39 protein-coding genes and 1 other annotated feature are annotated in these 42,967 nt (G+C 45.7%); of the genes, 4 read left to right on the forward strand and 35 right to left on the reverse strand.

The window, feature by feature from the left end; genetic code table 11:
• Positions 1-161: 161 nt before the first annotated feature.
• The 5 genes from DY78_RS10365 to DY78_RS10385 all read right to left on the reverse strand — a co-directional run bounded on the left by DY78_RS10365 (position 162) and on the right by DY78_RS10385 (position 7,071).
• Positions 162-1,700, reverse strand: a complete 1,539-nt coding sequence (locus DY78_RS10365; RefSeq protein WP_024624998.1) for a C40 family peptidase — start codon at positions 1,698-1,700, stop codon at positions 162-164.
• Between the two features lie 386 nt (positions 1,701-2,086).
• A complete protein-coding gene (locus DY78_RS10370; RefSeq protein ID WP_024624999.1) occupies positions 2,087-3,052 on the reverse strand; it encodes a ribose-phosphate diphosphokinase in 966 nt (321 codons plus the stop codon).
• Positions 3,053-3,167: 115 nt separating this feature from the next.
• Positions 3,168-5,684 carry an SF1B family DNA helicase RecD2 gene (recD2, locus tag DY78_RS10375; protein ID WP_024625000.1) on the reverse strand — a complete coding sequence of 839 codons (2,517 nt, stop codon included), beginning with the start codon at positions 5,682-5,684 and terminating at the stop codon, positions 3,168-3,170.
• 17 nt (positions 5,685-5,701) lie between these two features.
• Positions 5,702-6,391: a tetratricopeptide repeat protein gene (locus DY78_RS10380; RefSeq protein WP_024625001.1), complete on the reverse strand. Its 690-nt coding sequence runs from the start codon at positions 6,389-6,391 to the stop codon at positions 5,702-5,704.
• Positions 6,392-6,405: 14 nt separating this feature from the next.
• On the reverse strand, positions 6,406-7,071 hold the full coding sequence (locus tag DY78_RS10385) for a histidine phosphatase family protein (RefSeq protein ID WP_024625002.1): 666 nt from the start codon (positions 7,069-7,071) through the stop codon (positions 6,406-6,408).
• Positions 7,072-7,521: 450 nt separating this feature from the next.
• On the opposite strand from DY78_RS10385, the gene DY78_RS10390 reads away from it, so the two are divergent.
• The gene (locus tag DY78_RS10390) at positions 7,522-7,800 is read left to right on the forward strand and encodes a hypothetical protein (protein ID WP_156404120.1); all 279 of its coding nucleotides are present in this window, start codon (positions 7,522-7,524) and stop codon (positions 7,798-7,800) included.
• A gap of 104 nt (positions 7,801-7,904) precedes the next feature.
• Here the strand turns inward: DY78_RS10390 and DY78_RS10395 are convergent, their stop codons facing one another.
• From DY78_RS10395 to DY78_RS10530, 28 genes are all read right to left on the reverse strand, one after another.
• Entirely contained in the window at positions 7,905-9,284 is a 1,380-nt protein-coding gene (locus DY78_RS10395) for an Ig-like domain-containing protein (RefSeq protein ID WP_235810665.1), read from the reverse strand.
• A 6-nt stretch (positions 9,285-9,290) separates the two neighbouring features.
• Entirely contained in the window at positions 9,291-10,328 is a 1,038-nt protein-coding gene (locus DY78_RS10400; protein ID WP_024625003.1) for a WxLIP family cell surface protein, read from the reverse strand.
• Between the two features lie 52 nt (positions 10,329-10,380).
• Positions 10,381-11,112 carry a WxL domain-containing protein gene (locus DY78_RS10405; protein WP_024625004.1) on the reverse strand — a complete coding sequence of 244 codons (732 nt, stop codon included), beginning with the start codon at positions 11,110-11,112 and terminating at the stop codon, positions 10,381-10,383.
• A 478-nt stretch (positions 11,113-11,590) separates the two neighbouring features.
• Positions 11,591-12,253, reverse strand: a complete 663-nt coding sequence (locus DY78_RS10410; protein WP_024625005.1) for a potassium channel family protein — start codon at positions 12,251-12,253, stop codon at positions 11,591-11,593.
• Between the two features lie 12 nt (positions 12,254-12,265).
• A complete protein-coding gene (locus DY78_RS10415) occupies positions 12,266-13,618 on the reverse strand; it encodes a TrkH family potassium uptake protein (RefSeq protein WP_024625006.1) in 1,353 nt (450 codons plus the stop codon).
• Between the two features lie 189 nt (positions 13,619-13,807).
• The gene (mnmA, locus tag DY78_RS10420) at positions 13,808-14,932 is read right to left on the reverse strand and encodes a tRNA 2-thiouridine(34) synthase MnmA (RefSeq protein WP_024625007.1); all 1,125 of its coding nucleotides are present in this window, start codon (positions 14,930-14,932) and stop codon (positions 13,808-13,810) included.
• A gap of 134 nt (positions 14,933-15,066) precedes the next feature.
• The gene (locus tag DY78_RS10425; protein WP_024625008.1) at positions 15,067-15,408 is read right to left on the reverse strand and encodes a DUF1831 domain-containing protein; all 342 of its coding nucleotides are present in this window, start codon (positions 15,406-15,408) and stop codon (positions 15,067-15,069) included.
• Positions 15,409-15,429: 21 nt separating this feature from the next.
• A complete protein-coding gene (locus DY78_RS10430) occupies positions 15,430-16,581 on the reverse strand; it encodes a cysteine desulfurase family protein (protein ID WP_024625009.1) in 1,152 nt (383 codons plus the stop codon).
• Positions 16,582-16,612: 31 nt separating this feature from the next.
• Entirely contained in the window at positions 16,613-17,308 is a 696-nt protein-coding gene (locus DY78_RS10435; RefSeq protein ID WP_024625010.1) for a 5'-methylthioadenosine/adenosylhomocysteine nucleosidase, read from the reverse strand.
• Between the two features lie 18 nt (positions 17,309-17,326).
• Positions 17,327-17,593 (reverse strand): hypothetical protein, encoded by a 267-nt coding sequence (locus DY78_RS10440; protein WP_024625011.1) that lies wholly within the window; start codon positions 17,591-17,593, stop codon positions 17,327-17,329.
• Positions 17,594-17,597: 4 nt separating this feature from the next.
• Complete coding sequence (locus tag DY78_RS10445) at positions 17,598-18,146, reverse strand: NUDIX hydrolase (protein WP_024625012.1); 549 nt, start codon at positions 18,144-18,146, stop codon at positions 17,598-17,600.
• Between the two features lie 149 nt (positions 18,147-18,295).
• Positions 18,296-19,294, reverse strand: a complete 999-nt coding sequence (gene dapF / locus DY78_RS10450) for a diaminopimelate epimerase (protein ID WP_024625013.1) — start codon at positions 19,292-19,294, stop codon at positions 18,296-18,298.
• A 252-nt stretch (positions 19,295-19,546) separates the two neighbouring features.
• Positions 19,547-22,345 carry an isoleucine--tRNA ligase gene (gene ileS / locus DY78_RS10455; RefSeq protein WP_024625014.1) on the reverse strand — a complete coding sequence of 933 codons (2,799 nt, stop codon included), beginning with the start codon at positions 22,343-22,345 and terminating at the stop codon, positions 19,547-19,549.
• 214 nt (positions 22,346-22,559) lie between these two features.
• Positions 22,560-22,773: a binding site (T-box leader), on the reverse strand.
• A 33-nt stretch (positions 22,774-22,806) separates the two neighbouring features.
• Complete coding sequence (locus DY78_RS10460; RefSeq protein WP_024625015.1) at positions 22,807-23,511, reverse strand: DivIVA domain-containing protein; 705 nt, start codon at positions 23,509-23,511, stop codon at positions 22,807-22,809.
• A gap of 19 nt (positions 23,512-23,530) precedes the next feature.
• A complete protein-coding gene (locus DY78_RS10465; protein WP_024625016.1) occupies positions 23,531-24,316 on the reverse strand; it encodes a YlmH family RNA-binding protein in 786 nt (261 codons plus the stop codon).
• 27 nt (positions 24,317-24,343) lie between these two features.
• Positions 24,344-24,607, reverse strand: a complete 264-nt coding sequence (locus DY78_RS10470; RefSeq protein ID WP_024625017.1) for a YggT family protein — start codon at positions 24,605-24,607, stop codon at positions 24,344-24,346.
• Between the two features lie 16 nt (positions 24,608-24,623).
• Positions 24,624-25,046 (reverse strand): cell division protein SepF, encoded by a 423-nt coding sequence (locus tag DY78_RS10475; protein WP_024625018.1) that lies wholly within the window; start codon positions 25,044-25,046, stop codon positions 24,624-24,626.
• Positions 25,047-25,069: 23 nt separating this feature from the next.
• The gene (ftsZ, locus tag DY78_RS10480) at positions 25,070-26,371 is read right to left on the reverse strand and encodes a cell division protein FtsZ (RefSeq protein ID WP_024625019.1); all 1,302 of its coding nucleotides are present in this window, start codon (positions 26,369-26,371) and stop codon (positions 25,070-25,072) included.
• 30 nt (positions 26,372-26,401) lie between these two features.
• Positions 26,402-27,751 (reverse strand): cell division protein FtsA, encoded by a 1,350-nt coding sequence (ftsA, locus tag DY78_RS10485; protein ID WP_024625020.1) that lies wholly within the window; start codon positions 27,749-27,751, stop codon positions 26,402-26,404.
• A gap of 118 nt (positions 27,752-27,869) precedes the next feature.
• Positions 27,870-28,748, reverse strand: coding sequence for a cell division protein FtsQ/DivIB (locus DY78_RS10490; protein ID WP_024625021.1), 879 nt, complete (start codon positions 28,746-28,748; stop codon positions 27,870-27,872).
• A gap of 30 nt (positions 28,749-28,778) precedes the next feature.
• On the reverse strand, positions 28,779-29,873 hold the full coding sequence (gene murG / locus DY78_RS10495; RefSeq protein ID WP_024625022.1) for an undecaprenyldiphospho-muramoylpentapeptide beta-N-acetylglucosaminyltransferase: 1,095 nt from the start codon (positions 29,871-29,873) through the stop codon (positions 28,779-28,781).
• Positions 29,873-31,252: a UDP-N-acetylmuramoyl-L-alanine--D-glutamate ligase gene (gene murD / locus DY78_RS10500; RefSeq protein WP_024625023.1), complete on the reverse strand. Its 1,380-nt coding sequence runs from the start codon at positions 31,250-31,252 to the stop codon at positions 29,873-29,875. The genes murG and murD overlap by 1 nt, the downstream gene beginning before the upstream one ends.
• Positions 31,253-31,382: 130 nt before the next feature.
• Positions 31,383-32,348 (reverse strand): phospho-N-acetylmuramoyl-pentapeptide-transferase, encoded by a 966-nt coding sequence (gene mraY / locus DY78_RS10505; RefSeq protein ID WP_024625024.1) that lies wholly within the window; start codon positions 32,346-32,348, stop codon positions 31,383-31,385.
• A 24-nt stretch (positions 32,349-32,372) separates the two neighbouring features.
• Complete coding sequence (locus DY78_RS10510) at positions 32,373-34,514, reverse strand: penicillin-binding transpeptidase domain-containing protein (protein ID WP_024625025.1); 2,142 nt, start codon at positions 34,512-34,514, stop codon at positions 32,373-32,375.
• Positions 34,511-34,894, reverse strand: a complete 384-nt coding sequence (ftsL, locus tag DY78_RS10515) for a cell division protein FtsL (RefSeq protein WP_024625026.1) — start codon at positions 34,892-34,894, stop codon at positions 34,511-34,513. The genes DY78_RS10510 and ftsL overlap by 4 nt, the downstream gene beginning before the upstream one ends.
• A 31-nt stretch (positions 34,895-34,925) precedes the next feature.
• A complete protein-coding gene (gene rsmH, locus DY78_RS10520) occupies positions 34,926-35,876 on the reverse strand; it encodes a 16S rRNA (cytosine(1402)-N(4))-methyltransferase RsmH (protein ID WP_024625027.1) in 951 nt (316 codons plus the stop codon).
• Between the two features lie 30 nt (positions 35,877-35,906).
• On the reverse strand, positions 35,907-36,332 hold the full coding sequence (gene mraZ, locus DY78_RS10525; RefSeq protein ID WP_024625028.1) for a division/cell wall cluster transcriptional repressor MraZ: 426 nt from the start codon (positions 36,330-36,332) through the stop codon (positions 35,907-35,909).
• A gap of 184 nt (positions 36,333-36,516) precedes the next feature.
• The gene (locus DY78_RS10530) at positions 36,517-36,879 is read right to left on the reverse strand and encodes a DUF3397 domain-containing protein (protein WP_024625029.1); all 363 of its coding nucleotides are present in this window, start codon (positions 36,877-36,879) and stop codon (positions 36,517-36,519) included.
• 111 nt (positions 36,880-36,990) lie between these two features.
• Here DY78_RS10530 and DY78_RS10535 point away from each other — a divergent pair, with 111 nt between their 5' ends.
• The gene (locus DY78_RS10535) at positions 36,991-37,947 is read left to right on the forward strand and encodes a magnesium transporter CorA family protein (protein ID WP_024625030.1); all 957 of its coding nucleotides are present in this window, start codon (positions 36,991-36,993) and stop codon (positions 37,945-37,947) included.
• Between the two features lie 76 nt (positions 37,948-38,023).
• Positions 38,024-38,146 (forward strand): DUF4044 domain-containing protein, encoded by a 123-nt coding sequence (locus tag DY78_RS15795; protein ID WP_081754412.1) that lies wholly within the window; start codon positions 38,024-38,026, stop codon positions 38,144-38,146.
• A gap of 926 nt (positions 38,147-39,072) precedes the next feature.
• On the opposite strand, the gene DY78_RS10540 is transcribed toward DY78_RS15795, so the two are convergent.
• Together DY78_RS10540 and DY78_RS10545 are read right to left on the reverse strand one after the other, a co-directional pair.
• Positions 39,073-41,466 carry a DNA translocase FtsK gene (locus DY78_RS10540; protein ID WP_024625031.1) on the reverse strand — a complete coding sequence of 798 codons (2,394 nt, stop codon included), beginning with the start codon at positions 41,464-41,466 and terminating at the stop codon, positions 39,073-39,075.
• 120 nt (positions 41,467-41,586) lie between these two features.
• Complete coding sequence (locus DY78_RS10545) at positions 41,587-42,099, reverse strand: tRNA (cytidine(34)-2'-O)-methyltransferase (RefSeq protein ID WP_024625032.1); 513 nt, start codon at positions 42,097-42,099, stop codon at positions 41,587-41,589.
• A gap of 156 nt (positions 42,100-42,255) precedes the next feature.
• On the opposite strand from DY78_RS10545, the gene DY78_RS10550 reads away from it, so the two are divergent.
• Entirely contained in the window at positions 42,256-42,903 is a 648-nt protein-coding gene (locus DY78_RS10550) for an NAD(P)-dependent oxidoreductase (protein WP_024625033.1), read from the forward strand.
• Positions 42,904-42,967 lie beyond the last annotated feature (64 nt).

The following is a 42,967-nucleotide window of genomic DNA, read 5'->3' on the forward strand; positions in this document are numbered from 1 at the left end:
AAGCTGATCTTTTTTGTCCGAACAGCGTTCGGATTAATTTTACAATCTACCACTTAAGAATAAATCATAAAATTAAAAAAATTATTCCGAAAGCAAAAGACAGCCGTGGCTAGCCCACCGTGACGGTAGGAAGCTGGCTGTCTTTTATTAAATCACTTTAATTATTGATTAACCGTTCCGGCAAAACTAGGCATAAAGTCAGAAGTAAATGACTGTACCTTAACATTTTCGCCTTCAGTTGGTGCGGCGACGAATTGGTTGTTACCAAGATAGATGGCATCATGATAACTCGCACCACGTGAACCCCAGAACAAGATGTCACCAGGTTGCGCATCGGCTACCGAGTGAATCGAGACATAAGATTCTTGACCAACCGTGCTGTGTGGCAATGAGATGCCCGCAGCATGCAAGTAGACGTATTGGACTAATCCTGAACAGTCCATCCCAGAAAGGCTAGCACCGCCCCAGACGTACGGAATATTAGCACTGGCTAATTTAACCGCTAAGCCCGTCACAGAACCCGTCGCTAAATCGCTAGAACTAGTAGTCGTTGATGACGAAGAATTCGTCGTTTCGGCCGTTGAGCTAGCAGTTGAAGCTGATGAGATTGCTGCTGAAGTCGTGCTACTAGTGGCTGCAGAACTGGTAGCCGCTGAACTAGTACTAGTTGCCGTACTGCTACTTGAGGTAGCCGTTGAGCTGCTTTGGCTAGCCGCGCTACTACTGCTAGTGGCGGTTGAACTAGTGGCAGTTGAGCTGCTTGAGGTGGCAGTTGAACTGCTTTGACTAGCCGCACTACTGCTGCTAGCGGCAGCCTTATAAACCGTTGCCGTTACCTTTTCAGTACTACTACTGCTAGTAGCTTCACTTGATGAAGCACTGGCAGCACTGACACTAGCCGAGCTTGAAGCGGCACTGCTAGAGCTTACGGAACTGGCACTAGTGGTCGAGCTGCTGCTAGTGGCAGCACTAGTACTGTTAGAGCTGGCACTAGCCACTGAGCTAGCAGTCGATGAACTTTCACTAGTGGCAGCACTGCTACTAGTTGAGCTGACAACTACTGAACTTGATGCACTTGCTTGACTACTTGACGCAGTTTTCGAGCTGGCACTACTACTATTGCTAGTAGCATTAGTTGTCGCCGTATCATTACTTGATGATGCGGCAGTTGACGTGGTTGCGGAACTGCTAGTTGATGAAACGGCGGTCGTCGTATCACTTGCAGCGGCTTTAGCAACCGTCTTTGCACTAGTAGTGGTGGCTTTGGTAGTCTTAGCAGTCGTGCTTGGTACCTTGAGCGCTTGCCCAACCACAATTAAGTCCCCTGATAACCCGTTAAGCTTTTGAAGGGCATGTACCGAAGTATTATACTTGTCAGCTAGGGCCCACAATGTATCGCCAGCTTTAACGGTGTATGTACCGTTATTACTCTTGGTCGTAGATGACTGGCTCGATTTTCCACTAATTTGTAACTTTTGACCGACATAAATTAAATCGGTATTTTCATCAAGTGCCTGAATTTTATTTAACTTTTCAATACTCTTAACGGAAACACCATGTTGCTGAGCGAGGCTCCAGACCGTATCAGTTGACTTTACGGTAACTGAAGCCGCATTGGCAGCTTGTCCTGTGGCAAGCAATAAACCAACGGCACCAACCGTACCGGCTAGGACCTTGCCCGTTGTATGTGCTTGTGACATTAACTTCACTCCTTAAGCAAATTCTGGATTTCTTCCCTAAATTAAAAAACACGGGTGTTTAGCGATTCTTTAACGAAAACTTAACACCTTTTACAAATCATAATTTTATTGTAGCACAATTTAGAAAAATACAAACTAGAATCACTTATTTTTTTGTAAAACAGTTCGTTTATTTTAAAAATTAGTTGTACGAACTGAAAACACGCAAAATGCCGTTGTTTCGGTTGTTTTATGAAGTCACAGACACCCAACTCAACGATATCTCAACCAACTGTTTGCAAGTTGAAAACGTTGACATGGTTTGCTTTTGACGCCCCGAAATAATTAAGGCATGACCTGACAAAAAAAACAGGTTTTGCAACTAAGCAATCCCTGTTTTCGTTAATTTATAATTTAGGATCAAATAAGCCATCGACTGGTTGTTGTTCGTGAACCAACTTGATCGCATCACCAAGTAATGGGCCTACCGACAACTGAACCAATTTTTCAAATTGTTTTGCCGCTGGAATTTGAATCGTATCGGTCACAATAACTTTTTCCAAATCTGAAGCTTGCAACTTTTCGGCCGCATCTTGTGACAAGATAGCATGCGTTGCACAACCATAAACCTTCGCGGCCCCGGCCTGCTTCAACGCACTAGCAGAAACATCAAACCGCGTCCCCGTATCAATCATGTCATCAATGACAATGGCGATATGACCTTTAACATCACCGATAATACTATTCGGCACCATATCATCATCATCGGGATGGCGATTATCAATAATCGCAATCGGTGCCCCTAATAACTCGGCCATCTTCCGCGCACGTGATACACCGGCATGGTCTGGTGAAACCACAACTAAGTTATCGGTAATGCCGCGATCCTTGAAATAACTCGCCAAGATTGGCGCGGCTAACAAGTGATCAACGGGAATATCGAAGAAGCCTTGAATCTGTGCGGCATGTAAATCAATCGTCAAAATTCGTGTCGCCCGATCTTTTTCTAATAAGGTCGCAATTAATTTGGCCGTGATTGGTTCGCGTGAGCGCGCTTTGCGATCTTGACGTGAGTAACCGTAATAAGGAATGACCACATTAATTTCGCTTGCACTAGCCCGCCGCAACGCATCAATCATAATCAACAATTCCAAAATAGTATCATTGACGGGATCAGAGATTGATTGCACGACGAAAACTTCAGCACCCCGAATACTTTCCTCGATGTTGATTTGAATTTCACCATCGCTGAACCGTTTCACCGAACTTTTACCTAACGGGATGCCAACCCGTTCTGAGATCTTTTTCGCCAATGGCAAATTAGAATTTAAGGCAAATAATTTCAGTTTGGCATAAGATTCATCTTTAGACATAACGCCCTCCATAAAATAGTTTCATGACATATACCCTAATTATAGCAGTATCCAAGTCTAAAACCAGTTAAAACCGATTAATTTATATTTACTTGCTGCTACCATTTGAGCCAACCTACGTTGCTTGGGGCATGAAATCATACGGACTAACACCATCCATGCCAATCATCGGGTCAACTTGGCCGCCTTGAGCTAATGCCGGGGTCAAATAATCTGGCACCGACTGCGCGGTTGCGGCGCTGACGGGGGCAACCGGTGTCTCAGCGGTTGCCGGGGCCGTTTCAGAGGTGGGCGTCGGGGCCGTCGTCGGCTGAGTCGGCACCCCTGGCGTCGCAGTCTCATCGTCAAAGACTTGTTGGAGCCGCTTGGTTAACGTCGTCAAACGATTGACCGATTCGTTCGTAACGGAGCGTTCGAATGCTTCGACATCGCCGAGTAAAATCAACATTTGTTCGGCGCGTGTCACCGCAGTATACAACAAATTCCGTTGTAACATCCGCGAAAACTGCGTCACCATTGGCAAAATCACCATCTTAAACTGGCTCCCTTGCGCCTTATGAATCGACATACTATAGGCGAGCGTAATGCGATTCCAATCGCGACGTTGATAGGTGACTTCATTTTGCTCAAACGCAATCGTCATTTGGTCTTTTTTCTCTTTATTATGCGGATCATTGGCCAGATCAATGCCCACAATCTTGCCAATATCACCGTTAAAGACATTATCTTCTGGCGAATTGACGAGATGTAGCACTTTATCACCGACCCGAAAATCTTGCCCATTAAAACTCAATTGCTTTTGCCGAGCCGACTTACGCGGATTAAAGATATTTTGGACGGTCGTATTTAACTTGTCGATACCAGCGGCACCCCGGTACATCGGCGCTAAGATTTGCACTTGGTCGGCACTGAACCCCTTGGACTTGGCCTTACCAACAATTTGCTCCACCAAATGATTCACTTGGTAAGCACTACAAGCAATAAATGACCGATCTTTTTGGTTGACCGCAAAATCATCCGGCAACCGGCCATCTTTAATCGCATGCGCCAACGGAATAATACTCGAACTATCGTCTTGTCGATAAATCGTCGTTAACTCAATCTGTGGCAAACTGGGGCTCTGCAATAAGTCGTGAAAGACTTGGCCAGCCCCGACTGATGGTAATTGGTCCTTATCACCGACTAAGATCACTTGCATGTGGCTAGGAACCGCCTGCAATAACATTTCAAACAGACTGGTATCGACCATCGACATTTCATCGATAATTAAAATTCCGCCCTCTAAATCTTTAGTGGGTGTTTCCGGGCCATCTTCACGGCCCGTTAAACCGAGCAACCGATGAATCGTACTAGCTGGCAAACCGGTCGTTTCAGCCATCCGTTTGGCCGCCCGTCCCGTTGGCGCAGCCAATAAGATTGGAAAAGTTTTATCTTTATATTGATTTAAGTCGAGTGAAACGTCATGCAATTCGGCAAACAACGCCACGAGACCGCGAATAATCGTCGTTTTCCCGGTCCCTGGTCCCCCGGTCAACAGGAACAAGTGCGACGTAATCGCCGACTTGAGCGCTTGCGTTTGCGAGTCGTCATACGTGAGATTGCTAGCTTTAGCGACATGTTCAATCGCCCGGTCAACGTTTTTCTCAGTTAAATTACCATCATTATCTGCTTCATGTAGCCGTTTCAGATGTTCAGCGATGCCCCATTCGGCTTCATACAAGCTACGTAAGTAAATTCGATTCTCATCACCCACGATTTTATTTTCGTGGGCCAGCGTCACGAGTTGGTCAGCGAGTTTTTGCGGATCAATGGCCACATTGCGCGCCGTTTCTAATAATTTCAAAGTGGCATCTAACAGCGGTTGGGCCGTCGTATACGTGTCACCATTTTGGGCACACGTTTCATTGATTTGCGTAAGTAAGGCGGCTCGTAAGCGACTATCGGCTTGCGGGTCAACATTCAACTGGGCCGCAATTTGATCGGCCTTCTTAAAACCGACACCTTTGATGTCCTCCACTAACTTATAAGGATTTTCATGAATGACATCTAAGGTATCGCCTTGATAGCGCGCATAAATACTTGCCGCTAAACGACTCCCAAAACCAAACGCATTGAGCCCGATAATGGTTTGCTCAAGCCCGTTATTTACGCGTAATGTATCAATCAACGTTTGTTCCACACTGGCCCGTAAGCCGATTGGTTTTAAGATTTTCGGGTCCGCAATAATCTTATCAATGGCGTCTTCGCCCAAAGTTTCCACGATTCGTTTCGCCGTGCGCTTACCTAATCCCGGAAAATCATCGCCGGATAAGTAAGCAATCAGGCCACTACGCGTGGTGGGCGTTTCGTTTTGATAGTTATCCGCCTGAAACTGGGTCCCATACTTAGGATGGCGGACCGTCTTGCCGGTAAAGCGGTACGTGGCTTCCTCTTGGATGTCAGCGAAGCTCCCCGTTACGACGATTTCGTCTTCCGACCAGTCAATATTTTGTTCGCTTACTTTGACTAACAATACTTTATAAAAACTATCGGCACTGCTGAAAAAAACGGCCGCGACTTTCCCAACAATGAAGTGAGTGGTCGTTTGACCGTCAAAATCTGGCGGTAATAAATTAGACTGTTCCGTCGCCACGTGATGGCCTCCTAACCTTAATTTTGTGACGCATCCGACTGATCTGGTCGTTGCGCTTGCAGCGTTTTTTCAATTTCCGTTAACTGTTGTTGATGGGCTTTAAAATACTTGGCATCCACTTTTTCAGCCTTGGCAAATAAGTCGGCATATGGTTTACCGATAACCATGGCGGTTAAACCCGCCTTAAAATAAGCCGGTCCTTGTTGGTCATCCAGTTGAATAACTTTTTGATAATAATCGTATGCTTGTGCGTTATTGCCCAATGCAAGTAAAATGTCTGCGACTAACAAATTCGCATCAACCAACGCCGGTTGTTGTTCCTGGGCCGTAATGGCATAGACTAAGGCGTGCTGATAATCTTGCTGAGCCATCAACGATTGCGCCATCATCAAATACGCGTCACCCTTCAACTTGGTATCAGTAATTTGTTGATAAAATGGTAACGCCTTATCGTAGGCCTGCGCTTGATAGTAGACATTGCCCAACGCGTAACGCATCAAATCTGCGGCCGCGGGTTGGGGCTCAAATTTTCCTAATGCCTTCATTGCCAAAGCCTCTGCCTGTTCAAAGTCTTGGCCAGCAGTTAGCAAAACAATCAAATCATAATAAGCGTGATAATCTTCCGGTTGGGCATCAATCTTAGTCACTAATTGATGCACTAGGGCTTGTTGTTCAGCCTTACTTGGCCGTGAATTTTCTGTACTCATGTTGCCCCTCTTCTCTAAATGGTATCTGTGGGATCAGGTTCCCGTGATAAATAAGACGTATCATTCCATAATAACAGTTTAAAATGCTTTCCACGATCACGAGTTTCTAAAATCGTGGTGCTCGTATTCGATAAACCGCCCCGATCACGCAAGGTTGCCAGACTGGCACCGAGTAGCGAATTGACCAACGCATTTAAAGCAGCGCCATGACTGACAATAACCACATTGTCATCGCGATGCGGATTAGCCGCCACAATTTGCTGGATAGCCGGGGTCATCCGTTTGATTAACTGCTGAAAGCTCTCGCCTTGAATGGCCGTGGGATCATATTGGTCCGGATGATTCCGAAAAGCGTCAAACTCCGTTGGAAACTGAGTTTGCACATCGGTAAAAGCCATCCCTTCCATTTTACCCAAGTTAAATTCGCGTAAGCGGCTCAAAATCGTCACGGGTAACTCCGGCTGGGTCAAATCTTGCCGTAACGTCATGGCGGTATCCCGTGCCCGTTTCAAGGGGCTCGCATAAATATGGCTAAAATGAATATCTTGTAATGCAGCCGCTAATTGATGAATCTCATCATAACTAGCTGGTAACAATGGTGAATCACCTTGCGACCCTTGGTAACGCCCTTCTAGGTTCCAGGCCGTTTTTCCATGGCGAATGAATAACAATTTTGTCAAAAGATTACTTCCTCATCTTGGTCGCACGCCGACCGTTAAGTATTACTTCCTATTATGCCAGTTTTTCGGCGAGTTTTCAAAAAACCAAGCAACTAGGTTAAATCAAAATTATGTTAACTCGGACCACGCAAAAGCGTCGCACAAAAGGCGGGCTGCGACCGAGCATTGCCTAGAAAGACAAATGCTTGTGGGTTTTCAATCGTTTGTCTTTCGTAGCTAAGCGGAGGAAGCCGTCTTTTGTGGGGTCTCTCCATACATTGGTGAATCTATAACTAACGACTCATCATCACTCATATAAAATGGCACCTTTGAAAGAGCCTCCTGGAATTGAACTTACGTACTACTAGGATAACTGACACAACCAAGTCACTGATAAACCAATTAATCTCCACGTTGACGGTTTACCGCGTTTTCTTATGGCAAGCTCCACTTAGTTGTGATTCAGCAGCAATGGAAGTTGCCGTGCAAGTGGTGTTAGTTCGGCATGCTTTTGGCCGAACTAACGCCACCGGCATCTTTGAAGATTGGTGGGTTGGGCCGAGCTTCAAAGTGATGTTCGAGACCGCTTTTTGGCTCGAACCGGTCGCCACGGCTACTGGAATTGCTGATGACTCACAACGGCAATTCCAGTTTCACCAATCTTTGAAAAGACCCCTTTTGTGCCACGTTTCGACCATAAAAATCCAGAGATGCAAAAAGAGTTTGGGATTTAGTCCCAAACTCTTCTGAGTCACATTACGGTGCGGGTACGGCCGACAAAGTCCAAGTCAACGTACTTTGATACGTCCCATCGCTAGCTTTGGGGCTAGCACCCAGCTGTAATTGACTCGCATTCAAATCAAAACGCTTACTCTCAAATCCTGTCGACGTAAATAACGGTACTGCCGCATTAGTGGCAGTACCGTTTGATTAACATCCCCGGCCGCATCAATCACGTGCAGTTGCGCATCATTAATCGGCATGGCCGTTTGCTGAGCCAAAGTAAACGGACTTACAGTTAAGTAAATCGTCCAATTACTGCCGACCGTCCGCTGATCAGTCACTTGTAATTGACCAGTATTGTTACCATCAAATGTGTTGTTTGCCGACACTGTTTGATTATCGGTTCCTAACGTGACGCCTTGTGCTAAGGCCGCCAAATTGGTCTGACCAAAGTTAAAGTTTGGCGTGCTATTGAGCGTTAGATCACCGCCCTTTTTGACCGTCAATAAAGCGGCATTCGTCGTAACACTTTGCGTATTGCCGTTGCCGGTGTAGCTCAGCTTAGCAAAATAGGAAGTGTTGTCATCATCGGCATTGGTTGGCATTTTGATCGTATAACTATCGGCAGTCGTATTCAGAGCAGTCACACTACCATCCTTAACACGATACCAATTCGTTACAGTCATCGCACTCGGCACCTCAGCCAATGTAAACGTGGCGGGCGTACCTTCAACAACCGTCACATCTTGTAACGCCCCAATGGTCAGCGTCGTCGTGCTACTCTGACCATTGACTGACCCAGTAATCGTTACAGTTCCATGATCGTCAGCTTTACCATCAGTAGTGCTCGCGGCTGACGTGGCAGTCACATTGCCATAAGCGTCAACCGTAGCCAAACTCGGATTACTACTAGTCCAAGTCACCGCATCGGTCGCATCACTAGGGGTAACATCAGCATGGACCGTCGTAGTTTCACCATTATTCAACGTAGACTGGTCAGCCGTTACTTTCAAACCGGTAGCCGCGACTCGTTGCGGTTGTACTGTCACGGTCGCAATTTGTGACCAATAATCACTGTAAAATAGCAGCCCCGTATACCGGTATTGCACTTGGAACTTTAATTGCGTGGGGGTCGAGACGCTTGGTGCCGTAAAGGAATACACGTTGCTGGCCGTCGTATTGCCACTCGTTTGCACGATGCTATACGTCTTACCACCATCAGTTGATTCCCACCAAACATATCGACGGGCCACGGTTCCTAAGCTAGCGGCCGTTTCAATCGCACTCCGAGTGGCGTTAGCCGATAAGTTAACTGTTTGGCCACTCACCACATTGGTGTCAATGGGTTGCTGCGTGAAGCCACCAGCAATATTGACGCCTAGGATGGAACTAGGGGCCGAACTCGGCGTTTGGGGTGCGCTGCTGGCAGCTTGACCACCAACTGCGCCGGCCCATCCGCCAATCAATAAGCTCACACTTAAAATTAACCACCATCGAATTCGTCGCCACATCACCACTCACTCCTGACGTGTCCGTCGACGACCGAGCCAGTACGCACCACCACTAATTGCAATAACCAAGATGGCCGCTAAACTGCCCCACAGCCACCAATTGGTTCCCGCATGATGTTTGGGAAGCTGCTGATTATGCTGTTGCGCTTTGGGGGCAGTCAACGTAAATTGTCGGGTAAAGTGCCAATGACGTTGACCACTCGTCAGCTGCATCTTGAGGGTATATCGACCGGCCGACAAATTGTGATCACCTAAACTGATACCATAATTAAACCAACTATTGGGGGCAACCGAACCAGATTTTAAAGTCTGCGTAGTGACCGTTTTGCCGGTTGCTTGCGCCATGACTTGAGATTTGATCTGTAAGTCTCCAAATAAGATTGGCGCCAGATTACGAATTTTTGCATGCACGGCAGGCAGGCCGTTATTAGTCGTAACCGTTACGTTTGTTAATTGCAAGTTCACGGGAATTGGCGTTTTAGGATCACACCATAGTGCCACCGCCGTGGACTCGGCGTAACGATTTTCCATCTTAAAGGTTTGTTTGCCGTTGGTTGACTTACTAATTTTTTGTAGATCAGTGACAAATAAGGCCCCTAACACTTCCCCTTTAAAGCCATTCTTGGGAATCGTCGTCTTAAACGTAATCGTCTTACCTTGTTTAGCCGCTAATGAAATGGTGACCGCGGGCGACGTCATTTTGGTAAAAGTCGTGGTTGCGGAGGGATCACTACGATCAGACGGCACATATTCAGCACTACCGACATCCGCCGTCGTCGCATTCACTGGACTTATTTTGAGGGTCCGCGGCGTCGTACTGGGATTACTGACGGCAATTTTTAAGATTTGGGTGCTCCCGGGGGTTACTTTTAAATTAAAGTAACTATCCTTACTGCTAAGTTGGTTTTTAGGAAGTAGCTGCGTCACAATGAAATTGGCCACTGGTGGTTGTGCAGCTGCTGAAATAACTCGCGGCGCGCGCAATAGTCCTATGACAAATAAACTTAGGCCTAAAAATAACCATGACCAAATTTTCTTTTTCATCGTTAAGCCCCCTCAGACTATCAACCAACATTAACTAAAGTTTTCCAATTGACTAAGGTGTGGTCGTGCTGGCTGGTGCCGCAGTTGGCGCATTTTGTAATGCCCAATATAACGTGGCCGAATACGTGCCAGCACTAATTAAAGGTTGCTTAGCAACTGCTAACGAACTTGCTTCCGTTGTGCTAGCAGTATTTTGACCTTCACCAGTATTAGCCGCTGCCGCCCATAACGTTTGCGGGTTAGTAATCCAGCCGCTAGTCACTGTTGATTGTGGAATATTCAAAGCGACTGGCGCACTTGTAGATGCGTTATCAGTTGTCGGCTTACTCGTCACTAAATTCAACGTGGCACTCGAGACCGTACTCGATCCAGAACTAAATGGACCCATCCCAACTGTCAACGTCCAGCCAGCATGACTCCCCCGATAATCATTGACAGTCAACGTCCCATTGCCGTCACCATCATAAGTCGTCGCCCCAGTCACGGTACTACTACTTGAAAGTGGTAATGTCGTTGCCGCTGTGGCGATATCTTTGACGTTAGTATTACTTAACGCAATATTTGGCACCGAGTTTAAAGTTAAGCTCCCTGGGGCAACGACAAATTGGGCCGTAGTTTGGGCTTCGGCGGTGCTCGTACTATCAGCGGCATAACCATCTGTGACATTCGTTAAATTACTAGTTGCGGTCCCCGGACCAGCCGCCGCCACTGCTAACGGAAACAAGGCTAACGCGGCAACTGCAACGCCACTTGCAAGACCACTTTTTAAATTCAATGTACGCATGATTCACTCCTCCATTTCTCAAAACCTGCTTACATTGTGACTCATTATTTAATGCCTAACTCTTGGCAATTTATTTTTTCGTGAAGACATAATCACCATCCCTTACTCTCTGACACCGTCCAAAGCTTAGCATGCTTTGCTAGTAACCGTTTACTCAAACTTTTCATTAATTAGCTTTCCGAACCGAACCAAATAACCGTAGTCTAACTAACGACTACGGTACTAACCCCACCTGCACGACGACTGTCATTACTGCTGACCTCCAGCTACCCTAAGAGACGACCAAGGAGCCGCCACAATTTTTGTTGTGACGGCTCCTTGGTCGTGTTGTGCAACTAATAGGTGTCATTAAGCAATACCAGTTAAAGTGAGATTGTTCCTAATCGAGTGGCCTTTTTGGCTAGAACCTGGCCGCTTTTTAGATTAGCAACCCCATCCGAAGCCCACAACTGCAGATTGATAACCATTCAATGACCAACTATTTTTTGAGCGCTTCATCTAATTTTTCAACGCCCTTAATGGGACCGACGACAGTGACGACATCGTGTAGCGCCAACATATCGGTCGGTTTTGGTGACACATTAATATCATGTGCGTGTTTGATGGCAATTACCGTGAGGCCAAAACGCTGCCGCAAGTCCAAATCAATCAAATTTTGATTGATGAACGTCGGATCAGTCACTTCAATCGCGGCTAACGTATACTCATCACTCAAATCAATAAAGTTTAAAATGTGATTCGATAATAATTTTCGGACGATACTATGACCCATATCACGTTCCGGAAAGACGACTTGATCGGCCCCGACTCGTTCGAGCACCCGACCTTGATCACTCGTTTCCGCTTTGGCAATCACTTTTTTGGCCCCCTGTTCCTTGGACAACATGGTCGTTAAAATACTAGCTTCCATGTTATTGCCAATGCCAATGATCACGTAATCAAAACTATCAATATTTAAATCTCGCAAGACATTTTCGTCCCGAGTATCCGCAATCAATGTCTGGGTGGCCACATCCATTAGTTCGTTGACGGGTTCTTCTTTAATGTCAACCACTAAGACATCTTGGTGTGACGCAACTAAGGTCCGTACCACACTTTCACCGAACCGACCGAGGCCAAACACCGCAAAACTCTTTTTCATTTTGGGTAACTCCTAACCAATTAAAATGTTTTCTTCTGGATAGCGAATCAAGTTCACTTTTGTTTGCCGTTTTGATAATGAGTATAACGACGTGAAAATTCCGACTCGGCCGATAAACATCAATAACATAATGACGATTTTTCCAATGACCGTTAAATGTGGCGTTAACCCTAGGCTCAAGCCAACCGTCCCAAAAGCCGATAAAACCTCAAAAACCACGTATTCCAACCCAAAACCTTTTGGAATCGCCTCGGTTTGTGTCAAAATCAAAGTTGCGACCGTAATGACAATGCTGGCCAAAAAGACGAGTAACAAAGCTTTACTGATATTTGATTGGCTAAACCGACGATGGCTGAATTCGACATCTTGGCGACCACGCAACTGCGCAATACTTTGAAACATCAGTACCCCGAAAGTCGTCGTTTTAATCCCACCAGCCGTTGACCCGGGCGTCCCACCGACAAACATTAAAATCATAATAATCAGCAAACTCCCGGCATGCAGCTGTTCAGTCGGGATCGTCACTAACCCGGCCGTTCGTGGCGTTACACTCAAGAACAAACTATTCACAGTGCGGTTGAACAATGACGTCCCTTTTGGCAACCACTGCAAGTTGCGTTCCGTTACTAGTAACACGAAAAAGCCGATAATAAATAAACTAATCGTCGTCAGCAACGTTAACTTGGAGTTCAACGTCAACCGATGTCGTTCATGGAACAACAATAAATCCCGCCAAACTAAGAAGCCTAAGCCCCCAGCCACGATTAGGACCATCGTCACGATCAACACGTAGTTATCACTGCGAAAGCTCCGTAAACTGTCGCCAAACACATCAAATCCGGCGTTACAAAACGACATGACTGCCTGATATAGCGAAACGTATAATCCGCGTTGCCAGCCGAACCGGGGCACAAAGTCCACTGCCAATAAGGCTAACCCCCCGGCTTGAAATAAGACGGATAGACCAATGACGTACCGCATCACACTTTTAGTATCATTTAAATTTTCTAAATTCAAAGATTCCTTGACCATTAATTGAGTCGACAACCCCATATTGCGGCGCATAATATTTGATAACAGCACTGCAAAAGTCATATACCCTAACGCGCCCACTTCGGACAACGCTAAAATAACCACCTGGCCAAAGGTTGACCAATGTTCAGCCGTATTCACAACCGTTAATCCGGTAATACAAGTTGCCGAAGCCGCAGTAAAGACAACGTCAATCAAAGCGGTTGGTTGACCATTATTCGCCGCGGCGGGCATACCTAGTAAAAACGTTCCAATGACGATCAGCACTAAAAAGCCGGCCACCATTTTTTTCGACAAGGTATCTAAAAATTTAATTTGTCGTAATCTCTGCATAAGCTCCCGTTCCTAAATCCAATATTCTTTCTTTAGCTTAAGCAACCCCTAGCGGAAAAGCAAGGTTGAATTAATAAAAAAACTATGGCTAGCCATTAAAAAAAGCACGAGTTAATCTGCTTGATTAACTCGTGCCATTGAATTGTTTAATTATTGCTTACACGCTGGACTAATTAGTCGTCTAGCAAATTAGATGTACTGTAAGACCCGCTCGTCATTATAAGCGGCATCAATCATCCCAGAGCCTAAGCATTCCTCGCCATTATAAAAGACGACAGCTTGTCCAGGGGTGATGGCGCGAACGGGATCATCAAATGTCACTTTGACCTTCGTCCGATCCTCATTGAAGTGCACGGTCACGCCGGAATCCTTTTGCCGGTAACGGAACTTGGCGGTAACGTGGAAATCATTACCTAAGTCCTCGTTAGTCACAAAGTGTAAGTCTGAAGCCTCGAGATATGTGGCATACAAATGCGGATTATGATACCCCTTGCCAACATACAAGATATTCTTCTTCAAGTCTTTACCAACCACAAACCATGGCTGATTGTCCTCACCGTCACCACCGATACCTAAGCCCCGACGCTGACCGATTGTATAATACATTAAGCCAGCATGCTCACCTTTGACATCGCCATCAAAAGTCATCATCTTACCAGGAGTTGCGGGTAAGTAATGGCCCAAGAATTCGTGGAAGTTCTTTTCGCCGATAAAGCAAATCCCCACGGAATCCTTCTTTTCAGCCGTCGCTAAGCCCGCGTTCATCGCTAACTTACGGACATCCGGCTTAACCATCTCACCCAATGGGAACATGACCTTTTGTAAGGTCTTAGAATCTAGCTGACTCAAGAAGTAAGTTTGGTCCTTGTTACTGTCAACCCCACGCAATAGATGCATGGTCCCATCTTCGTCATGCTGCAAACGCGCATAGTGCCCAGTCGCAATGTAATCGGCACCCAAGTCTAAAGCGTAATCTAAGAATGCTTTGAACTTGATTTCCTTATTACAAATAACATCCGGGTTAGGCGTCCGGCCCTTCTTGTATTCGTCTAAGAAATACGTAAAGACCCGATCCCAATATTCCTTCTCAAAGTTAATTGAGTAGTAAGGAATCCCAATTTTATCAGCGACTTTGGCCACGTCTTTATAATCTTCGGTCGCGGTACAAACACCATTTTCGTCCGTATCGTCCCAGTTCTTCATAAAGACACCCACCACGTCGTAACCTTGCTGCTTCAAGAGCAACGCAACAACGGATGAATCAACACCACCACTCATGCCGACAACGACACGCGTGTTACTGTGATCAGTCATACTTTTTCACCATCATTTCCAAAAGATTCTGGAGAATCCACGATTTGAAGGTCGTACAAATCCAGTACTTTCCATTATAACAAAGAAAACGCCGGCTGCAAGCCAGGCGTTCCGTATTACTACCCCACGTAAAATTAAACCTCGGTCAAGACTTCCCGTTCAATGAAATTAGCCAAGATAAACCGCAATTGTTCCACGGCTTCTGGATGGGCATCGTTCTTAAAAATGTCCGCACGTTGCATGCCATTCCCCGTGACTGTCGTCATTTTGTAACCCGTTAAATCGGCGTTAACCGTCACTTTCAATTTGAAGGCAGCTTGATATGGACTAGTCGGGTCTAACGAACGTTCAAAACTAAACGCCCCCGACTTCCCCTTCACAAATCCTAAATCCATCAAAGTATACTTCTTAACATTGTCACTTAAGGCGTACGTTTTCGTATCGCCGGCTAATTGTACTGTCGCGGTAAATGCCATGCTGCCGCGCCTCCTTTTAAATTACTTTTTTAATAATCGGTTGACCGTCTTAGTTAATACCGCCACGAATTGGTCTAAATCGGCCTTCGTCGTGTAACGGCCAAAGCTCAACCGAATTGATTCGCTAATTCGTGGTGAATCTTCGCCAAACATCGCGATTAACACATGTGAGGGTTCCAAACTCCCCGCCGTACATGCGGAACCACCGGAAACCGCCACGCCACCTAAATCCAAATTCGTTTGCATCGTATAAGTGGAGATGCCTTTGATCCACAAGTTCAACACATGTTGTAGATTATCAGTGCCCAACGAACCGTTGACTTCAAAATCCACGCCGTTAGCCGTTAATTGGTCAACAACATATTGTTTGAATTCATGATACTTCGCTTGGCGATGTGCCTTTTCAGCAGTGGTTAATTCACTAACTGCCGTGGCAAAACCCGCAATGGCCGGCACGTTTTCCGTCCCTGCCCGGCGTTTGTCCTCTTGTTCGCCACCCTTAACAAAGCTTGGGAAATTAACCCCATTACGCTTATATAAGAAGCCAATGAACTTGGGGCCATTAATTTTATGAGCCGATGTGGACAACAGGTCAATGTGGTCCCGTTCGACATCAATATCCAGTAACCCATACGCTTGGACGGCATCGGTATGAAGCCAAGCTTGATGGTCTTTTAAGATTTCACCAATTTCGTGAATCGGCATGCGGGAACCGACTTCATTATTCCCCATCATGACCGATACTAAGATAGTATCTGGCCGTAAAGCCGCTTTAAAATCAGCGAGACTAATATCCCCATGTTCATCGACGGGTAAATAAGTGACTTCGAAGCCTTGTTTCTCCAAAGCAGCTAACGGCTTCAAAATTGCTTGGTGTTCAACTGCCGTCGTAATAATATGTTTGCCAAGTGATTGACGGGCCAGCGCGGTTTGCATGATGGCGGTATTATCGCCTTCCGTCCCACCACTAGTAAACACAATATCATCGTCATGCGCATTAATACTTTGGGCAATCACGTGCCGACTATCATCTAATACTTCACGGGCCGCCCGCCCAAACGCATGGGTGCTCGACGCATTGCCAAACGTATTGGTCATCTTGTCCATCATTTCGTTGACCACCGACTCCGCCATCGGAGTAGTCGCCGCATTATCAAGGTACACTTGCTTCATAATCTAAATTCTTCCTTCTAAATCAATTATATTACTTATTTTGAGCAGCAAATAACGCTAATAACATTGCCGCCGACTTCTTACCGGCTTCTAAAATGAATTCATCAAAGGTCACGCCGGCATCTTCATCACCAACATCAGACATCGCCCGAATAACCACGTATGGCGTGTTGAATTGATGACAAGCTTGACCAATTGCGGCCCCTTCCATTTCACTAGACATCGCATCTGGGAAATGCGTCAAAATTTGCTTAATTTGCGCTTGGCTGGCAATGAATTGATCGCCAGACACAATCAAACCAGTTTTGGCATTTAAGCCCGTCGCTTCTGCGGCCGCAATAATTTGTTTGACCCAATTAGCATCCGTTTCATAATACAATGGTTGTTGTGGCAATTGCCCATATTCATAGTCAAAAGCCGTGGCATCAACATCATGGTAAGCCGTCTTAGTGGCCACGACCACATCACCGACTGATAACCCTTCGCCGATTCCGCCAGCGGAACCAGAATTGATGACCACATCAACATCAAAATTCGTAATCATCAAGGCCGTCGTCATACCAGCTTGGACTTTACCAATTCCGGATTGTACTAAAACGACTGCTTGACCATCAATTGTCCCATCGTAAAAAGTAATATCCTTAATTGGATGCACTTGTTCACCTTGTAAGGCGTCCCGCAACGTTTTAAGTTCTTCTTCCATGGCACAAATAATTCCAAATTTCATTAACATATCCTACTTTCCTTAAGGGGTAAAAAACAAGATTAAAAAGACGACCACAATTGCTAAGACGAGGCCTAAAATAACCCAATTGAGCTTGCGCGCCAACCGCTTCGTTTTAACTTCTTCAATTGCGCGGTTATTTTCGGCGGCATATGCCCGGCGTGACGCTGAACCACTAGCATCCTCAGTGTCATCAACCGGTTGGTCATCCATTGGTTCCGCTTCGGGTTCCGGTTGCGTCTGTTGTTGCCGATACTGCTGGCGGGTCATGCGATCTTCATCAGCCATTTACTCACGCTCCTAACGTTGGGTGACTTTGCCAATACCAAATCGCCATAACCGTTTTGGCATCTTGAATCTGGCCGGCTTGTACTTCGGCGACCGCGGTCGCTAAATCCATTTTAACGATATTAATTAATTCATCGGCATCTTGAGGTAAGGCTTGATTGACCGGTGTTAAACCAGTTGCAACATAGAGGGTCATGAATTCATCAGTAAAACCCGGTGACGTATAAAACTGCGCCAATTGCGTCAACGAGTCGGCCACTAACCGCGTTTCTTCGTTGAGTTCACGTACCGCGGCCGCCCGCATCGACTCACCGGCTTCAACCTTCCCCGCCGGAATTTCTAGCGTTAGGCCATTAGTCGCCGCCCGCCATTGCTGTTCCAAAATCATTTGGTGATCAGCCGTAATCATCAAGACCGCAATCGCGGGTTGATGATGGACAATTTCACGCGTTGCCGCCGTTTGATCAGGTAAAACGACTTGTTGTTTTTCAACTTGAACTAACTCACCTTGATAAACGGTTTGCCGTGATTCAACATGTTCTTTAAAATCCATCTACGAGACCTCCTGCTTACCTGCTTTCTAAATAAGGATACCGATTTTCAGGCTTGAATGCAATTTTCGTTCGGCAAAATGGCCAGATTTATCCGAATTATAAAAAAAAGGCTGGCTAGTCGTAACCGACCACCCAGCAACCTCATTCTTTAAGCTGTTGTCAATGTGGCAACAAAATCTTCATACGCTGATTGTTCACCAGTCACCGTCGCACTAGCTTGACTGAAATCGTCAGCTAAAGCATCGCTTAATGGAATCATCACGATTTTAACAAACGTGGCATTCCCAATTAATTCCATCCAATACTCTTCATCAGCACCTTGATGAACGACCGTCTTGACCATCCCACCAGGATTCTTAACATGAATTTCTTGATTAAAATCAGTACTTTCTTGATGCAATAAGACATACATCAACGAAGAAGCGGACATGGCGGTCCCACAAGCATTCGTGAAGCCGACACCACGTTCAAAGGTCCGTACAAAAATTGAGTTTTTACCCAAGACTTCCACGAAGCTGACGTTGACGCCATCCGGGAAGATATCATTTTGTCCGTCATTCATCCACTTACCAATGCGCCCCAATTCAGGGCCCACCAATGTGTCATGGTCAACAAACGCAATCAAATGGGGATTCGGTACCGCCACTGCTGAGAATTTCAAATCAGCTGATAAGGCGGGGATTTTTTCATTAATAATCGTCGTCGCATCATGATTAGCGTGCATGCCTAACGTTTGCGCATCAAATGATACTGGTGAAATTTCGACGCTGAAAGCGGGCACTTGTTTTGCAAAGTCAGCCACTGCTTGAACTTTCAAGTCAGCGTACATCGTTTGCACACGGAACGCTTCTTGACTGTTTTGGGTGCCCAAATAACGGGCCACCGTCCGCAAACCGTTACCGCACATGCTAGCTTCGGTTCCATCCGCGTTAATTACCCGCATCCGTCCAAGTACTTGGGGATGTTCAGATTTATCAACGACTAAGACCCCATCGGCTCCTTCATATAAGCCGGCGCCGTCACGTTTACAAATGTTAATTGCCAGTTGTTGCAAATCCTGATCATTCAATGGTTCAGGAAATTGCGTTTGGTCTAGTAAGTAAAAATCATTACCAGAGCCGTGCACCTTGATCATTTTCACTGCCATCAGCATCCCATCTATTTATTGTCTGTTTTTAGCTACTTCACTATCATACTTACTTTTAAGCAATAATTCAATTAGTAGGTTTAAATAAAGCGCTGCCATCATTTACCGCTGCTTTGTATCGTTTTGATAAAGTTTGTTATTTTATTGTAAATGCGAACATTTGTTCCAAAAGGTGTGCTATATTCTAACTACGCCCCCGCCAGCACATACAAAAAGAGCCGGAACCTAAATTCCGACTCTTCGTAATTAACTTTATGCTTCTAAACCAGTTTCAACTGATTCTGGATAGTTCGTCCGGACAATTTCCGCACAACGCGCACATAACATTGGGTAAGCATTATCACTACCAACGTCAGTCTTCGTCATCCGACAACGGTCACAAACGTCCCCTTCAGCATGACTTACTTTAATCGCCACACTGTCACGGAAAGTTTCAGCATCAGCCGGTGCATCGCTCAAAGCGTGCATATCTAAGGCTGAAACCATTAACATTTGCCGCACATTCGTATCCAAACTGTCCAACATACTTTGGGTCGCATCATCGACATATAAGTCTAAATGAGCTTCCAAAGATTTACCGATTAACTTCGCATCGCGGGCTTCTTCCAACGCCTTCAAAACGTCTGAACGTAAGTCCATGAATTGACCCCAATGACCATTTAACTCGTCAGCATTGGCAAAAGTTTGCGCCGTTGGCATTTCGGTTAATTGCGCAAATTCTTCCGGTTCCTTCAAGAATGGCCAAATTTCTTCGGTCGTATGTGGCAACATTGGTGTAAATAGCTTCGTCATTGAAACTAAGACATCATAGAAGACTGTTTGCATTGACCGCCGTGAAAGACTATCTTCACCGTCAATGTACATGATATCTTTCGCAATATCCAAATAGAAGTTTGATAAATCAACCGTCAAGAAGTTCAATAACTTCTTGTAAATATCTAAGAAGTCATAATGGTCATAATGATCTTTAACTTCCGCGATAAAACTGTTTAAACGCACTTCCATGTATTGGTCAACCGTGGCCATGTCATCGTAAGCGACCCGATTTTCGTTCGGTTCAAAGTCCGTCGTATTTGCTAATAAGAACCGCATCGTATTCCGGAACTTCTTATAACCGTCGGCAACTTGCTTGAAGCTTTCCATTGAAACGCGGACATCGGAGCTGGTATCAACTGATGAGACCCAGAGGCGGACAATTTCGGCCCCCATTTGTTTGATGACTTCCGCCGGCGCAATCGTGTTACCTAATGACTTACTCATCTTACGACCTTGGTTATCCAAGGTAAAACCTTGTGACAAGACTTGCTTGTAAGGCGCATGCCCGGAAACGGCCACACTCGTAATTAAACTTGAGTTGAACCAACCACGATATTGGTCAGAGCCTTCCAAGTAAAGGTCAGCAGGATAGTCCAAGTAATCACGTTCAGCTAATACGCCTTGATGTGATGACCCAGAATCAAACCAAACATCCATGATGTCATTTTCTTTAGTAAACGTGCCATTTGGTGAATGTTCACTCGAAAAGCCAGCTGGCAACAAGTCTTTAGCTTCACGTTCAAACCAAACATTTGAACCATATTGACCAAATAAGTCTGCCACATGATTGATGGTTTCTTCGGTCATGATGGCCGTCCCATCTTCCGCATAGAAGATTGGTAACGGAACACCCCAGACCCGTTGCCGTGAAATGACCCAGTCGCCACGGTCACGAATCATATTATGCAGCCGTTTTTGGCCCCATTCTGGGAAAAATTGCACATCGTCAATGGCATGCAAGATTTCATCACGCATATCACCAACAGAAGCAAACCATTGTGGCGTCGCCCGGAAGATAATCGGCTTCTTCGTCCGCCAGTCAAATGGATAACTATGTTCGTATGGCATGTACTTCAATAATAAACCAGCATCTTTTAATTTATCCAGTGAGATTTGGTTAGCATCTTCATAGAACACCCCAGCAAAATCAGCACCCGCTTCAGCCGTTAAATAGCCTTTGTCATCAACCGGTGCAAAGACTGGCAAGTCATACTTCATACCGATACGGTAGTCATCTTCACCATAACCAGGCGCTGTATGCACTAACCCAGTCCCGGCATCCAACGTCACGAAGTCACCTAGCATGACGACTAACTTGCGGTCAGCATCGAATGGATGTTGGGCAACGACTCGGTCTAAGTCGGCCCCTTTAACGGTCTTCAAGACTTTGACATCTTCCCAACCGAAACGTTCAGCATTTTCGTCAACTAATTCAGCTGCCAACACATACTTGTGATCATCACCAGCATGTTGTACCACGGCGTAATCAAAGCCGGCGTCAATGGTAATCCCTTCTGAAGCAGGAATCGTCCATGGGGTGGTCGTCCAAACGACCATATAAGTGTCGTCATCTAAGACACCTTTACCATCGACAACTTTTTCACCGTAAAATGCTGATGGTGACGTCACATCGTGATATTCAACTTCAGCTTCTGCTAAAGCAGATTCTGATGACCATGACCAAAACACTGGTTTTTGACCACGATAAATCAAATGACGTTTAGCAAACGCCCCAAATACTCGGATTTGAGCGGCTTCAAATTCAGGTTTCAAAGTTAAATATGGGTTGTCCCATTCACCGGAAACGCCTAATCGTTTGAATTCTTCACGTTGACGATCAACTTGCTTCAACGCATATTCGCGACAAAGTTCACGAAATTCATTAGTTGACATCTTTTTACGGTCATAGCCCGCTTGTTGTAACTTTTGTTCGATTGGTAAACCGTGCGTATCCCAACCAGGGACGTAAGGAGCGCGGAAACCATTCATTGATTTGTAACGCACGATAAAATCTTTAGTGATTTTATTTAACGCATGCCCCATATGAATATCACCATTCGCATAAGGAGGCCCATCATGTAAGATAAACGTTGGTTTACCTTCATTTAATTTTTGACGGTGTTCGTAGACTTTGTTTTCAGCCCAAACATTTTGGCGTTCGGCTTCTTTAACTGGTAAATTACCACGCATTTTAAACTTGGTTTTACCGAGATTAAGCGTTTCTTTAACGCGCATTTGATCACTCCTTATAAATTTTGCCTATGTAATTTTGACAATCAAGCTTCGCAAGATTGCGACATTCTCGCCAGTCCGTCGCCGCTATTTGATAACGTTTCTAACACCAACTGGCAAGTCACCTACTCACTTGAACTCAATCAAATCACAATTACAATTAGCTTTTTTACCAAATCAATAAAAAATTCAGGATACAAAAAAAACTCCGTCCCTGGCAAGGGACGAAGTTATCGTGGTACCACCCAATTTTAGAATTGTTTAGATTCTCTCATAGCATGGTTAACGGTCATGAACCGGTCGACCTTACTCGTTTTCAGGTCAACATTCGGAGATGATCTGCCAAGATTTTAGGGACGACCGAATTTGCACTATCATCGGCTCTCTATGCGTTTAAAATCTTGGTTTGCTATTCTCCTCAAAACATTAATTAAAATTAAATTGTACCTTTGATTTTAGTCGACTTATTGTTTGGCGTCAACATCATCGTCTGGGAAAATTACGACGGTTTGTTGTTGCGCTTGGTCGCCACCGTCTGCGACGGGCGTTTCACTCGTCGCTGGATCAGTGATTTCAACGGTTGCTTCTGAGTTTACACTCGCGTTAGCCCCGTTGTCAAGACCGTCATCTTCTTTTAAAACGTGTTGGATTTCATGATAAGTTGAAGTATCCGTTTCGCTCAACAATTGATCCCAGTCTTTGCTCTTCACAACTTCCAATTGTGATTCTAACATCACTTGGAGCCGTTGACGGAAGACCCGCGTTTGTTTCTTTAGATCATCCGTTTCAACGGATAAACGCTTAGCCTTTTGTGAAGCTTCGTCAATCATTTGGTTCGACTTATCCGTCGCTTCACTGACAATGTCAGAAGCTTGCTTTTGCGCTTCACGGGTAATAATGTCGGCTTCCTTCTTCGAATTCGTCTTAACCTTATCGGCTGCTTCTTGGGCAACTAAGATTGATTGGTTCAAAGAATCCTTTAATTCGTTGAAGTACTTCAACTTACCTTCACTCGCGTCTAAACGTTCTTGGAGGTCCTTGTTTTCCTTTAAGGTAATTTGATAATCTTTAATGATTTGTTCGAGAAAATCATTAACCTCGTCAATATTGTAACCACGAAGTTTCGTGGAAAACTCTTTGTTATGAATGTCATCAGGACTTAACACCATGCTAAATTTCCTCCAATATCTATTTACTATGAATAATATCTAAAGTTATTCGCAACCGCGACTTCTTGGTCTCACCGCCAATGGCAGCTAAACGAACACGGCCATAATGTTGTACGCTCAACATATCTAATAAAGCGAGTTCATAATCGGCTTTCGTTAAGTCCGCCCAATTCAAACGAACTTTGGTGCCTTCAACTAATTCTTTGGCATGGTGCCGCGATAAATTGAAGGCCGCTTTGATCACGCTGTCCGCGCGCAAGGAGCTCACGGTGGTGGTGATCGTTTCCCAATCATTTTCCGGTTGAATGATATTGGTCAAAGGCACGGCAGTTAAATGTAACTTGGTTTTCCCAATCCGGTCAATTTGATCCCGGAAATAGTCCGCCATTTCGGTTTCACAACAAAACTGCCACTGTTCCCCATCCGAAATAATATCACCAAAAACGTCACGTTCGACGCCGGCATTCGCTAAGGTACCCAAAATCTGACCATGTTTTAACGTGGCAAACTTAACGGGGTACACAATGTTAAAGAGCGTAATTTGAAAATCAGCTGGTTGTGGTTCGTAATAGTTCGGGTAAAACAAAATACGTTTTAACTCGGCATGTTCGTAACCCCCAGCGGCCCGCATATGGACGTCATCAAGTTGATTGACCATTGTCTGGGCAATGAAGACTTGCCGCGGGTTTAAAAACGCGGTCAAGATTGGTCGATACTGGTCAGCGGTTTGCCGCAACCAACCAGTGACCTGTTCAATAAACGGAGCTTCACTATCGCGAAAATGTTGTTTTATATTATCATTCACGATACTATCCTCGTTACTTTAAATTTATTAGCCGACCCCAATCATTTGTAGCAAGTAGAATAAGCCAGTTTCGGCAAATTGCAAGACTAGCACAGCAATGATTGGTGAGAAGTCTAACCCGGCAATCGCCGGAATAAACCGACGAAAGACGCTCAAGAATGGTTCACAGATTCGACCCAAGAACCGGCCAACGCCGGTGTTATAAGCTCCTGGGAACCACGACATTAAGATATAAATCAAAATCGCCAATTGGTAAAGTTGGAACAATCTGCTGATTAAACTAAGTATCAGTACGCTCACCCCTCACCTATAAGCTATTTGGATTGAACTGACTAGTGGTACTTCCGGAAACTTCATAGTTTTCTGGAATACAGAGAAAAATCTCATCACCAATCCGTTCAATTTCGCCATTAATGGCAAATACCGTTCCCGTCAAGAAATCCACGATGCGGCGCGCCATCTCATCATCAACGTGATCAAAATTAACGATCACCGCTTGATTTTTTAATAGTTGCGACGCGATTTCTTTAACGTCCGAATAAATTTTCGGTTCAAATAACGCAATTTTGCTATTCACCGATTTACCACCTTGCATGGGCACGATTTTAGGGCCGTTGGCAGTCGTAGCTTGATTCGAATTCGTCGTTTCACGCGTCGGTTGAGACGTCGGCGTGGGATCTTCGAATTGATCATCGCCGACCCCGAAAAAGTTACTAAAACTAAACGCCATCGTTCATCGCTCCCTTCAACGTGCTATTTACGACGCCGTTTGAAGAATGGCGGCGTATCCAGCGAATCGCCATTGTTGTCATCGGTCTTTTTTTCTTCAGCTTGACTGTTGTCATTGAAGACATCGAAGTCCGTCTTTTCAACATTTTTGAATTCGTTATTGTTAACTGGCCGTGAACTGCTTGGTTCGCGACGGATGTCCCAGTTACCGAATGGGTCATTGTTGCTGGCCGCTGATTCGGGTTGGTTCATGTTAATGGGCGCATCACTACTTTTGGGTTGGTTGTCAACTGGCGTACTGAACATCCCACCGCGTTGTTGCGTTTGTGAACTCCGACTAACGGTGCTGCCTTGTTCCAATTCGCGTTGTTTTTGGTCAATCCCGGTGGCAATCACGGTAACCCGTACTTCGTCACCTAAGCTTTCATCAATTGAGGTCCCAAAGATAATGTTGACATCAGTCGTTGCGGCTTGTGACACAATATCTGAAGCAGCTTGAGCTTCATATAAGGACATGTCGGGGCCACCGGTGATGTTTAATAAGACTTGTTCGGCACCATCGATGGAAACTTCCAATAATGGTGATGAAATTGCTTCTTTGGTCGCATCGGCCGTCCGGTTTTCGCCGCTGGCTGAGCCAATTCCCATTAAAGCGGAACCTTGGTTTTGCATTACGGTCTTAACATCCGCAAAGTCCAAGTTAACGTAACCGGGTGACGTAATTAAGTCAGAAATCCCTTGGACCCCTTGACGTAACACGTTATCGGCTTCTTGGAAGGCTTCCATCATTGGCGTCTTCTTGTCAACGATTTCTAATAAGCGGTTGTTAGCAATGACGATCAACGTATCAACGTTGTCCTTCATTTGCGCAATCCCTTCAGCAGCGTTACGGGCACGTTTAGGCCCTTCAAACGTAAATGGTCGGGTCACAACCCCCACCGTTAAGGCACCGGAGTCCTTGGCGATTTTAGCGACGACTGGCGCCGCACCATTACCAGTACCCCCGCCCATTCCGGCGGTGACGAAGACCATGTCCGCCCCTTGTAAGGCTTCCGTTAAGGCTTCTTCACTTTCTTGGGCCGCTTTTGAGCCAACATCTGGGTTAGAACCCGCGCCCAAACCACGCGTTAATTTCGGTCCTAATTGAATTTTAGTTTCTGCATTGGAAGTTTGTAATGCTTGTACATCGGTGTTCGCCACGATGAACTCAACGCCTTTAACGTCCTCGGCAATCATCCGATTGACGGCATTACCACCACCGCCACCGACACCGATGACTTTAATATTAGCCCCTGAGTTCTGGGTTGCATCTAAAGAAAATTCCATAATTTTTCCTCCGTCATTCCTATCCTGATATTAATCAAAAAAGTGATTGAAGAACCCGCGGATGCGTTCACTGGCACTTTGTTGATTAGGATCCTGTTTTTTAGCAGGTTGTTTTTTGGTTGGTTTGGCTGGTTGTTGCTGTGGTTGCGGTGCCGGCGTTGATGATGCTGAATCCATCAACGGGTCGGCAATGTCTAGCGCCACGCTAGAACGGGTGTCACCAGTTAAGGCACTCTTCACCAACTTCGTTACATCGCTTAAGGCCGCTTGATATTTGATTACGGCTAATGCTTCATCAAATGACGGATGTCTTAAGCCCATTTGGCTCGGTGTGAATACCCGGACGTTGACGCCAAAGACTTGGGTTGCCAAGTCAGTGACGCCTGGTAACGCGGCAACACCCCCGGTCAGTACGATACCACCTGGTAAATCGAGCGCGTGAATAGCGCTCAAGTGGCTTTCAACTTTGCCAAAAATTTGTTCCAAACGGGCTTCAATAATTTCAGCTAAGTATTGTTCACTAATTTGGGTTGGCGTACTTTGACCAACCACATCTACTGGGAATTCAACTTCGTCATTGGCTTGCTGTGAATCGGCATTGCCATAGTCGCGTTTTAATTTCTCAGCATTTTCCATCGACGTATTTAAGACGACCGAAATATCTTTGGTAATATACTGACCGCCTTCTTGATCAACATAAGTATATTTGAGTTGATGGTCATGCACGACGGCCGCCGTTGTTTGACCACCACCCATGTCAATGATAATCGACCCAAAATCTTGTTCGCCATCGTTGAGCACTAATGAGCTTAAAGCTAACGGTGCAATCACGATTTGTTCAATTTGTAAGCCCGCTTTTTCAATCGCCTTACGCGTATTATGAATAATCGTTTTTGGACCGGTAAATAAAGTACCGTGCATTTCTAAGCGCACTCCGACCATGCCTCGAGGATCCGCAATGTCAGCGAAATCGTCAACGACGAATTCGTCTGGAATCACGTCCAAGATTTCCCGTTCAGGCGGGAGGCTTTGCACTAAAGCGGCGGCCGCAACTTTTTGCACGTCATCATTATTTATTTCTTTAGATTCATCGCCCACCGCAATCATCCCGCGGCAGCGTTCAACTTTTACTAAATTTGCAGGCACACCTGCGATAACTTTTTTTATTTCGATACTTGCTTTTTCTTCTGCTTGGCGTACTGCTGATTGAATCGCGGTGGCCGCTTTGTCAATATCGACAATCACCCCACGACTCAGACCATTAGAACGTTCGCTTCCCACACCAATAACGTTCATTTGTCCCTTAACACGTTCAGCAACAATGACTTTTATTGAGGTGGTCCCTATATCAAGTCCGACATAAATTCCTGAATTATCCATAATAGAGGAACCTCCTAGTAATTACATAAATATCCAAGGACTTTAGTTAACATATCCAATTATCCCTTATTTTACCATATCAGAAGCGCTTTTAAAAAGGGCTCAACCCGGATTTCAGCTAATTCTTCGTGTTTTTAAATGAATATGAATAAGCCCCAACTTCCAAGTTAATAATTCCCTTCGTTTTCATCTTGGCGACAATTCCGTTATAGTAGGTCATTTTGCTGGCAAACGTTGAAATGGTGGCATAAACTTCGTTGCCATCATTCATGTACAAATGTACACGTTCTGGGTTAGCTTTATTTGGCGCATACCGAATTTCGGAAATGTTGTGTTTGACTGCTGAAGGTAATTTGGCGTATTGCGCAATCATCTTTTGCAAGCGCGCCCCGCTTTTGAAATTATTATAAATCGGATAACCACCACCAGGTTGCGAATAAGTCGTGCTCAAAATGCGACCGTTTTCTAAAACCCGTTGATAATGACTGCCAGTGACTAAATAACCAGCAATCCGAATTTCGTTAACTTTTACTTTGATTTGGTTGTAACCAACCAACTTGGTACTAACTTTACCGACTTGCGGATTAGCTTTAAGAGCCGCCTTGCTCGTCGCCGTATCATGCCCAATAACTGCCCAGACGGAAACGCCTGGCTTGATATTGGTCGCGTGTTCGACTTGTTTGGTCGTCAACTTTTCAGTTCCACTAATCGTCACTTTTTGAATGTGACTGTAAGGCGAAATGAAGTAACCCGCAATGATGATTCCCATTAAAAACAGGCCGATTAATAAGGCGGCCCGTTTGGTAACTAACTTCCGGCGTTGCGTTTTGAGCTTCGGCAACTTATCGCCAATGCGAATCCGCTTGCCCGACCACTTAAAATGACGTTTTTCCTCATCCGCGTGATTAGCCGCCGCTTCACGTTGATAGCGTTCCCAAGGGGTTAGTTGGTCAAGCCGTTTCTTTTCATTTTTCGGCTTGCGTTTAAAAATGGCCATCGCACCGACCCCTTTCAAGCTAGCATTAGCTTAGCGATTGATTGCCGTTTCTAAGACTTGTAACAATTGATCAGCCGCATCGGGCATCCCCAGCTTTTTAGCGTTAGCGGCCATCTTTTGACGACCAGTTTCATCAAGCATCAAGCTGTCGACCGCGTGCAATAAGCTCGTGGCATTCAAATCAGCTTCTTTGACTAATTCGGCCGCCCCGGCGTCCACTAAACTTTGGGCATTCTTCGTCTGATGGTCATTAGTGACATACGGACTGGGCACTAAAATCGACGGAATACCGAGCGCGGTAATTTCGGCGATACTAGTAGCCCCGGCCCGTCCAAGAATCGCGGCAATCTCCGGTAAAATCGCCGGCATATTTTTGATGTACGGTTCGATTTTAACATTCGGGGCTAGCGCTGTCTGGGCCAGACCATTCATAATTTTGTTGTAATGGACTTGGCCGGTCACGAATAAGGTCTGATAGTCGCGTTGATTTAATTCCGGAATCGCCGCCGCGGTCGCTTCATTGATGCGCGCGGCTCCCCGGCTCCCACCAAAGATTAAGACTGTTGGCACATCATCTTTAAGGCCTAATGCTTGTAAAGCCGCCGTTTTTTGAATGTTTGCCACCTGTTGGGCGCGGGGGTTCCCCGTCATCACAACTTTCTTTTCAGGAAATTGTGAGCGCGCACTTTCAAACGAAATCGCAATCTTGTCGACGAAGTGGCTCAAAAACTTGTTTGTTACCCCAACGACCGAATTCTGTTCGTGGATCACCGTGGGAATGTGCATCTGGCTAGCCGCAAACACGACCGCCCCACTCACATAACCCCCGGTACCCACGACAACGTCTGGCTTGAACTCTTTAATATATTTGCGCGCCGTCACGACACTCTTTAAAAACAGCCAAACCGTTTTAAAGTTTTGCGGTGACAATGAGCGCTTGAAACCTTGAATCTTGATGGTTTTAAAATCGATGCCCCGTTCGGGAACGATGCGACTTTCAAGGCCGCGATGCGTCCCAACATAGAGGACTTCAGCATGCTTGTCATGCGCTTTTAACGCATCGATTAAGGCTAAGGCTGGATAAATGTGACCACCCGTACCACCGCCTGATATCATTAGTCGCATTAATTTTCTTCCGCCTTTCCAGTTAATTTTTCAATTGCTTTAATATAACGATCACCACGAACTTCGAAGTTCGGGTATTGGTCCCAGCTGGCACAGGCCGGTGACAACATGATGATGTCACCCGGTTGGCTTTGTTGCCAAGCTAATGGCACCGCGGTTTCACAATTTTCAGTGAACTCGATATCGTCAATGCCAGCTAGCTTGCCAGCATCGGCGACTTTTTGCGCCGTTTCACCGAAAACAATCAAGGTTTTAACATGATCTTTTAAGGCCGGTGCTAATTTTTCAAAAGTATTGCCACGATCCAAACCACCTGCTAACAATACGACCGGTTGATCAAAGCCGCGTAAGGCCATTTCGGTCGAAACTAAGTTTGTCGCCTTGGAGTCGTTATAAAATTGGCGGCCTTCGTAAGTTTCCACGTATTGTGTCCGATGACGGACCCCGGAAAACGTCTTTAATACTTGGACGATACCCGCAGTCGCAACGCCTTGGAGTTTAGCCACGACAATGGCGGCCAGTGCATTTTCAACGTTGTGGTCACCCGGAATTTTGATGTTCTTGGCCGCCATAATGTATTCATCTTGGAAGTACAACTTGCCGTCAACTTCATAAGCACCGGCCTTAGTTTTAGCTTGCCGCGAAAATGGCACGACTTGGGCTGGCGATTGTTTAGCCAAATTTTGCCATTCATCACTATCCCAATTGATGACAAAATAATCATCCGGCGTTTGATTCATCGTAATGCGCATCTTAGCCTTAATGTAATTTTCACGCGAACCGTGATAGTCCAAATGGGTCGAGTAAATATTCGTAATAACGGCAATGTGGGGATGGAGCGTTTTAATCCCACATAACATAAAGCTCGATAATTCGGTCACCATCGTGTCATCGGCGGTCGCTTTTTGGGCCACGGCCGATGCCGGCACGCCGATGTTACCGGCCACATATGCTTTACCGGCGGCAGTGCGTTGGTTCAACATCGCCGTAATTAAAGTCGTCGTGGTCGTCTTCCCATTGGTCCCGGTAACCCCGATGAGTTCGCCTTCCAGAATTTGTGAGGCGAGTTCCACTTCCGTAATGACCGGAATGTTTTTTTCAATGGCGCCCGCCACGATTGGATTGGTGTATGGAATGCCGGGATTTTTGACCACAACTTTGAAGTCTTCATCTAAAAGTGAAAGTGGATGACCCCCAGTGATAACTTTGATGCCATCATTTAACAATTCTTGGGCATCCGGATTTTCATCAAAATCCTTTTTATCGTTAACGGTCACAAAGGCCCCCAATTTATGGAGTAAGCGTGCGGCATTCATCCCGCTCTTTGCCAAACCTAATACTAATACTTTTTGGTTGCGATACTGTTCAACCGACTTCATATACCAAGATCTCCCTAAATTTATTTGTCATTAATTTGTTTGTTTAAATAAGTTAGTTGTTAACTTGCCGCCTACCGGTTCGCAACTGCCAACCAGCAGGCGGCAACCTACTACTAAGGTTGCCGTTTAACTAAATAATGGTCGCAACGCTAATCGCAGCTGCGACTAGTCCGACCGTCCAAAAGACGATATCAATTTTCCATTCACTCCAGCCCTTCATTTCGAAGTGATGGTGAATCGGACTCATTAAGAAGATCCGTTTCCCCGTTAACTTGAACGAAGCGACTTGTAAAATAACGGAAGCTGTTTCGATGACAAAGATAATCCCAATCAACAATAACGATAATTCATGATGGACCAAGATGGACACTGCGGCTAAGGCGCCCCCTAAAGCTAAGGAACCCATGTCGCCCATGAAAATTTTTGCTGGTTTATGGTTAAAAACGAAGAATCCAAGTAATGAGCCAACTACGGCCACACAGAACAATGCCACATCGGTTTGATGTTGGTGCAACGCGATAATGGCATAAGCCCCAAACGCAATCGTCGCTTGACCGGCGACTAATCCGTCCAACCCATCGGTCAAGTTGACCGCGTTGGAGAACCCGACTAGCCAAATAATGACAAAGACCATGTACCAAATTCCCATCGTCCAATCACCAAATCCAGGCATGTGTATGCCCATTGGTAACTTTTCGTGTTGGTAAACGACGGTCAAAATGATGGCACCGACAATTTGGCCAAGTAGCTTTTGCCAAGCCTTCAAGCCTTCATTTTGCTTCCGCCATAACTTGATACTGTCATCCCAGAAGCCCAGCGCCCCGTATAACACGAGGATAAACATCAAAATCCAAGTCGTTGGCCGCAATTGGCCTTGCCATAATCCGACCCAAATCGTCGTGACCAAGATCGCGATAATGAATAGTAACCCACCCATTGTCGGCGTCCCGGACTTTTTCTCATGCCAAGACGGGCCTTCTTCACGAATCATTTGCCCTTCTTTGCGGGCGCGGAAATACCGAATCAAGGACGGCATTAACGCAAAGACAATGATAAACCCACTGACTAAAGTGGCGATCCATTCTAATAAACTCACAACAATTCTCCATTCTAAAACTAGTTATTTCAAGGTGACACTTAACGCTTGTTTTGATTCAATCGGATTACCTGCCGAGATACTTTGAGCACTCACGTACCCAGTCCCACTGGTGGTCAATTTTACACCTGTCAAATCAGCAAAATCAGCAACTTCACTAGCTGACCAACCGGATAAGTTCGGCATGTACATTTGACCATTAGTCACTAAGATGACCCGTTGCTTGCTCGTCAAGACGGTCCCCGATGAGACGGACTGCTTAACGATTCGCGAGCCTTTACCCACGACAATTGGCGTAACGCCAATCTTTTTCGCCTTAGCTTCGGCAGTCTTAGTACTTTGACCAGTCAAATCTTGCATCTTGATGGTCGTCGTCTTCGTTTCACTAGCCTTTTGTTCATCTAGTGCCCGGCGCATGACCGGCTTGAAAATTTCCGCCATATCTTCTGACGCGGACGTCCCATTTAAGGTCGGTTGCTTCATCGTGATATACAAGATGTATTTTGGATTTTTAGCCGGCGCCATCCCAACCACGGAGTACAAGTACGAGTTATCACCCGTTTCGTAAGTACTCCCATTGCTGACTTGGGCGGTCCCGGTCTTAGCGGCAATGCGGTAACCATCAATCTTAAACGCTGAACCGGTCCCATAAGATTTATAAACAACGTCTTGCATGTGGTCCAAAACGGAACTCGCCGTTTTCGACGTTACCGGGGTGCCAACGACCTTCGTTTTGGCCTTGTAAACGGTTTTGTGCGTATTCGGATTAGTAATCTTTGAAACAAAATATGGCTGTAACATCTTACCATTATTTGCAATCGCCGTGAAGCCACGCAACATTTGCATGGCCGTGACTTGAATCCCTTGACCAAACGCCGTATCGGCCTGTTCAATCGGGTAAGTAAACTGGATTGAACCAGTCTGCTCATCTTGTAGGCCACTATTCGTACTCGTCCGCAACCCAAATTTCTTAATGTAATGGAGCCATGTTTTAGCCCCCATCGTTTGTTCCAAGTGCGCCATGGCAACGTTACTTGATAGGGCAAACCCCTTGGCATAGGTGATATTACCCCAACCACTGGTATTCCAATCCGGCACCGTCTTGCCATCAATTTTGTAAGTCCCACTGGCGACGGTCGTGTTGGCATTGTAATTACCACTATTAATCGCGGCCGCCATCGTGAAGACTTTCATGGTCGAACCGGGTTCATAAGTGTCTTCGACGAGCAAGTTACGCCACATCTTCGACAGTCCACTCTTAGTTTGTGCGTTGAAAGTCGGTCGTTGACTCGTGGCTAAAATGGCTCCAGTTTTGGCGTTCATCAAGGTCGCCGTCATCGACTTGGCATTGACTTGTGACTGAACTTCGGACATTTTCGTTTCGAGCAACGTTTGCAACTTCGTATCAATCGTCGTATAAACGTTGTTCCCGTTTTTGACCTGCTTGCCAGTATCGGTCTTACCTTGGTACCCGCTCGTCGTGACCGTCTTACGGCCATCGGTCCCCGACAACACTTTGTTGTAAGCTAATTCAATGCCCATCGCGCCATTTAACCGGGTTTGATCACTACCACTCACATTTTTACTGTTTGTCAAACCAACCAGTTGTGACGCAAAGACGCCGTTAGGATACAAACGGGCTTCCGACTCAATAAAATGCAACCCACTGACGTTTTGGGCGTCAATTTTCTTTTTAGTCGTTAGCGAAATGTTTTTCCCGGCCGTCCCAAATTCAATTTGGAATTTACCAGTCCCTTTTTGCAAAGTCGCTAACGCTTTTTTATAACTAATTGGCAAATACTTCGATAGTACTTTGGCGGCCTGCACATTATTTTTGACATACAAGGCCTTACCACTCGCGCTCTTTTGATTTTTCGCCATAATGGCGTACAACGTATACGTACTAGTATCTTCAGCGATAGCATCGCCATTAGCCGTATAGATGGTTCCGCGTTTAGCGGTGATGGTTTGATCATCGGTATAGAGCTTTTTGGTCGCCGCCGCCAGGTTAACCCCGTTGACACGGCGACCAATCGCGATATACGAAAAACGAATGACCAAAACGCCAAAAATCAGAATCGCGATAAAAAATAGCCATTGGCCAAAGACTTTACGATTTTCTTTTGGTGACCGTTTCGAATTCATTCGTTGTTTGTTGTCATTCATTTGTAAACATTCCTTATATTACCGTTGTTGAGCGATAGACCGTACTGCTTAGCAATTTTGTTTAAGCGGGTCCGGCTCGAAAGTTCACTAATTTGTTGGGCCGCCGAAGTATTACTTGCTTGTACTTTGGTGACTTTGTTTTGCACACTGCTCAATTTGCTTTGCGAATTGCTGACGGCAATATTCGTTGACACGAGTAAAATTGCCAATCCGAAGACGACGAGACTAAAACCCACACACAAGACCTTTTCAAAACTCGAAAATGGTACCCGTTGCGTCTTGATAGCGGGATTCGGGGATACGACATTTTTATGTACCGGGTTGGTCGTAGCACCGGGGGTTTCGCGTGGCAGCTCCCGTGCCAATCCATTTTGGGCCATTTTAAATCACTCCTTTAAATTTGTGTAAACGCTACTTATTGATTCGTTCGATGACGCGCAGTTTAGCACTACGCGCGCGCCGGTTAGCCGCAACTTCGTCATCACTTGGAAGAATCGGTTTGCGATTAACTAACCGGTAATCAGGTTGCATTTCCGCCGGAATCACTGGTAACCCCGGTGGTAACTCTGGCAAATCACTGTGTTCTTTAAAGATGGTCTTCACGAGCCGATCTTCTAATGATTGGAACGTAATGACACTGACGCGCCCCGGCACGCCAATCAGGTCAACCGCTTGCTCTAACGACGTTTCCAATACGCCAAGCTCGTTATTGACCGCGATACGAATCGCCTGAAAGACCCGTTTGGCCGGATGACCACCCGTACGACGGGCGCGGGCCGGAATGGCCTCTTTAATGATGTCAACGAGCTGGCCAGTCGTTTCGATGGGGGCGTGTTCCCGCTCCCGTTCAATCGCCCGCGCCACTTGTTTAGAGAACTTTTCTTCGCCATAGCGATAAAAAATTCGGACTAAGTCGGTATACGGCCAATCATTGACCACTGTTTGGGCCGTCAACGGAGCACTTTGATCCATGCGCATATCTAGTGGCGCATCGTGTTGATATGAAAAGCCCCGCTCGGCATTGTCAAATTGCGGTGACGAAACGCCTAAGTCATAGACGATACCATCAACTGACAGGATACCGCGATCCGCTAATTCCGCCTTTAAGTTGGCAAAATTGCTTTTGATGAAGGTCAATTGCCCACTAGCAACATATTCCGCCAGATTTTCCTGATTATAATCAATCGCCGTCTGGTCTTGGTCAAAACTAAACAAATGACCATCGGGACCAAGTTGTTTCAAAATTTCACGCGAGTGGCCCCCGCCACCTAACGTACAATCCACGTAGACGCCCGCCGGTTTAATGGCTAAAGCGGCCACCGCTTCGTGTAGTAAAACCGTTGTATGTTCAAATTCTGCCACGTCCGGGCCCCCTTCCTAAAATTCACTAGTTTAAAAATCAATCAAATTTTCAGCTAAATCGTCAAAGTTTTCAGCGGTTTCCGTTTCAAAGGCCTGCCACTTTTCGGCACTCCAAATTTCGAATCGGTCGGAAACCCCAACAATCACGCATTGTTTCGCTAATTTGGCATATTGCCGCAAGGTACTCGGAATCATCATGCGGCCTTGTTTGTCTAATTCACATTCAGCTGCTGCTGAATAGAAGAACCGGACAAAGGCCCGGGCATCTTTTTTAGTTAACGGCAAGTTGTCTAATTGGTCTTGTAACGTGCTCCAGCGGGCTTCCGGATAGCCAAAAATACAGCCATCCATCCCCCGAGTAATTACAAAATGATCCCCAAGTAACTCGCGAAACTTGGCGGGGATGATTAAACGACCCTTGGCATCCAAGGCGTGTTCAAATTCTCCGAAAAACATCTTGGATGGCATCGTTTACTCAACCCCTTTCATTAAACATAATTAAGTCTACCACACCCCCCCACTTCCTACCACACCGTTTTGTTACTTTTCCGAATTGTTAACAAAATGTCAAAAAAGTCCCCACCTAATCACGTTTCGTTAGGTGGGGACTTGTGGGGCTTATTTTTTATTATCAGCGGACTTAACTTATTAAAGCTAACCCTAAGGCGGCGACGTAAACGACGATGGTCACTAAATCGCACAGCCGCCAATATAGCTTAAAGAAGCGCCAATATAAGATTTCACCACGTTGAATGACTTCCAACACCGTCAAACCGATGCCAAAAATCATTAGTGAGATGATTTCATAAGGCAACAGTGAACTTTCCGTTGTTTGTAACGTCAAAAAGTGGGTAAAAATTAGTAATAGTGGGGGCCAAAAATCAAGCACATTGAGCCGACGCGGCCAAAATCGACCTAGTAACCGCCGTATGACTAGTAAAATGACGGTTACCGCCGCTAATAACGCAATCTGACCGAACCAAGTCGTAAATAGGTCGTGCATTGCAAATTCCTCCAGTTAGTATCGCTATTATTATAGGGATTATCGTTAAACTTTTCAATTCCCACCGCCAGCCCTATAATAGTTAACAAATTATTAATAAAGGTGGTTCCCATGATACAATATTTTGCCACGGGCGACGACGGCCGTTTAACAACTAGCCCGGCAACCGATCGGCCCTACTGGATCAACGTTGAACGCCCAACAATTGATGAAATCAATCAGTTAGTTCAACAATTTAACTTGCCACGTGATTATTTAACGGCAATTTTAGATAATGCTGAAATTTCGCGGACCGAACAATTGCAAGTTAGTAGCCCCACCAAACCCATTTTGATTATCATGCAATTTCCAAAATTAACGACCAGCGACCTGGGCTATTTAGAATATCGCGTTTATCCGTTTGCGTTGATTTTAACCGATGACGTGGTTTTAACTGTCAGTAATTACCCGGCTAGTTTTATTCAGGACTTTGTCATGGACCCCGAGTCATCACGTCTCAGCCTTGCTAATCACGAGAATTTTGTCTTAGCAATTATGTGGTATATCTCACACGCTTACGTGACGGCCCTCGACCACATCAATATCAAAACTGCCACGCTCGAACGCAATTTAAACCGCGCCACGCATAACGAACAGATTTTTCGCATCATGGCGTATCAAAAGTCGCTCATTCGCTTCAATGCGGCCCTGGCTCAAAATACCCCGGTCCTCAAAGCCGTCGAAGCTTCAGCGGCCCATTTTAATGCGCCCGACCATCAAGCTTTGACCGACGACATCATCATTGAAAATCGTCAAGCCGCTGATATGACCAATACGACCAATCAAATTTTACAGCAGTACAGTCAAATGGTCAGTTCGGTTATTTCAAACAACTTAAACGACGTGATGAAGGTCTTGACCTCAATTACGTTGATCATGACGATTCCGACGATTATTGGTGGCATTTACGGCATGAACGTAAAACTTCCCGGTGCCAGCATCGTGCATGCCTTCAGTTGGATCATGCTGGGCACGATTATTTTGTGCATCATTACGATCGAATATTTACGGAATCACGATTATTTCTAAATCGTGAATTGAAAAAAAGACCATTCCACGTTAAACTAGGAAAGAATTACTAAAAAGTGTGGTGGCAACGAACCTAATGAAAAAGAAAAAGTCCACGTTCCAAAAAATTACGATGGTCATCGTATGGGTCATGATTATTTCCATGATCGGCTCATTAATCTTGACCGCACTCTCTGGCTTAGGCTGGTTATCTTTCTAACGGAACTAAACGTGCAACTAAAAAATCAGCTACGACGCAATGTCGTGGCTGATTTTTTTACCATACAACTCGTCTGTTTTCGAACCTCGGCCTCCAGCAGTGGTTGGTCATTGCCGCAATTGGCCGACCGTAATTCCATCGTTCTAGGACCGGTCCAAGCCTGAGGAACGTCTTGAACCTCGCTTTTGAGCCCGAAACCCAGGTCTCAAAAGACGCCCGTGGTGTAAACGGCCAAAAAACGCCCGTTAACGCCACTTTCAGAACGATTCCATTACGGTCAGCCAATTGCTAATTTCATCTCAGTTTCAACAACAGCATTAAGTATATACAACTTTGGCTGAACATTTTCGATGAGAGTTAGTCTAATCAAAATAGCCGCTGATAATCTCCCCCAAGAAAGAGCCTCTTTGAAGATAGGCTATCTAGGCAAGCTTCAAAGTGAGGTTCGCACTGGTCGCCTCGGCTACTGGAATTTCTACTGACCGGAAGTAGCAACTGCCGGTAGCCAAAAATTTTATTTCAGACTCGACAAAAGGATTGAATTTCTGGCAATCATCGACATCATACGCTACTCATTACTGTCGATGATTCTTTCTCCATATTAGCTATTATTACAGCAAGTTGACTTGGCCCAGCTTAAAGTCAATTAACATCATAACCACTAAAAACATAATTTATAAACAACACACCACAAAAGCAGCAACATAAAAGGAGTGACCACAAAATTATAGCCACTCCCTTGTTATTTAAAAATCAATTTAGCTGTCGGCTGAACGTAATGGAAGTCGCTATGCGGGTGGTGTAAGCGGAATTGTTTTGTATCCCGTTTACACCACGGACGCCTTTTGAGACTTGCTTTTCAGGCTTGGACCGGTCCCCATAGCAACTGGAATTACGCTCAGCTGGCAGCGGCAAATTTCAATTCACTAACTCGGCGCGGGCCCATCCGAACTAGGTGGTTCTTCAGCGCTCGGTTGGCGATAAACCTTGCGCGGCTTACTGCCTTCGGACGGCCCGACCACGCCACGTTCTTCCATCTCATCGACAATCCGGGCAGCCCGGTTGTACCCAATCCGGAAGCGGCGTTGTAACATCGACACACTCGCGGATTGTTGTTCCGTGACGAGTTCGACGGCATCGGCGTAATATTCATCTTCACCATCACGTGGATCACCACCATTACCACTATCGGCCTCGTCATCTTTAACGAGCATCGAATCATCATAATCAGCGGTTTGTTGGTCCTTAATGAAGTTAACGACCTCTTCAACATCGTGGTCCGAAATATAGGCCCCTTGGACCCGCAATGGTTTGTTCATGCCCATTGGTTGATACAACATATCCCCGCGACCAAGTAGTTTTTCGGCCCCATTACTATCAATAATGGTCCGCGAATCCGTCCCGCTGGAAACCGCAAACGCCATCCGGGACGGCACATTGGCCTTGATTAACCCGGTAATGACATCGACAGATGGTCGTTGCGTGGCCAGAATCATGTGAATGCCGGCCGCTCGCGCCATTTGCCCTAAGCGAATAATTGCATCTTCAACTTCACTAGAAGTGACCATCATCAAATCGGCCAATTCATCAACAATCACGACAATATATGGCAAGACCGGTCGATTTTGGCCGTCTTGGGAATTTTGCTGTCGAATATACTGATTGTACCCTTGCATATTGCGTTGATGGGAATCCGCAAACAACTCATAGCGCCGTTCCATTTCAGCCACGACCTTATGCAAGGCCCGCGCCGCTTTTTTCGGTTCGGTCACGACGGGCGTTAACAAATGTGGAATCCCATTATAAATGCCTAATTCAACTTTTTTCGGATCAATCAACATAAATTTCACTTGGTTCGGTTTCGTGTTCATTAATAATCCGGTGATCATCACATTAATAGCGACTGACTTCCCACTCCCAGTTGACCCAGCAATGAGTAAATGCGGCATTTTCGACAAGTCTGCCGTCACTAAGTTACCGGAAACGTCGCGGCCCAGTGGGACTTCCAGCGGCTTAGTTGGATGCGCCGGTTGGGCTTCGACAATATCGCGAAAGGCGACCGTCGAGATTTGTTTATTCGGCACTTCAATCCCAATCAACGATTTCCCAGGAATCGGCGCTTCAATCCGTAAATCTTTAGCAGCCAAAGCTAACGCTAAGTCATCGGCTAAATTGACGACTTTACTAACTTTGACCCCAACTGCCGGATGCAATTCATACTTCGTGACGGACGGCCCTAAGCTGACATGTTTAACTTCTACTTGTACCCCAAAACTAGCTAACGTCGTTTTGAGCTTTTGTGAGTTAGACTCAATCGTGGCATATTCCGCACTTTGGTCCGTCTTGGGAATCTTCGTCAATAAATCAGCCGTTGGTAATTGATAATCTGATTCATCAGCGACTTCCGTTCCTTGTAAGTCATCGGCATCTTTGGCACTAGTCTCCGGTGCCGCGGACGCCGACTTTTCATTATCGCTAGCGACCGTGATATTCATATCGTCAGCGGGCGCCGCACTGATTGGGGCGGTCGATACGGGCGCGGGTGGTACCGGAGTGGGCGCCGTTGAGGTTGGTACCGTATCGTTTGTTTCAGTCGGTTCAGTAGGCTGTGACTCAGCTTGTTGATTTTCCTTTAATTGCTGTTTGACGCGCCACCGTGCAATCTGTACGCGCACATAGTGGGAAACTTTTTCATAGCCGGCATGCACATGATCACCCGCGATGAGTAAGCCGTGCCGGACTGCCTGCATTGTTTCGTGAAACGGTAAGTTAAAGGCAATAAAGATCCCCGTAATAATTAAAATAATCGCGATTAAGATCGTCCCTAAATTGGCCAACAACGGATACGTAATACTATATCCGAGCGCCCCCACTAAACCACCACCGAGATTGGCTGACACCCCGCCGGTCGCAAAGTCATTTTTAATTAGGCGCCAAGTGATGCCTAAAAATTCGGTATGGCGATTCAATTGATTAAACGTTGGAATTTCCAAGAGTAGTAAGTAACTGAAAATAATTAAGTTACCACCCGTCCACCACCGCCAACTGATTTTAGGCCAATGTCCAAAAATCATTAAGTACGCCATGATTAATAACGTTAAGCCGGCTAACAATGGTGACGCATTCCCAGCGACGAGCCGAAAACACTCGGCAAAAAAGTTACCGACTAAGCCGAGTTGCCAAAAGGCGAAGACGGTAATCAAGACGCCGACGAGGCCAATAATATTTCCCGTCATTTGTCGCTTAACGACGGCCTTCGTCGGTTTCTTACGCCGAGTTGTGGTTGACCGTTTTTTAGTTGTTCGTTGCTTTGACGCCACGCTAATTCGTCCTTTCTGTGCTAATTTAGTTCTATTGTACCAAACTTACGTTCTAAATGGGGCAACGATAAAAAAGGGCCCCAGCTTTACTAACCACGGGGTCCTTTCGTATCGAATCAATTATTTCAATTTATCATTTTCATAATGATGCGACCGTTCTAAGCTCAAAAAGTTTTGTTGACGCAAGGCTTCATAGATGACAATCGCCGCCGAATTCGATAAATTCAAGGCGCGGATATGGGTGTCATCTTGCGGAATGCGAATCGCTTTTTCCGGATATTGGCGCATAAATGGTTCCGGCAAGCCCGTCGTTTCTTTTCCAAACAAGAAATAGTGATCCTTGTTTGTATCACTGTAATCGACGTCAGTATAGTCGTGTTCGGCAAATTTTGACACCAAGTATAGTTGGTCTAAATCGGGAATACTGGCTAAAAAGGCTGGTAAGTCGGCGTGATAAGTAATGTCGACACTATCCCAGTAATCTAAACCGGCCCGTTTTAAGTGCTTGTCGTCAATTTTAAAGCCCAACGGTTCAATCAAATCCAAATGAGTGTCAGTCCCAGCACAAGTCCGCGCAATATTACCAGTATTGGCGGGCATTAATGGTTCAAATAACGCAATATGATTAGTCACAATAATCTTCCTTTTAATTAAGATGTTACCTTTTATCATACCATGAGTCGCCACCGTGAACCTAGTCTTTCTATTTAGAATACGCTTTATTCGCTCACTGACTTAACATTATTTATACTAAAGATAACTAATCAAGCCTAGGAGGTTTCAAACATTATGAAAATTATGATTATCGGTGCCACTGGGATGGCTGGTCGCGCCATTACCGAGCTCGCCTTAGCCCGTGGCCATCAAGTCTTAGCGATTGGCCGCAATGCCGACAAGTTAGCCGCCTTACCGGCGAATACTCAATTGACCACCCGCGCCGTGGACGCTTTTGAACTCACCAAAACTGATTTAACGGCCGTAGATGTCGTGGTGGACGCCATGGCGGCCGCCCCCGACCACGCATACTTGCACGTTGACTTGGCGACCCAATTAGTCGCCAAATTACGCGACACTGAGCACCCCCGCTTAGTCTTTATTTTAGGCGCTGGCAGCTTAACGACTGGGCCGGACCATCACTTATTCGTGCACGACTTAGAACAAGATCCAGCCGCCGCTAGTTTTATCGCCGTCCCTCAAAATCAATTAACTGAATTGAAGTTCTTGCGGACCGTCACTAACGTCAATTGGGTCGGCTTCTCGCCGGCTGCGGATTTTCACGCCGGCCCCGCCGTCGCACCCATGTACGGTAAAGATGAATTACTCGTCAACTTCCACGGCGATTCGGCGACTAACTCCGGTACGATGGCCACTGCCGTCTTAAATGAAATTGAACAACCGGCGCATCGACAAGAACGCCTCACCGTTGCCAATCAATAAATTTATATTTTTGGTAGATTGCAAATTTAATCCGAATTTTTGGACAAATTGTTCAGCATAACCT

The organism is Lactiplantibacillus fabifermentans DSM 21115, from assembly GCF_000498955.2.
Lineage (GTDB): Bacteria > Bacillota > Bacilli > Lactobacillales > Lactobacillaceae > Lactiplantibacillus > Lactiplantibacillus fabifermentans.

Coding starts and splice junctions, on each gene's coding strand:
- DY78_RS10475 (WP_024625018.1), bottom strand. CDS start 25,046: ATGGCGTTTAGTTTTAGTAACTTTTTCGGGGTCGGCGATGATCAATTC.
- DY78_RS10370 (WP_024624999.1), bottom strand. CDS start 3,052: ATGTCTAAAGATGAATCTTATGCCAAACTGAAATTATTTGCCTTAAAT.
- dapF (WP_024625013.1), bottom strand. CDS start 19,294: ATGGCAGTGAAAATGATCAAGGTGCACGGCTCTGGTAATGATTTTTAC.
- ftsA (WP_024625020.1), bottom strand. CDS start 27,751: ATGGATAATTCAGGAATTTATGTCGGACTTGATATAGGGACCACCTCA.
- DY78_RS15795 (WP_081754412.1), top strand. CDS start 38,024: ATGAAAAAGAAAAAGTCCACGTTCCAAAAAATTACGATGGTCATCGTA.
- DY78_RS10380 (WP_024625001.1), bottom strand. CDS start 6,391: ATGAGTACAGAAAATTCACGGCCAAGTAAGGCTGAACAACAAGCCCTA.
- DY78_RS10530 (WP_024625029.1), bottom strand. CDS start 36,879: ATGCACGACCTATTTACGACTTGGTTCGGTCAGATTGCGTTATTAGCG.
- mnmA (WP_024625007.1), bottom strand. CDS start 14,932: ATGACTGATCACAGTAACACGCGTGTCGTTGTCGGCATGAGTGGTGGT.
- DY78_RS10535 (WP_024625030.1), top strand. CDS start 36,991: ATGATACAATATTTTGCCACGGGCGACGACGGCCGTTTAACAACTAGC.
- murD (WP_024625023.1), bottom strand. CDS start 31,252: ATGAAGTCGGTTGAACAGTATCGCAACCAAAAAGTATTAGTATTAGGT.
- DY78_RS10440 (WP_024625011.1), bottom strand. CDS start 17,593: ATGGCTGATGAAGATCGCATGACCCGCCAGCAGTATCGGCAACAACAG.
- DY78_RS10405 (WP_024625004.1), bottom strand. CDS start 11,112: ATGCGTACATTGAATTTAAAAAGTGGTCTTGCAAGTGGCGTTGCAGTT.
- ileS (WP_024625014.1), bottom strand. CDS start 22,345: ATGCGCGTTAAAGAAACGCTTAATCTCGGTAAAACCAAGTTTAAAATG.
- DY78_RS10395 (WP_235810665.1), bottom strand. CDS start 9,284: ATGTGGCGACGAATTCGATGGTGGTTAATTTTAAGTGTGAGCTTATTG.
- DY78_RS10435 (WP_024625010.1), bottom strand. CDS start 17,308: ATGAAATTTGGAATTATTTGTGCCATGGAAGAAGAACTTAAAACGTTG.
- DY78_RS10425 (WP_024625008.1), bottom strand. CDS start 15,408: ATGGCATTTACCGCGACAGTACAATTAGCCGGCGATACGAAAACGTAC.
- DY78_RS10430 (WP_024625009.1), bottom strand. CDS start 16,581: ATGAAGCAAGTGTACCTTGATAATGCGGCGACTACTCCGATGGCGGAG.
- ftsZ (WP_024625019.1), bottom strand. CDS start 26,371: ATGGAATTTTCTTTAGATGCAACCCAGAACTCAGGGGCTAATATTAAA.
- mraZ (WP_024625028.1), bottom strand. CDS start 36,332: ATGTTTTTCGGAGAATTTGAACACGCCTTGGATGCCAAGGGTCGTTTA.
- DY78_RS10550 (WP_024625033.1), top strand. CDS start 42,256: ATGAAAATTATGATTATCGGTGCCACTGGGATGGCTGGTCGCGCCATT.
- DY78_RS10460 (WP_024625015.1), bottom strand. CDS start 23,511: ATGGTGTTAAGTCCTGATGACATTCATAACAAAGAGTTTTCCACGAAA.
- DY78_RS10490 (WP_024625021.1), bottom strand. CDS start 28,748: ATGGCCATTTTTAAACGCAAGCCGAAAAATGAAAAGAAACGGCTTGAC.
- DY78_RS10400 (WP_024625003.1), bottom strand. CDS start 10,328: ATGAAAAAGAAAATTTGGTCATGGTTATTTTTAGGCCTAAGTTTATTT.
- DY78_RS10410 (WP_024625005.1), bottom strand. CDS start 12,253: ATGAAAAAGAGTTTTGCGGTGTTTGGCCTCGGTCGGTTCGGTGAAAGT.
- DY78_RS10445 (WP_024625012.1), bottom strand. CDS start 18,146: ATGGATTTTAAAGAACATGTTGAATCACGGCAAACCGTTTATCAAGGT.
- murG (WP_024625022.1), bottom strand. CDS start 29,873: ATGCGACTAATGATATCAGGCGGTGGTACGGGTGGTCACATTTATCCA.
- DY78_RS10415 (WP_024625006.1), bottom strand. CDS start 13,618: ATGCAGAGATTACGACAAATTAAATTTTTAGATACCTTGTCGAAAAAA.
- ftsL (WP_024625026.1), bottom strand. CDS start 34,894: ATGGCCCAAAATGGATTGGCACGGGAGCTGCCACGCGAAACCCCCGGT.
- DY78_RS10510 (WP_024625025.1), bottom strand. CDS start 34,514: ATGAATGACAACAAACAACGAATGAATTCGAAACGGTCACCAAAAGAA.
- DY78_RS10365 (WP_024624998.1), bottom strand. CDS start 1,700: ATGTCACAAGCACATACAACGGGCAAGGTCCTAGCCGGTACGGTTGGT.
- DY78_RS10390 (WP_156404120.1), top strand. CDS start 7,522: ATGGAAGTTGCCGTGCAAGTGGTGTTAGTTCGGCATGCTTTTGGCCGA.